This window comes from Butyrivibrio sp. FCS006, assembly GCF_000424525.1.
Classification (GTDB): Bacteria; Bacillota; Clostridia; order Lachnospirales; family Lachnospiraceae; genus Butyrivibrio.
Genome location: NZ_AUKB01000014.1, coordinates 115,344 through 173,014, shown reverse-complemented (window position 1 = coordinate 173,014; position 57,671 = coordinate 115,344). Strand labels below are relative to the sequence as shown.

The window sequence follows — 57,671 nt, the reverse complement described above, 5'->3', positions numbered from 1 at the left end:
CTTGCCACAGCAACCTGATTTATGTTGATGCAGATCTGACCGCTGTTTAAGGCCTTGAAGAAAGCAATCTTTCTGGCAGCATCCTTAAGGTTTGCATCTTTCCTGATGATGCACCAGTTGCCTGTCTCTCCGCCAAGTTCAAGGGCAGTAGAGGTCAGGTTCTTGGCTGCCTGTTCAAGGACATGGACACCGACCTTGGGAGATCCTGTGTAAAAGATCTTGTCGAATTTCTGAGCAAGGCACATGTCAGCCACGTCGTGTCCGCCGTCTATTACGGTCACATATTTATCTGGATATATTTCAGAGATGATCTTCTTCATAAGCTGAGTGCAGTGCTGTGACTTGGAACTTGCCTTGATCACAGCGGTGTTTCCGCCGGCGATGGCAGCAATTAAAACCCCGAGGGACAAAATGAAGGGGAAGTTGAAGGGACTTATGATGAGAGATACGCCGTATGGAACTTTGTAGACCTTGGTGGTTACGCTTGGAAAGCAGTGAAGGCCACTAAAATGCGTCTCAGGCTTAGCCCATCCTCGAAGACCTTTCATGGTCTCGTTGATCTCGAGGATAACGCTTCCTATGTCGCAGAAATAAGCTTCCATAGGGGCTCTTCCCAGATCTCTGTACAGTACGTCCTCAAGGACCTGCTGATTCTTGATAATGGCTGCTTTAAGTCTTCGCAGCTGTCTGAGCCTGAATTCGACATCCAGGGTTTTCCCGGAATAAAAGAATTCACGTTGCTTATCAACTATCTCTCTGATCGTATCTTCATTGTACATAGCATCCTCCATGTGAGTCTCCAACAACGTCTCCGAATTAATTGTAACAAAAAAGGAGAGTATTTAAACTCTCCTTTTAACGGTTTACTATTATTTTCCCGAATACTTGCAAAGTATACAATTCATGATTCTAACATCTAAGGACGGGGAGTGCAGCTTTGGGAAAAGAGCCATTCCATAAAGCTCTCATCTGCCATCACGGCAAAGTCTGCCTGATGAAAGCCGGAAAGAGCGCCGGCTGAGAGCATTTCCCGGTCACTAAATTCAGTGAGAGATACGTTTTCTGCGCCCATAGCCTTTAGGGTTGAAACGGCAGATCTGCTGACATCAACAGGAATAACGTTATCGTTTGTAGCATGTGCAAACCATATCGGAATGTCTTTTATCTTGGAGAGATTAGTGGTGGAATCCCGCGAGTAGGTGAGAGCAGGGCACATGACAATTGCGCCGGCGATATCCTCAGGATAGGTTTCCAAGAATTCCACGGTAGCAAGTCCGCCAAAGGAATTGCCCATACAATAGATGGTGGAGGGGTTAACTTTTCCTTCAGCTATAAGGTGGTCTGAAATCTCTTTTACCTCTGCGTACAGACTTTGCCTGTTTGACTCTGCCAAAAAGGTATTGTCATCAATGTGCGGTGCTAAAACATAGCAGGGGTGCTTGCTCTGGCTCTCGGTCGAGGTCAGGGTAGAGACGGTCTTGGTGCTTCCGGCATTTTCAACTTCGCCATAGCCGTGGAAGACAATGACCAGAGGCTGGTTTTTGGTATCTTTTGGAGTGTAGAGATAGTATTTGGAATTGTCTATTTTAAAAGAGCTGCATCCTGCCATAACAAGTAATGCTGTAAGCAGGATCAGGGTGAGTCGAAATCTCTTTTTCATCGCATTCTCCAAGGTGGTTGACGTATTTATAGTTAATTATACTCAATATTATGTAAAATGATTAAATACATTATCTTGTATTGTGTATTCAATCGTTCTACAATATAATGTATAAGAACCCGTCAACCGTATTTATACTAATGGAGAGAGCTTATGATCACACAGTTTCCGGAAGTAATAACAATCGATGGTTTCGTTTATAAGAAAATGTCACAGAGGGTTAGCGGAGGTGCATATTATGACTCCTATGACAACCCTTCGGAGATAACATCCAAATCTGTCTGCCTTTATCCAAACGGAGAGCTTACCTACAGCTGGCGCGGAATAGAGCAGAAATGGAATAAGAGTTTTCGCGTAATAAGACAAGGAAAGATTTAATGAGAATTGCAAGTACACTCTTAATTGTAGCACTGGTTACTTCTATTGTTATGTTTATTAAGGAGTATATCGACGCCAAGAAAGAGAACAGAAAAATGAATCCCTGGTATGCAGTCGTTTTTGGCGTAGTTGTTGCCTGTGCAGTAGTTTTCGTAATTGGGAGAACATTCCTGTACCTGATCACTTGGGCAATAGTGGCAAATATGTAAAAAGACAAGGCTGAATACTATGGAAGATAAGAGATTTCTTAAAGTTTTGATCATAGTAAGCATATTGGCGATACTACTCACGTTATCACATTGCATATATGCTTACAAAGCTTATGAGAATTCATCAATTATACATTTGATATCACAGGAGATATGGTGATGAAGGGACGGATAATGGCCATTTTATCAGTGGTGCTGGTCACAGTGCTGGTAAATGGCTTTATTTTTATGACTGTAACAAGGCGCGTGGGCAACAATTTCAGCAGCGCTTCTCAGAGGAAGATGATCGATGTATCGAGGTACCTTCCATTTGAGGAAGGATCTGACCTTGCCAGGGTGGATTCTTCTTTGAAGTTTGAAGAAGGAGACGATCTTCCGGTGCTGGACGGAGCAGCTGCGCTGGTTCCGGTTTATGCTTCGGTCATAGATAACTGCTATCCCGAAGGGAGCGTTACCTATGAAGGCGGAGCGTTTTCCGATGAAAATTTCTATGGCGAGAACTTTGCTGATGACAGCGTGATGCAGTATCAGAACACGATACGTGGCTTTGATGCCATGGTTGACGGCTCGGTGGACCTGTTCTTTACAGCTCATCCATCGGCGGAGCAGCTGGAATCTGCAGCCGAAAAGGGCGTTGAGCTTGAGATTGTCCCTGTGGGACTTGAGGCATTTGTCTTCTTTGTAAACTCAAAGAACCCGGTAGATGGCCTGACAGCTGACCAGATCCGGGATATCTACACCGGTAAGATCACAAATTGGAACGAAGTCGGAGGCCCGTCAAAGCTCATAAATCCCCTTGTCAGGATCAAGGGCTCGGGATCGCAGACCATGATGGAGAAGTTCATGGGAAAAGAAATTGTCCTAACCCACAACCCGATGAACATCCTCGGGGGTTCCATCGGATATTCCTTCAGATATTATTTATCGGGCATGGTCGCCGATACCGGTGTTAAGATGCTTGCAGTTGACGGAGCATACCCTGATGCAGAGAACATCAGAAACGGTTCATATCCTCTGACTGCCAGCTTCTACGTTGTCTATCGTAAGGACAATGATAATAAGAATATAAAAGAACTTGTGGAGTGGCTCTTGTCAGACGAAGGCCAGAGGCTGATCGAAGACTGTGGATATGTGGCACTTCCAAAGTAAATTATAGGAGTCAATGGGGACGGTTCTCTTTGACTCCTTTTTGAGTCACCGGGGACGTTTCAGATTGACTCATTTGAGACACTGGGGACGTTTCAGATTGACTCATTTTGAGTCAGTGGGGACGTTTCAGATTGACTCATTCTGAGTCAGTGGGGACGTTTCACTTTGACTCACTTTGTGAGTCAAGGGGACGGTTCTGTTGACTCATTATGCGAGTGGTGACGGGCGTTGGGGATATAGGCCCGCCGCCATGGGATTGTAGCTCACATAAATACCGGCCCCAAGGGCTGCCCGGGCGCCAAAGGGCGGCGCCCAGCGTACTGTCCCTTGACTCCGGTATTTATATGAGCGGTCGGTCACTAAGGCGGGCCGGTAAAGTGGGGCACGGGGGATGCGGAGACTATGGCGATTACCTTGAATTGGTCAGTGATGCATCACAAAGGACCTGTAGTCTGGTAGTTGTGATGTTGAATAAGTTTCATTCACCAAATTTTCTACATATATCAGAAAAAGTATCGTGTGGGTATAGAAAATATTGAAGTTAAAAAATGCAGATGCTCATTTTTTCTACATATATGAAAAAAAGTACCTTGTGGGTATAGAATTTGTAGAAGAAGTCTTTACAACTTTCTATATATATGACAAAAACTTGGCTGTGGGCGTAGAAAATTTGGTGCTCTAAAATTTTGGATGCAAAATCTTTCTACATATAGCCGAAAAAGTGCCCGATTGGTATAGAAAATGGGACGATATGTTGAAGAATGCCGCCTCGGCGACTCAAAATGAGACAAAGTGAAACGTCCCCACTGACTCACTGTACTGAAAATGGGACTCAATCCTTGCTAAGCTGTGTATAACAGAAAAAAGCTTCATTGATTGAGAAGGAGGAGTTACCATGATTCAGCACATATATACAGAGGATACCTTAAACCAGAATATTTCTTTTGGAATCTTTAATCGCAGGATCTTTGATAACAGGAAGAATCTCAGGGACCTTTCCAATCACACAGTGATAATAGTGACCGACGAGATCATAGATGAGACTCTCATCAAGGAGCTGGCAGACGTGATCCTCAAGAAGGGCTGCAAGAACGTGGCATTTTGCGGAACAGCATCCGATGAATGGCAGAGAGTGTTTGATGAGGCAGATCGTGAGATCAATGGCTTCAACGATGTCACAGGCTATGAAGACTTTGCAGTTATGTGGAGATTTGAGGATATCGAATCTCTTGCAGACGAAGTTTATACATGCTGGAATGAGGTGCTGATCCTCTGCAGCAATATGTCACTTGTCAGAGAGTGTCAGAATGTCTTGGAAGAGGCATGATGTTCATAAATTATACATAAAAGACATTTATAATATTGCTTAACAACGACATCTACAGGAGGAGCAACAATGAGGGAAGCAATTACAAGAAAATGTGATCTTTTGATCGAGAACTGGAAACTGATTCATAAGGGTTATTGGCTCGAGAATGGCAGCATTGCTGCCATAGCAGCTGCTACCTTCGCTGAGAAGGATAAGAGCGCCGATGTTGAGATGCTCAAAGAGTGCCATAAGATCCTTAAGAAGAAAGAGGGAATATTCTCAGAGTTCAGAGGCAACAGCGAGCTCATAGTAACATCGAAAATGGCTCTCAGTGCAGATCCCGAGCGCTATCTCGAGGATGTTACAGGAGTATATAAGAAGTTCCAGAAGGGCAAGTTCTGGGGATCCAATTACAGAGCACTTGCAGCCATGACTATTTGCGATATAGGTAAGGCTTCTGAGGCAGATGCTATTATTGAGAAGACTAACGAGATATTAAAGGGCATGAATAAGGTCCATCCATTCCTTACATCGGATGAGGATACCTCTTTTGCTGTTCTTCTCGCCATAAGCGGCAAGAAGACAGAAGATATTCTGGAAGAGCTTGAGGAGACCTATCAGTGCCTTAAGAAGAAGTTTTCGCTTCATGACAATGCAGTATATTCACTGAGCCAGGTTCTTACTTCATACGAAGGTGCTGCACAGGATAAAGCAGACAAGGCCATAGATATTTTTGATGCTTTTGCTGCAGCAGGAGCTAAGTACGGCAAGGGTTATGAGCTGGCTTCACTTGGAACACTTATAGGCATTAACGCAAGCCCTGACGATATCGCAGCAGAGGTTGCAGAGACAGCCGATTACTTAAAGGGCAATAAGGGCTTTGGTGCCTTTGACATGGGCAAGGCTACAAGACTTATGTTTGGAACCATGATGGTTGCAGGAGACAATTCAGACGAGAACTACAAGGTCGGAGCGTCTGTTATAAGCGGAGCTGTAGCAAGAGTAGTTGCAGAGCAGACAGCAATGCTAGTTGCTATTATGGCTGCAAGTACTTCTTCCGCAACAACTTCTTCATCACATTGATGAAAGGCAGGACAGTTATGAGAGCATATTTTGCCGGTGGATGCTTTTGGTGCGTCACACCGATCTATAAAATGTACGGAGTAGACAAGGTGGTTTGCGGATATTCCGGAGGGGATGAGGTTAATCCCAAATATGAGGATGTGAAGGCCCAGAAGACAGGGCATCGTGAGACTATAATGCTTGAATATGATCCCGACAAGGTGACATATGACAAGCTCCTGGATATCTTCCTGGCAAACGTTGATCCATACGACGGAGAGGGACAGTTTATCGACAAGGGATTTTCCTATACCCTGGCAATCTATTACACCACAGAGGAAGAGAAGCTAAGGGCACAGGCTCGTATCAGGAAGCTGGAAGAGGAGTCGGGAAAGCGCGCCCGAATTGCAATTGAGAAGTTTAAGAGCTTTTACGAAGCTGAGGAGTATCATCAGGACTACTACCTGAAGAACCCTGAGGCTTTTGAGAAAGAGCTTATAGAGTCCGGCAGGAAAAAGGTATAAAGCAGATGATCAGGAGGTTCTTATGGCAAAGGTATTACTGTTAAACGGCAGTCCTCATACAAACGGCTGTACAGCCAGAGCACTGGAGGAGATGGTAAATGTCTTTTCACAAGAGGGAGTTGATACAGAGGTTATCCAGGTTGGCAATCAGGATATCCGCGGATGCGTATCCTGCGGTTTTTGTGAAAAGAATGGAAAATGTGTATTTAATGACCTTGTAAATGAGGTGGCAGAGAAGTTTAAGGATGCTGACGGCCTTGTTGTCGGAAGCCCTGTTTACTATGGCTCTCCAAACGGAACTATCCTTTCATTTATGGACAGGCTCTTTTACAGCACATCTTTCTCCAAGCATCTTAAGGTTGGGGCAGCAGTAACCAGCTGCAGAAGAGGCGGCAATACAGCAACCTTTGATGCGCTGAACAAATACTTCACCATCAGTGGCATGCCTGTTGCGTCCAGTACATACTGGAATCAGGTGCACGGCTTCTCAAGAGAAGATGTTGAGAAGGATCTTGAAGGCCTTCAGACCATGAGAAATCTGGCCAGGAACATGTCCTTTATGATCAAGGCATTTGCTGATGCAAAAGAGAAATATGGCGAGCCTTTAGTGGAGAGAAACTTCTTCACAAGCTTCCCTGATGGCAAGTAATAACAGAGGCAAGGCATGGGAAATGAAAACGGAACCTGGATAATGTATGGTGTTAACTGGAATGATCCGGAATGCCTGCACACTGTCCGGGATGCGATCAACTACATAAATGAGACAGGCTTTTTACCGCTGTTTAAAAATGATATTCCGGGATTCTCGCTGGAGGAGCGCACTGTACCGGACTATTGGTGGTGCGGAGATCCGGAGGTTGATCCCTGGGAGTGGAGAGAGCTTATCGCACGAAGCACAGAGGTTGCCTATGGCAAGTTCTTTGATAAGAAAGCGGGCTTTATCTCCAAAGAGTGGCTTCCGTATTTTGCAAATCACAGGCGCGACGGTTATGACTTTGATGCCCTATGGGACGATGAGAAGGCTTCAAGGCGCCAGAAGAAGATCATGGATGTACTTGAGCTTGAACAGGAGATATATTCCAATGAGCTTAAGGCGCGCGCCGGCTTTGGCAAGGGCGGAGAGAAGGGTTTTGACGGAACGATAACCGACCTTCAGATGAAGACCTATCTCTGCGTTCGGGACTTCAGGCAGAGAAGGAACAAGAAGGGCGAGCTCTATGGCTGGCCTATAGCGGTCTACACCAAGCCTGAGATTTTATGGGGATATGATCATGTTACATCGGCTTATAAAGAGTCATCTGCCGACTCCGGAGCGCGCATTGCAGAACACATGAAAGACATTTATCCGATCGCCACTTCCGCGCAGATGAAAAAGGTCCTAGGCGTTAGTTAAAAAGACAAAGCAAAGAGCTGTCATTCCAGAACGGTATGACAGCTCTTTTTAAGAATTTGGGATTTATGACTGTATGTTAAGACATCTTTGAAACATGCTCAAACTTAGCTACCATGTCATCATCAGGAGCAGGTGTAAGAAGACTTACAACCACGATCACGATGATCGCAACAAGGAAAGCAGGAGCAAGTTCATAGAGGTTCCAAACACCACCGAGAGGTCTTACCAGATACTTCCAGACAAATACCATGACACCACCTGAAATCATTCCGGCAATTGCTCCGAACTTGTTAGCTCTTTTCCAGTAGAGAGACAGGATCATAGCCGGGCCGAATACTGCGCCGAAGCCTGCCCAGGCAAAGGATACGATACCAAATACTGAGCTGTTGGGATTCCATGCGATAACAACACCAAATACGGCAACAGCGATAAGAGTAATTCTTGCAGTCAGCATAGCTGCGCGCTCGGAGAGCTTAATACCAAGGGTATCCTGAACGATGTTCTCAGATACTGCAGAAGATGCAGCGATGAGCTGTGAGTCTGCAGTCGACATGGTTGATGCAAGGATACCTGCGATGATGATACCTGCTATAAGAGCAAAGAGGAAGTTGTACTGGCTGATCTGATTAGCAAGAACAACGATAAGTGTCTCTGCCTTTGATGAGCTGGTTGGATCTTCGATGAGTGATTCAAGAGCGCCGGTCTCAGTCATAGCTCTTCCGATAACACCGAGGATAACGGCAACACCAAGTGAGAATACAACCCATACGGATGCGATCCTTCTTGAGAGCTTAAGCTCTGATGACTTTCTGACAGCCATGAATCTCAGCAGGATATGAGGCATTCCGAAATATCCAAGTCCCCAGCAGAACATTGTTACTTTGTTAAAGAAGCCGTAGGAGTCAGCTGCACCTGTGGCATTGTTGTAGGTTGCACTTACATTGAGGAATCCGGGAAGATTCTTTACATTTTCCGAAACTGCTGAAACGCCGCCGGCTGCGTTGATACCAAAGCATACAACGAAGGCAAGGGCAGCAGTCATAACTATCGACTGGATAAAGTCTGTCTTGGAAGCAGCAAGGAATCCGCCGGTTGTTGTGTAGCCCACGATGATGACTGCGGATACGATCATTGCCAGCTGATAGTTAACGCCGAACAGCGATGAAAAGAGCTTACCGCAGGCAGAGAATCCTGATGCTGTATAAGGTACGAAGAATATAAGGATAAATGCAGCGCCGATGCAAAGGATTACATTGCTCTTGTCATTGAAGCGCTTTTTAAAGTAATCAGGGATGGTTATGGCATCCAGAGACTCTGTGTAGTTACGAAGCCTCTTTGCGGTAAAGAGCCAGTTGAGATAGGTTCCGACGATAAGACCGAAAGCTGTCCAGCCTGCGTCGGCAATACCTGAAAAGTAAGCAAGTCCGGGAACTCCCATAAGAAGGTAAGAGCTCATGTCGGAAGCCTCTGCACTCATGGCAGTGACGAAGGGACCGAGCTTTCTTCCGCCCAGATAAAAGTCTTTGACGTCGTTGGTATCCTTGGAACTCACAAAGCCCACAAGAAGCATTCCACAGAGATACACAAGAATTGAGATGATAATTCCAATTTGTGATGATGTCATGTTGTTTCCCCTTTCTTTTTTCATACATGTTTCACTTCACCATGTTAACACATTAAAGAGGTAAATAAAACTACAAATTGTATAATATCTTCATTTATTAAAAAAGATTTCTTCAGTATAATGGGTTGTGGCTGAAAATTGAAAATAAAAAAGGAATAATTACAGTGAACGATAAGATAAAGAGAAAACAATTCATACTATGCTTTGCAGTCTTTTTGACAAACGGAATGCTGGCGCTGTCCATCGGCTCCCTTCTGCCTTTTTTGAGAGATGCTCATGGGCTTGACTATGCATTTTGCGGACTTATAGTAAGCCTTCACTCCGTGGGAAATCTCTTTTCAAGCTTCTTCTCCGGAGCGCTTCCTATGCTTATAGGAAGGAAAAAGAGTATTCTCCTCTTCGAGATCTTTTTCCCATTGTCATTTCTCATAATGCTCTTTGGAGGAAACAGATTTCTTCTGGCATTTGCTTTCTTCGCAACGGGAGTTGCAAGAGGCGCATCAAGTAACTACTGCAACACCAAGATAAACTCAATAGCAACAGGAATGGCCTGGGCTCTTAACTGCCTCCATGCCTGCTTTGCTGTCGGAGCCTTCGCATTTCCGCTGATCCTTATGATGATCACAAGGACTCAGAGCACTAACTGGGTTTATGCCTGCATCTTCCTGGTGGTTTTGGGTGTCCTTACCTGCGTTATGTACTACATGATCCCTGAGGATCAGGATGAGGTAAAAGAGCTTGACCAAAAGAAAGAGAAAAAAGCCGGCAATACTTTTGGGTTTTTCAGTGAACCCATATTTTACATTGTCACAGCTACACTGTTTTTCTATCTCTGCGCTGAGCAGGGAGTAATCGGCTGGATGATCACCTATTTTAAGGATACAGGTCTTTTGCCTCCAAACCTTGCACAGAGCACAGCCAGCATCCTATGGATAATGATACTGTGCGGAAGACTGACGACAGCCTTCCTTTCTACCAAAGTCAGAAAAGAAAATCTTCTGCCGGCCATGGGCATCGGAATTGTGCTCTTCTTCATCGTGCTTATCATGTCCAGATCAACGACTCCTATCGTTATAGGGATCATGGGCTTTGGCTTTTCCATGGCAGGAATTTACGCAACCACAGTGTCTTTTGCCGGAGAACTCATCAAGAAATACAGCCTTGCCTGGAGCTTCATTTTGACAACAGCCAGTTTCGGGTCTATAATCATGCCTTCTATAGTTGGTTTTATCGCCGATGATTTTGGCATCGCAACAGGAGTCGGAAGCATTGCGATAGCTCTTTTCATCGACATGATCTTCATCATGATATTAGTAAGAAAAGTAAAGAAGGGTATCAACATAAAATGAACATTATCATTGCGAACATAATAGATTTCGTGGCTGCCATAGTCCAGGTAGGATCCGGCGCCATCAAGAAAAAGAGCAGGATTCTTATTGTGCAGACCATCCAGCTCCTTATGCAGGCTGTGAGCATGCTCCTTCTCGGGGGAGTGACAGGCGCTGTCAGCAACGTCCTTTCCTGCTTCAGGAATTTCCTGTGCTACAAGGACAAGCTGAATCTTGCGTGGAAGATAATTCTTATAGTTGCATCCATAGGATTTACCATCGCCCTCAATGACCAGGGATTTCTTGGAATTATTCCGGCAGCAGTCTGCACCGTCTATATTATATTTATGGATATCAAGGACCCTGTTAAGTTTAAGCTCCTTGTGACACTTTCATTTGTGCCCTGGGCGATCTATCACTTTGTCCTGAAGTCCTATACCGGTGCTGCTTTCGATGCTCTTACAGTTGTAACCAGCACAGTCACACTCATCAAAATGATCATGGACTCCAGGAAAGAAAAAGCAAAAAAGGCTGAAGATATACAATAAGAAAGGAAGGACTTTCGTCCTTCCCTTATTTTTGTGTATGTATGAAAAAGAAATGTTAATCGTCAATGTCAAAATCTACGATCTGTCCTGTTGAAACTTCGATATCGTAATTGTATTCAATAAATCCCTTGTGGAATTCTACTTCCCAAACTTCCATTCCATCATCATAATCTTTCTTAACTATAGGAAACTGCACTTCGCTCTGCTTGTATCCTGCATGTGTGAGTGCTATCTGAAGAGCCTGATCCTTTGTAACAGGGCCTGTGAAAGTCTGTGTTGTTGTAGGAGTTGTAGTTGTGGTATATACCGGAGCGTATTTCTTTCCGTCTCTTCCTTGTCCACTGTGACATGGACGTGCTGCAAATGCTGTCATGGGTAATGCCGTAACTGCTATAGCTACTGTTGCCATAAGTGTTGCTGCTCTTGTGATCATAGTCTTCTTCATAATTTTATTCTCCTTTATGTGCTATTTTTATTTGCTTCTCTGAAGCGTTGTTGTCTTTTGATAGGTTAAGAATAACAAAACTAAAATCACAAAACTGTCACACTACCTTAAAAGTAATTCGTCTGCCCCATCAAATGGGTTTTATGCTATACTATATTAGTGATAATTTTGCATCTAATGTCCAATACGTTGGGGGAAGAGGACTAGAAATATGGCTGGTAAGAACAGAGTAAAACTAAAGGGGAGACTTAAGTCTTATTTTCGCGTCTTTACATATCTTGGAATCCTGCTGGCGCTGGTCAATCTGGCGGTGTTTACTGTCAGTATCACTGCCGGTCTGATTCTTCTTGCGTTCACAGGACTTTATTTCATTGCGGTTTTATATATGCATTTCTACAGCAAGCCCATCATTATGAATGAGCTTGTCAGCTTTGCTACGGAGTACGGTCAGATCCAGAAGAAGCTCCTGAGGGAACTGGACCTTGCCCATGCTGTACTTGATGACACCGGCAAGGTTGTCTGGACCAACTCGGCGTTTGAGAAGATCGTTCATCAGGAGAGAGGATACAGAAAGTCTATAACATCTCTTTTCCCGACTATCACGGTAGATAAGTTCCCGGTTGGTTATGAGGAGCTCTCCTACGAACTCGAATACGAGAACAGTAACTACACCATGAAGCTCAAGAGGATCTCGTTAAAAGAGATGGCGACCAACAGCGACATCATTGATGCCGAGGGGTACGACGGAAGTCTTATAGCTGTTTATCTGTTTGATGAGACAGCACTTAAGCTGGCAATTCAGGAAGTAGATAATCAGTCACTGGCAGCAGGACTTATTTATCTTGATAACTACGAAGAGGCGCTGGACAGCGTAGAGGAAGTAAGAAGATCTCTTTTGACAGCTCTTATCGACCGTAAGATCAACAAGTATATCGCTTCCTGTAACGGTATTACCAAGAAGATTGAGAAGGATAAGTACTTCGTTGTAATGCCCAAGAAGTCATGTGAGCTTTTGAGGGAACAGCGATTTGATATCTTAGAGGATGTAAAGACCGTCAATATCGGTAATGAGATGGCAGTTACCTTGAGTATCGGTATCGGTCTTAACGGACTCTCCTATGCGCAGAATTACGAGTTTGCAAGAAACGCCATCGACGTTGCTCTCGGCCGAGGCGGAGACCAGGCGGTTGTCAAGACTGCGGACAGCATCTCCTACTACGGAGGCAAGAGTCAGCAGATCGAGAAGAGTACAAGGGTTAAGGCAAGAGTTAAAGCTCACGCCCTTCGAGAGATCATTTCAGGCAAAGACGATGTCATCGTAATGGGACACAGAATGGGTGATGTGGACAGCTTCGGATCCTCCGTTGGTATCTACAGAATTGCCAAGACTCTGGACAAGAAGTGTCACATCGTTTTGAACGATGTCACAACTTCCATGCAGCCACTGGTTGACCTGTTTAAGTCTAATCCCGAGTACGAGGATGACATGATCATATCCAATCAGCAGGCCATTGATATGGCAGGCAACAACACGGTTCTTGTGGTAGTTGATGTTAATAAGCCCAGCATTACCGAGTGCCCTGAGCTTCTTAGATTCTGCAAGACCATAGTTGTTCTCGATCACCACAGGCAGGGTGCAGAGGTTATAGAGAATGCCACTCTTTCCTATGTTGAGCCATATGCTTCATCAGCTTGTGAGATGGTATCAGAGATCCTTCAGTACATCGGTGACAACGTCAAGATCCATGCAGAAGAGGCTGACAGTCTCTACTCAGGCATCATGGTAGACACCAATAACTTCATGAACAAGACCGGTGTCAGAACCTTTGAGGCAGCAGCGTTCCTTCGCAGAAACGGCGCAGACGTAACAAGAGTAAGAAAGCTCTTCAGAGAGGACGTAGGCGAGTACAAGGCCAAGGCTGACGCAGTAAGCCAGGCAGAGATCTACAAGGGCAGATTTGCAATATCGGTTCTTACCAATGACGATATTTCAAGCCCGACCATCGTTGGCGCTCAGGCAGCCAATGAACTTTTGAACATCAAGGGCGTAAGAGCCAGCTTTGTATGCACTGACTACCAGAATCAGGTATATGTCAGCGCCAGATCCATCGATGAAGTCAATGTACAGGTTATCATGGAGAAGCTCGGCGGAGGCGGCCACATGAGCAGTGCCGGATGCCAGATGGAAGGCGTCTCAGTCAACGAGGCCATTGCCACACTTAAGAAGACACTTGATAAAATGCTAGAAGAAGGAGAATTGTAATATAATGCAGGTTATTTTATTAGAGGACGTAAAGAGTTTAGGAAAAAAGGGCGAAGTCGTTAAGGTAAGCGACGGATACGCCAAGAATATGCTTATCCCCAAGAAGCTGGGAGTAGAGGCTACTCAGAAGAACCTCAACGAGCTCAAGAACCAGCAGAAGAGGGATTCAATCGTTGCCAAACAGCAGCTTGACGAAGCCAAGGCTTACGGTGAGAAGATTGCTGAGAAGACAGTTCAGCTTACAATGAAGGCCGGTGAAGGCGGAAGAGTATTCGGTTCTGTTTCGTCAAAAGAGATCGTGACAGCCGCCAAGCAGCAGTTCGGATTTGACATTGATAAGAAGAAACTTCAGATGCCTGAGCCCATCAAGGCTTTCGGCACCTATGAGATACCCGTTAAGCTTCATCCACAGGTTACAACCACTTTGAAGGTTCAGGTAAAGGAACAGTAATATGCAGGAAGAGACCATTCTGAAAAGAGTGGCACCAAACAGCCTTGAAGCTGAGCAGTCCGTTGTGGGCGCCATGCTTCTTGACAGGGAAGCCATTCACGTAGCATCTGAGATAATAACGGCAGATGACTTCTATAACAAACAACTTGGAATACTGTTCCAGACCATGGAGGAGATCGAGGCTGACGGAAGAGTGGTGGATGTTGTCACACTTCAGGACAGACTAAGGGACAAGAACGTATCGGCGCAGACCAGCAGCGCAGAGTATCTGGCAAGCCTTGTTGATGCCGTTCCCACCTCAGCCAACGTCAAGTACTACGCTCAGATCGTTGCTGAGAAGTCCACACTCAGAAAGCTCATCCACGTCAGCGAAGATACCATCAACAACTGCTACAACAATGCAGATGACATGGAAGGGATCCTCAATGATGCTGAAAAGAGCGTATTCCAGATAACACAAAAGAGAAACACCGGAGAGTTCGTTGCCATCGACAAGATCGTTATGAACGCTCTGGACAGAATAGAGAAAGCCAGCAAGACCACAGGAAACGTAACGGGTCACGCCACCGGCTTTACTGATCTTGATTATGACACAGCAGGCTTCCAGCCTTCGGATCTTATACTTATCGCAGCCAGACCCTCAATGGGTAAGACGGCTTTTGTTCTTAACATCGCTGAGCACATGGCTTTCCATGACGATAAGTGTGTTGCTATCTTCTCACTCGAGATGAGTAAGGAGCAGCTGGTAAACCGTCTGTTGTCCATGGAGTCCCACGTTGATTCACAGCACATCCGTACCGGTAACATGTCAGACATGGACTGGGAGAACCTCATCGAGAGCGCTGATGTAGTGGGAAAGAGCAGACTTATCATCGACGATACTCCCGGTATCTCGATCCAGGAGCTCCGTTCAAAGTGCAGAAAGTACAAGATGGAGTTTGGCCTTCAGGTAATCATGATCGACTACCTACAGCTCATGACAGGAGGAACAGGAAGAAGTTCTGAATCAAGACAGCAGGAGATTTCAGACATTTCACGTGCCCTTAAGGCACTTGCCAGAGAACTTAACGTTCCTGTTGTTGCACTCTCACAGCTATCCCGTGCGGTTGAGCAAAGACCCGATCACAGACCCATGCTTTCAGACCTTCGTGAGTCCGGAGCTATCGAGCAGGATGCGGATATGGTAATGTTTATCTACAGAGATGACTACTACAATAAAGACACCGAGAAGAAGGGCGTTGCTGACATCATTATCGCCAAGCAGAGAAACGGCCCAATCGGAACGGTAGAACTTATGTGGCTTCCACAGTTCACGAAGTTTGCCAATCTGGAGAAGGGTAGATAAGTTCATGGTTGAGCCAAGCACTCGAAAATGCTACGCATTTTCTCGTTCATCTGGCTTCGCCAAATAAAACAATAAAAAAAGACGGTATGCCAAGTATACTTGGCAACCGTCTTTTGTTATTGTTTTGCTTGGGCTCAACCCTGAGAAATAGCTGAAACAGGGCACTGAGCAGCACATGATCCGCAATCGATACATGTGTCAGCGTCGATAACGTACTGTGTGTCTCCCTGAGAAATAGCTGAAACAGGGCACTGAGCAGCGCATGATCCGCAGCTGATGCAACCATCACTAATAACGTATGCCATAATAAATTCTCCTTCCATAAATAAAAAAGTTACTACTAATGTGTAGCATAACAAAGCGGCTTAGCCATACCTGCCTTTGTTACTTATTTATCATAATATAGAAAAAGTGATTAATCAATAACAATAACGAAAACTTTTATCAGATTAATTGATAAAAATATTATAAATTGGCTGACAATCTTTTATAAAAATGGTACTATGGAAGACGGCAGAATACGTGCATTTCATCCGTACACAGCTGTTTTCTATGGGAGGAAAAAGAGTGTGGACGGTGTTTTTGCGCGTTTTTGATTCTAATCAAGTTTTTACAACACTTATTGTCGTATACTGACAATTGTGTAAAAAGCCAAGAACTCACAATATAATAAGGTAGGAGGAATTAAAATGGCAAGAAACATGAAAACCATGGACGGTAACGAAGCTGCTGCATATGCTTCATATGCATTCACTGAAGTTGCCGCTATGTACCCAATCACACCATCATCTGTTATGCCTGAGCATGTAGATGAGTGGGCAACAGCCGGAAAGAAGAACATTTTCGGCCGTACAGTTCAGATTACTGAGATGCAGTCTGAGGCTGGTGCAGCAGGTGCTGTACACGGATCACTGGTAGTAGGTGCTCTTACATCTACATACACAGCTTCTCAGGGACTTCTTCTTATGATCCCTGATATCTACAAGGTAGCTGGTGAGAGACTTCCAGGCGTATTCAACGTATCAGCTCGTTGCGTAGCTTCTCACGCTCTTAACATCTTCGGTGATCACTCTGACGTATATGCTTGCCGCCAGACTGGTGCTGCTATGCTCTGCGATTCTAGTGTACAGGAGGTTATGGACTTAACACCTGTTGCTTACTGCGCAGCAATCGAAGGCAGAATTCCTTTTATTAACTTCTTTGATGGATTCCGTACTTCACACGAGATTCAGAAGATCGAAGTATGGGATTATAAGGATCTCGATGAGATGGTTAACCATGAAGCAATCGATGCTTTCAAGGCTGGCGCTCTCAATCCTAATCATCCTTGTCAGATGGGCTCAGCTCAGAACCCTGATATCTTCTTCCAGACAAGAGAAGCTTGTAACACAGGTTACAACGAGCTTCCTGCAATTGTTCAGAAGTACATGGACAAGGTTAATGCTAAGATTGGTACAGATTACAAGCTCTTCAACTACTACGGCGATCCTAACGCAGAGGTAGTTATCGTAGCTATGGGTTCTGTAAACGATACAATCGAAGAGACAATCGATTACCTTGAGAAGCAGGGCAAGAAGGTTGGTGTTGTAAAGGTTAGACTTTACAGACCTTTCTCAGCTAAGGCTCTTGTTGATGCTATCCCTGATTCAGTTAAGAGAATCGAAGTTCTCGACAGAACTAAGGAGCCCGGTTCATACCGTGAGCCTCTTGCTCTTGATGTTATCGCAGCTCTTAAGGGAACAAAGTTTGAGTCAGTTCCTGTATTCTGCGGACGTTACGGCCTTGGTTCAAAGGATACAACTCCTGCTCAGATCGTTGCTGTATTCAACAACGATACTAAGGAAGAGTTCACAATCGGTATCGAAGATGATGTAACAAATCTTTCACTTGATGCCGGTGCACCTCTCGTTACAACACCTGAGGGAACAACAAACTGCAAGTTCTGGGGTCTTGGTGCTGACGGTACTGTTGGTGCTAACAAGAACTCCATCAAGATCATTGGTGATAACACAGACATGTATGCTCAGGCATACTTCGATTATGACTCTAAGAAGTCAGGCGGTGTTACAATGTCTCACCTTAGATTTGGTAAGAAGCCTATCAAGTCAACTTACCTCATCAAGAAGGCAGACTTCGTAGCTTGCCACAATCCTTCATACATCCGCAAGTTCAACATGGTTCAGGAGCTTGTTGATGGAGGATCATTCCTTCTTAACTGCCCTTGGACAGTAGATCAGCTTGAGACTGAGATCCCCGGCCAGGTTAAGAAGTTCATGTATGACCACAAGATCAACTTCTACATCATGAACGGTTCTAAGATCGGTGTTGAGGTTGGAATGGGACCTACAAGAATTAACACAATTCTTCAGTCAGCATTCTTCAATATCACAAAGATCATTCCTGAGGAAGACGCTATCAAGTTCATGAAGGACGCTGCTCAGAAGACATACGGCCGTAAGGGTGAAGATGTTGTTAAGAAGAACTGGGATGCTATCGATGCCGGTGCAGATCCTAAGAACCTTATCAAGGTAGAGATTCCTGAGTCATGGGCTAATGCACAGGATGAGGGTCTTGAGTTCAAGAAGGCAGAAGGATCAAGAAAGGATGTTATCGACTTCGTTAACAACATCCAGTCAAAGGTTAACGCTCAGGAAGGTAACACTCTTAAGGTTTCAGAGGTTCTTCCTTACGTTGCAGGTGATACACCTTCAGGATCAGCTGCATACGAGAAGAGAGGTATTGCAGTAAATGTTCCTAAGTGGAATGCTGAGAAGTGCGTACAGTGTGGCTTCTGCTCACTCGTATGTCCTCACGCTGCAATCCGTACAGTTGCTCTTACAGACGACGAAGTTGCTAAGGCTCCTGCAGGTCTTGAGACCAAGGACCTTAACGGCGTTCCAGGATACAAGTTCTCAGTTGTTATCTCTGCTCTTGATTGTACAGGTTGCGGATCTTGCGCAAATGTATGTCTTGGAAACAAGCAGGGTGAGACCCTTAAGATGGGTGCTATTGCAGACAACAAGGACGAGCAGGTTTACTTCGATTATGCAGTAACTCTTCCTATCAAGGATGAAGTTGTTGAGAAGCTTAAAGAGACATCTATCAGAGGCTCACAGTTCAAGCAGCCTCTCCTTGAGTTCTCAGGCGCATGTGCTGGTTGTGGTGAGACACCTTACGTTAAACTTGTTACTCAGCTATTTGGTGAGAGAATGTACGTTGCAAACGCTACAGGATGTACATCAATCTGGGGTAACTCTTCACCTTCAACACCTTACACAGTAAATGCTAAGGGACAGGGTCCTGCATGGGATAACTCACTGTTCGAGGATAATGCTGAGTTTGGTATGGGTATGGTACTCGCTCAGAACGCTCTCCGTGATGCAATCAAGGAGAAGGTTGAGGAGATCGTTGCTGCAGGCGGCGCTGCTAAGGATGCTGCTCAGAAGTGGCTCGATACATTCTCAAACGGTGCTGAGAACTTCGCTGCTACAGATGCTCTTGTTGAGGCTCTTGCAGGCGATAACTCAGACGCAGCTAAGTACGTTCTTAAGAACAAAGACTTTGCAGCTAAGAAGTCACAGTGGATCTTCGGTGGTGACGGATGGGCATTCGATATCGGATTCGGTGGTCTCGATCACGTACTTGCTTCCGGTAAGGATGTAAACGTACTCGTTGTAAACACTGAGGTTTACTCAAATACAGGCGGACAGTCATCTAAGGCTACACCTACAGGTGCTGTTGCACAGTTCGCTGCAGGCGGAAAAGAGATCAAGCAGAAGGATCTTGCTTCTATCGCAATGAGCTATGGTTATGTATATGTTGCACAGATCGCTATGGGTGCTAACATGCAGCAGACCATCAACGCAATCAAAGAGGCAGAGGCTTATCCGGGACCTTCACTTATCATCGCTTATGCTCCTTGTATCAACCAGGGTCTTAAGGCCGGCATGAACAAGGTTATGGATGAGGAGAAGAAGGCTGTAGCTACAGGATACTGGGATATGTTCAGATTCAATCCTCAGGCAGAGAACAAGTTCACACTTGATTCCAAGCCTGCTACAGAGGACTTCCAGAGCTTCCTTGATGGTGAGGTTAGATACCTTTCACTTAAGCTCAAGAATCCTGAGAGAGCTGCTAAGCTCAATGCAGCTGCTGCAGAGCACGCTAAGGAGCACAGAGCTTATCTTGAGAAGCTGGTTGCTCTTTACGGAAAAGATTGATCTTTCGATCATCTGAGAGTTAAACAGATATAATAAAAGCCCCATGGCCGATGGCCATGGGGCTTTTTTATATACATCGTTAAATTTTTGAAAGAGTCTGCACTGCGTTATCCTTGATAACTACAGTGAAGTGCTCAGCCAGATAGTGCTCATCTGCTGTATTGCCAATCTCTGTCTGACCGTACTCGGTAAGAAGAGAGCAGATGTTTGCAAATACTGCACTGTCTATGTCACCCTGATGAAGTATCAGGTAGTACTTACCTTTTGCTTCGTTCTTGTAGAGAGTATTTACTCCACAGAACTTGCGATTAACTATTGCTGCGAATTTAGTAACCTCGTGAAGGGAATTGAATGAGAAGATTCTTGATCCCTTTCTGCTTGGAACACCCTTTTTCTTAGGTCCGGATGTTTTCTCTTTGACCTTCTTGGAATCTGACTGTGATCCGAAAGGAGTATCGATGAAGTCGCTCATGTTGCTGTGCTGAAGTCTCTTGAAAAGACTCATCACATCCTCTTCATCATCCTCTTCTTCCTCGTCATACTCGTAGTCTTCATCCTCATCGTCCTCATCCTCGTCCTCTTCATGAACGGAAGGAGCGAAATTGGAGAACCTGGTATCAAGTTCATCCGGATCCTCTACCTTGGTTATTATAAGGACAATACATTCTGAGTTGATGGGAATGGCCTCGATCATAAGTGGAGTATCTTCGGCGTCAAATCCAAACTCTATATTTGCCTGCTGCATCATGTCCTGGAAAAGCTCTTTTGCCTTGTCCGTTCCATATGCAAGCTCAGTAATCTTGAGGTCTCTCTTCGCAAGGTCATCTCTGGTAAGTGTACATCTGATCTGGTGATCGTTTACTTTTTCAATCTTCATGATGCATACCTCCTCTCCTGACTTTGGAATACATAGATATTAAGTGCTTAAATATACTATGTCAATAGGTATATCGTCATTTTCATGGTAAAAACCTACCATCTACATAAAATCTTAAGAATTCTACAAAAAATCTTAAGAAATTTCGACGGTAAATCTTAAGATTTTGCTGTTATCATTGTTTCTTGTGAGGCGCTCCTGCGAGACTTAAGTCCGGAAAGGAGGCGTGATAGGGAAATTTTAAACTTCTATTTTTCTTTTTTCTTACCAATGCGGTAAGATGTCTTAGTAGTTTCAAATATGATTCCCCTAAGAACAAACAACAAACAAAATTCAGACAAACAAAATCTTTTATTTCTACTTAAATTATACCATATTTTGTACGAGTCAAAATATGTAGCGGAAGGATTTGTGGTTGGGCGCTTCTAAATATTAAAATATGTCAACATCAAAAACGGGTATCTGAACTGTTCACTTGAGGAATTTATCACGTGTATTGCCTTTTGGGAATCTGGTATCCGAATGGCGAAAGGAAAATCCATAATAACAATCAACCTTTACAAAATGGACCCCACCATGCACACTAAGGCAGTTTTAACATAGATTGTTAACAGGATAGGAGTACTTTCATTAATGACGTAAACTTAATAGTCTGTTATAATATAGGGCGATTGTAAAGGAGCTAGGATATGAAGAAAAAGATACTTCCGGCGATTATTATAATCGTCCTTATTTTTATTTTTGCAGGTATTTACGTGGGTCAGGAGATGCTCAAGAAGTACTCCTACAGCACAGAGAAGGCTGATCTTGAGGCCTATTTCGGAGTAGAGGGAGATAATGACGTTCCGATTATTTTAGGCAATGAGAAGATTGAAGAGCACGCTAAGCTCTTTGACGGCTACTACTACATGGATTTTGCTTCTGTTCAGAAGTATCTCAACGACAGATTTTATTACGGAGTAGAGGATGGAACACTTCTCTACACAACACCCACAGCGGTTATTACAAATGTCATCGGCACAAGCGCCTGGTCCGACAGCGATGGAGGAAGCTCTGAAGAGAGCTATGTTATCTCAAGGCTCGAGGGAGAGACTCTCTATATTGCTCTTGATTATGTAAAGAAATACGCAAACTTCTATTATGAAGGTTTTGATAACCCAAATCACTTACAGCTCACCACAAGCTGGGAGGATGAAGAGGTTGCTACCATCTCCAAGAACACTCAGATTCGCTTAAGAGGCGGAGTAAAGAGTGAAGTCCTTGAGGAAGTGAAAAAGGGTGATCAGGTAATCGTTCTCGAGGAGCTTGAGAACTGGACCAAGGTTAAGAGCGCAGAGTCCTTCATCGGTTATGTCGAGAACAAGAGACTTAAGGATAAGACCACAAAGAGCCCTATCCCTGTTGAGGATTATGTAGAGCCTGAATTTACAGGAATCTCCAAGGATGGCATGGTCAACCTGGGCTTCCATAACATCGGAGGCGTAGCAGGTAATGATACCATAACTGATGTTTTATCAAACGTTAAGAGCCTCAATGTTCTTTGCCCAACATGGCTTGCAGTAACAGATAATGATGGAACGATCAGAAGCTTTGCGACATCTTCTTATGTCAACACTGCCCATGACAAGGGCATTGATGTGTGGGTGCTTCTTGATAACTTCACAGGAGGAAGCGAGGTTTCATCACACGAGTTCTTATCACATGCATCCAGCAGAGCAGCCATCATCAGCAAGGCGGTTGAGGAGACACAGGCAGTCGGAGCAGACGGCATCAACCTTGACTTTGAGCTTATTGCAACAGAGGATGGTCAGTCCTTTGTTCAGTTCATGAGAGAGCTGTCCATCGCCTGCAGAAAGGCAGGGCTTGTTTTCTCAGTAGATAACTATGTACCTATGAATTTCAACGATCACTATGATCTTGAGGAACAAGGGATTTTCGCTGATTATGTTATCATCATGGGATATGATGAGCACTACGGCGGATCTCAGGAGGCAGGTTCCGTTGCGTCTCTTAAATATGTAGAGAACGGTATTATCAAGACTCTTGAGGATGTACCGGCCGAGAAGGTCATCAACGCAGTTCCTTTCTACACCAGAATCTGGCGCACCACAGACGGCAAGGTTTCAAGCGAAGCTGTTGCCATGAAGACTGCCAAGGAATTCATTGCAAACCACAACATCGATATGCAGTGGAATGCAGAGGCAGGACAGAACTACGGCGAATACACACAGGACGGAACCCTGGTTCAGATTTGGATGGAAGATGAGACAAGTCTCGGACAGAAGATCGACTCCATGAGAGCCAACAATATCGCAGGAATCGCAGAGTGGTCACTTGGCATGGAATCCCCTGAAGTATGGGATCTCATCGCTTCATATGTAGGTGGCTGATAAGAATTATGAATACAGAGCTTTATAAGATAGACGAACACAATATTGATGCTGCGGCAAAAGAGATCTTGAGAAAGGCCGGAGATATAATAAAAGAAGGCGGGCTTGTTGCTTTCCCCACCGAGACGGTTTATGGTCTTGGCGGAGATGCCTTAAATCCCGAGTCTTCAAAGAAGATCTACGCAGCTAAGGGAAGACCTTCCGACAACCCCCTGATAGTCCACGTGGCGACCATGGAAGATGTGGAGGCAATAGTGGATGAGGTGCCAGAGGCAGCTTACAAGCTGGCAGAGGCCTATTGGCCCGGACCCATTACCATGATAATGAACAAGAACGAGAAGGTCCCCCACGAGACCACAGGAGGCCTTGATACTGTAGCAATCCGTATGCCAAACAATGAGATTGCCCTTGAGCTTATAAGACAGTCCGGTGGATATATCGCAGCACCCAGTGCAAATACATCAGGACGTCCAAGTCCCACCCTCGCTAGATACTGCGTAGAAGATCTCTCAGGTAAGATTGAGATGATCATCGACGGTGGCCAGGTTGGCATAGGTCTTGAGTCAACCATTGTGGATCTCACATCAGAGGAGCCCATGATACTTCGCCCCGGGTACATCACTCAGGATATGTTAAAAGAGGTGTTGGGAGAAGTTACAATTGACAGGACCATTATAGATGCAGCTTCGACAGAGAAGCCCAAGGCTCCCGGAATGAAATACAGACACTACGCTCCAAAGGGAAGCCTTACAATAGTTCAGGGGAGCCAGGAGGAAGTAGTGGACTATATAAATGCCAAGGCAAAAGAGGCTATGGCAGAGGGCAAGAGAGTCGGCATCATCGGAACAGACGCAACCAGTACTCTCTACAGCGCAGACGTCATTAAGAGTGTAGGCAACAGAGAAGACGAAGCTACCATCGCCCACGAGCTCTTTAAGGTCCTCAGGGAATTTGATGATGAGAATATTGATATCATGTTCTCAGAGTCTTTTGACGAGAGCGGAATCGGCCAGGCAATAATGAATAGGCTTTTGAAGGCCGCAGGCCATAATGTTATAATACTATAAGTGGAAGGAAGAAGAGAGAAATGATAGCTATTGCAAGTGATCACGGCGGATTTGATCTTAAGGAATCAGTTAAGAAGCACCTTACTGAGAGAGGGTTTGAGGTCAAGGATTTCGGAACTTATGACAAGAATTCCTGCGACTATCCTGACTTCGGAAGGGCAGCAGCAGAGGCTGTAGCTTCAGGCGAGTGCGAGAAGGGAATCGTTATCTGCACAACGGGTATCGGAATCTCAATCGTAGCCAACAAGGTTCCCGGAATCAGATGCGCTCTTTGCAGCGAGACAACAACAGCAAGACTTACAAGAGAGCACAACGATGCCAACGTTCTTGCCATGGGCGGCGGAATGACAGGCGAGCTCCTTGGTAATGAGATCGTAGATGTTTTCCTGGATACTCCTTTTTCGGGCCTTGAGAAGCATGCAAGAAGAATATCCAAGATAGAAAAATAATAATTTTAATCAGGAGGATGCGTATGAGCAAAGTAGTAATTATGGATCATCCTTTGATCCAGCACAAGATTGGATTTATCAGAAGAACAACAACAGGAACAAGAGATTTCAGAGAGACCATCAGCGAGATCGCTATGCTGATCTGCTATGAGGCAACAAGAGATCTTAAGCTTCAGGATGTAGAGGTAGAGACTCCTATCTGCAGGACAACAGTTAAGGAGCTTAAGGGCAGAAAGCTCTGCGTAGTTCCTATCCTTCGTGCAGGACTTGGTATGGTAGACGGAATGCTTACACTTATTCCTACAGCCAAGGTTGGTCACATCGGTCTTTACAGAGATCCCGAGACCTTAAAGCCTGTAGAGTACTACTGCAAGATGCCTGCAGATGTTTCCGAGAGAGAGATCTTCGTAGTTGACCCTATGCTGGCAACAGGCGGATCATCAGTAGCAGCTATCCAGATGCTCAAGGACAGAGGATGCAAGCACATCCACTTCATGTGCATCATCGCAGCTCCTGAGGGACTTAAGGCTATGCAGGAAGCACATCCTGATGTAGACATTTACGTTGGAGCGCTTGACGAGCATCTTAACGAGCATGGATACATCGTTCCGGGTCTTGGAGATGCAGGAGACAGAATTTTCGGAACAAAATAATAGTAGGATTGTAGCAAATATGGGGGGAGATCATATGAAGCGTGAAGACTACATTTCCTGGGATGAATATTTCATGGGTGTTGCAAAGCTTGCAGCCATGCGTTCCAAGGACCCTAACACTCAGGTTGGAAGCTGCATTGTAAGCGAAGATAACAACATCCTTTCCATGGGATATAACGGCTTTCCCAAGGGCTGTTCTGATGAGGAGTTTCCATGGGACAGAGAAAGCGATGATGAGCTTTGCACCAAGTATCCGTACGTTACCCACAGCGAGCTTAACGCCATCTTAAACTACCGCGGCGGAAGTCTTGTGGGTGCCAAGATTTATGTATCTCTTTTCCCGTGTAATGAATGTGCCAAGGCTATAATACAGTCCGGCATTAAAACGGTTGTATATGACGATGACAAATACAGCCAGACACCGTCAACAAGGGCATCCAAGAAGATGTTCGACGCTGCCGGTGTGAGATATTATCAGTACACAAGAAGCGGAAGGGCCATCAAGATCACTATCTGACACCATGAATCACAGGAAGAGCTTTTTTGCAAAAGACAATTTCATAGCCGGAGTTCTTTTGAAGACGACAGCTCTTTTCTGTGCGGTCATCATGCTCTTTGTAAGCATGCCAATAACTGCAGGTGCCACGGATTCTACCAAGCAGCAGCTTGAGAATGCCAAGAAGGCCAAGGAGCAGACTCAGGGTCAGCTCGAGGATACCAAGGATGACATTGCCGAGATGAATGAGGAGAAATCCTCACTTCAGGGGCAGCTGAACAACTTGAACTCTCAGCTGACTGAGGTCAGTAACAATCTTGAGTCTTTGGAAGAGCAGATCGGCGATAAGGAAACCGAGATCGAGAATACCCTGGCTGAGCTGGAAGCAGCAAAGAACATTGAAGAAGAACAGTATGCTTCCATGAAGAAGCGTATTCAGTTCATGTATGAGAAGCAGAATAACATGATGCTGGGAATGTTCTTCGGAGCCAACAATTTCGCGGATTTCCTTAACAAGAACAACTATATCGAACAGCTTTCGGCCTACGACCGCAAGATGTTTAATGAATATGTTGAGACCAGGCAGCTCATCGAGGAAAAAGAGGCTGTTCTGGAGCAGGAAAGAGAGCAGATTGAGGATTATAAGGTCAAGGAACAGGCCGAGCAGAGCAGAGTTTCAGGCCTTGTAAATCAGACCTCCGGATCTATCAAGCAATATGCCAACGATATCTCAGATGCCGAAGCCAAGGCCCAGGCACTTGAGGATCAGATAAAGGCGCAGGAAGCGGACATCAAAAAGCTTGAGGCCAAGCTTGCCGAAGAGATGAGAATGTCCAGACTTGCCAAGAACTCCACCTGGAGAAATATTTCGGAAGTTACCTTTGCCGAGGGAGACAGATATCTTTTGGCAAACCTGATATACTGTGAGGCCGGGTCAGAACCCTACGATGGTATGCTGGCTGTTGGCGCAGTTGTTATCAACAGAGTATTATCTTCAGTTTATCCGGATACAGTGGTGGGAGTTATTTATCAGAACAAGCAGTTTTCACCGGCATCAAGCGGAAGGCTTGCACTGGCACTTGCCGATGGAAAAGCAACAGCAGCCTGTTACCAGGCTGCCGATGAAGCAATGAAAGGTTATTCGAATGTAGGCAACTGCGTATATTTCAGAACGCCGGTGCCGGGACTTTCAGGAATCAACATTGGTGGGCATGTATTCTACTGATCTTTGCCCTCAGCTTTTATAAGTTCTTCAATAGGGGCCGCAAGTGGCTCTATACCATCTGTATAGATTTCATTCAGGAGCCTGTTCAGAGAGAGCAGGCTCTTTTTAAGAAGAGTCTCATCAATGAGGCGCTTCTCAAAGGCCTCGGACAGCTCGTCCAGGTCCACAACCCTGATCTTACCTGAGGGGTAAACAACAACGTCAGCAAGAAGGTCTATGATATGAAGCTCGTTTTTGGCTTCGTTTAGCTCATAGTCAACCACGTCGAAGTACCAGAAGAGAAGTTCGCCGTCTCTTTTTAAAAACTTGCTGATCCTGTAGCCTCTGTCCAGGTAAAAACAGGAATAGCCATCAGAAAAATCGCGGCGCTCCTTGATCACGTGCCACTTGGTCACGATCATGGAATCCGTCCGCTTTAGAATAATATCATCCTTAAGTTCCACGCATTCATCCGGGATGAAGCGCCTGCGAAATAGCGTTAAATTATTCATACAAAAATAATATACTAGCGAAAATTGAAAGTCAATTATGCAGGATAAATCGATTAGACTAACAATATTAAAAACAATCTACTTCATAGTAGTTCTTGTCATAGCGATGCTTGTCGTAAGTCACTTCTCCAATGGGGACAATGCAGATATGTCTGCCCCCATGTCTGAGGCCACACTTCCCATGGTGACTCTTGTCAGTGGGGACAGAGAGGTAAATCCTCTTCACGGCTACACTTCAGAGATTGATCTTAGCTATCTGCGTGGCACTATAATGCCAATCGGGGCAGCAAGGGATGTTCACTACAAGGTAAATACTTTCGGAAACAAGGTCTGGAATCTGGGCTTTGAAGTAAGGAGCATAGATGGCAAGAGCCTTGTCGAGAACACAGAGATCACGGATTACAAGGAAAACGCTGATTACATCGAAGGCTCTTTTGTCCTGAAAGACCTTATAAACCCGGGCCAGGAGTACATGCTTGTTATCCTCATGGACACTGAGATCGGAAAGGCCAGATACTACTCAAGGTTTGTCTGGACCGAGGATGATTCCAAGTACTACATGGATGAGGAGCTGGATTTTGTTCTTGGATTTTCTGAGGCGACCTTCAGTAAGACGGAGGCCCAGGAGTATACCAAGTATCTTGAATCCAACGGCGATGGCGACAACACTACATTTAACAAGGTGAACATTCACTCGAGCTTTAACCAGGTGACCTGGGGAGATATGACGGTTACAAAGCATACAGAGCCGGAGGTTTTTGTTAAGGACCTTCATGGACAGACCGGCATCTACGAGCTCATGTACAGGGTTAACATCAAGGATGGTACGGCCAGCAGGCTCTACAACGTGACGGAGTGCTACAGGGTAAGATATACGTCGGACAGAATGTACCTTCTCAACTTTGAGAGGACCATGAATTATGTGTTTGATTCATCTTCTTATGCGCTTGGAACCAATACTATCGCAATGAATATTTCAAGTCCTAACCTTCAGCTGGTGGAGAGCAGCGGTGGAAGTGCCTTTGCCTTTGTCAGTGAGAACAGGCTTTACATGTTCAATAACTCAGAGAGTAAGCTCGCTTACCTCTTTGGCTTCTACGATACAAATAACGATGACCCAAGGACCAGATGGCAGGATCATTCCATCAAGATCTTGAAGGTGGATGAGGCAGGAAACGTAAGGTTTGCTGTTGCAGGTTATATGAACCGCGGAATCCATGAGGGTGCTGTGGGAATCGCAGTCTATGACTATGATTCGGCTATGAATTCAGTGGAGGAGCAGGCGTTTGTAGAGAGCGTTCAGTCTGCGGAGATCCTTTGTAACTACGTTTCGAACATAGCCTACGCAAGCAGCGCAGATATCTTTTACGTAATGCTGGATCAGAATATTTACGCCATAGACCTGCTTGGCAAGTCAGCCAGTCTCGTGGCTCAGAACATCGGAGCAGGTGAGTACAAGATCTCAAGGTCTGAAAGCACCATAGCATGGCAGAGCGATCTAAAGAGCCTTAAGCTCATGAACCTCAGCAACAGAGTGGAGTCGGAGATAAAGGCCGATCCGGGAGATCACATAATCCTGCTGGGCTTTATGGGAGAGGATCTTGTGTATGGTTTGTGCCATGCATCGGACGTTGGCGTTGATACAATGGGCAATCCTCTTTATGCGATGTACAACATAAGGATTGGTGACCTTGATGGAAACATCCTTGAAAACTACCATCCAAGCGACATTTATGTGACAGGTGTGTCAATCGGAGAGAATCAGATTAAGCTCACCAGAGTTGTAAAGGATGAATCCGGTGAGAATTATATTTCAACATACGACGATCAGATAACCAGCACACTTAAACCGGAGACCGGAAGCAATCTGGTAACAGTTGTTTCTGTAGATGTATTTGAGAAAATTGTTCAGATTACAACAAAGAGTGACATTAAGTCCAAACAGCTAAGAGTTCTTACACCTAATCAGACGCTGTTTGAGGGCAGCAGAAATGTTAAGCCCGATATAGAAAGAGATACCAAGGAAAAGCCCTTCTACTATGTATATGGCATGGATGGAATCAGGGCTATCTATACCAATCCGGCCGATGCGGTCAAGCTTGCAAACGATGCGCCGGGCATGGTTGTAGGCGATGACAATGATTATGTATGGCTCAAGGGAAATCTCCTTCGCTCAAACCAGAACATGACCATAACAAGAACCGCCGAGAGCTACGAGGGTATGGATGAGATCAGTTCAACTGCTGTCTGCATCGATCTGATGCTCAGGTATGAGGGCATCAACAGGAATGTTCAGTCACTTCTTGATGAGGGCGAGAGCGTAGTCAGCATCTTAAAGAGCTCGCTCCCAGATGCCCAGATATTGGAACTGGATGGTTGTCCGCTGTCAGCTATGTTATACTATGTCAATCAGGACATACCGGTTCTGGCAATGTTAAATGACGGATCATCGATGCTGGTGATCGGTTTCAATGACCTCAACACGGTGCTTATGAATCCGCAGACTGGTCAGGTTTATAAGTATGGAATGAATGATTCGGACAAGCTCTTTTCCGATAATGGCTACCATTTCATCACTTATATAAAATGAAAGGATAGGCAATGACAGATAACAGAAACGACGATCTCGATTTCAGAGAGGTCAATGAAGAAGGGGAGAAGCTGACATCTGATGAGAAAGCAGATGTTAAGGATACTTCTGCTAAGGATTCTTCAAACAATGACAAGACAGAGCAGCCTCAGTACGAGGATGTGTGCTTTGTCTGCAGAAGGCCTGAGAGCAAGGCGGGCAAGATGTTCCACCTTCCCAACAATATATGTATATGTGATGACTGCATGCACAAGACCATGGAGGCAGTCAGCCAGTTTGATTACAATAATCTCTTGAACAACCCGAACCTTATGAATGAACTCAACAAGAATTCAGGAGGCTTTCCTAACTTTGGCTTCTTTAACATGGATGGGCTTAATAATGGTGGAAACAATTTAGGCGGCGGAATTCCCAATTCACAGAAGATCAAGAAAAAGAGTGAGAAGGCTGAAAAACCCGTCATCAACATCAAGGATATTCCCGCTCCTCATAAGATAAAGGCCAAGCTCGATGAATACGTCATCGGACAGGATAAGGCCAAGAAGGTCATGAGTGTTGCTGTTTACAACCACTACAAGAGAGTTGCTACAGACACCATGGACGAGATTGAAATCGAGAAGTCAAACATCCTGCTCCTTGGACCTACAGGAAGCGGTAAGACATATCTGGTCAAAACACTGGCAAGACTCCTTGATGTGCCGCTTGCCATCGCAGATGCCACATCTCTGACAGAAGCAGGATACATCGGTGATGATATCGAGAGCGTAGTAAGTAAGCTCCTGGCAGCAGCCGGCAACGATGTAGAGAAGACCGAGCACGGTATCATCTTCATCGACGAGATAGACAAGATTGCCAAGAAGAAGAACACCACATCCCGTGATGTCAGCGGAGAGTCCGTTCAGCAGGGAATGCTCAAGCTCCTTGAGGGCTCCAATGTTGAAGTTCCCGTAGGCGCCGGCAGCAAGAACGCCATGGTTCCTCTTGCAACCGTTAATACCAGAAATATCCTCTTTATCTGCGGAGGTGCATTCCCGGATCTTGAGGAGATCATAACTCAGAGACTCAACAAGCAGACTTCCATCGGTTTTGATGCCGACCTTAAGGACAAGTACGAGAATGATCCGGATATTCTTACCAACGTAACCATTGAGGATCTCAAGAAGTTTGGTATGATCCCGGAGTTCCTTGGAAGACTTCCTATCATCTGCACACTGCGTGCCCTTGATAAAGACATGCTGGTTCAGATTTTAAAGGAGCCCAAGAACGCTATCCTCAAGCAGTACCAAAAGCTTCTTGCGCTTGATGAAGTTGATCTTAGATTTGATGATTCCGCTCTTGAAGCTATTGCCGAGAAGGCTATGGAAAAAGAGACCGGAGCAAGAGCTCTTCGTGCGATCATCGAGGAGTTCATGCTGGATATCATGTATGAGATTCCCAAGGATGAGAACATTGGTCGTGTGACCATCACCAGGGACTATATAGAAGGAAAGGCTTCGCCGATCATTGAGATAAGGGGCGAGAGCGTGCCAAAGCTTCCGAAACTTAACACAGAAGAGGCAAAAGAGATCTAAATTAATACGTGTGAGTCAGTGGGGACGTTTCAGTTTGACTCATTTTGCTTAACAAAATGAGTCAAACTGAAACGTCCCCACTGACTCACACGCCTTTATTATTTATAGTTTACTCAAATGTTACAAACGTTCCAGCCTTGCCCTTAAGCGCATCCCCAACAGTACTAATGGATGTGATAAGAACCGAACCATTGTGGTTAGCCTCAAGGAACTCAATAGCTGCCTCAACCTTCGGAAGCATATCAACTTCTCCGAACTCACCGGCAGCGATATACTCTTTTGCCTGAGCAACGTTCATCTTAGTGATGGGCTCTTCCTCAGGTGTCTCGAAATTCTTATAAACATAAGGCACTGAAGTAAGAATGATGAGTCTGTCGGACTTAAGGTCTGCAGCGAGCTTGCCGGCGATGGCATCCTTTTCGATGACAGCGGATGCGCCCTTAAGAACATGACCCTGCTGGATTACAGGAATTCCGCCGCCTCCGCAGCAGATGACTTCCTGTCCGGCGTCAACCAGTGCTCTGATGGCGTCAATCTCAACGATGTCGATGGGCTTAGGTGCTGCGATTATTCTGCGATAGCCGTTTCCGGGCTCTTCTCTGACAAAATTTCCCTTCTTTATCTCAATATCCGCATCTTCCTTGGACATGTTTCTTCCGATGGCCTTGGTAGGCGCATAGAAAGCCTCGTCATAAGGATCAACGGTAACCTGAGTCAGGATGGTGCTGACAGGAGTTGAAATACCGCGGCTTGAAAGCTCTGTCTTTAGCGAATTCTGAATATCGTATCCGACATAACCCTGGCTCATGGCGTTGCATACGCACATGGGAGCGGGAGTGTAGTCGATATAGATCCTGTGAAGCTCGGTCATGGCCTTGTGTATCATGCTGACCTGCGGACCGTTAGAGTGGGTGATCACCAGCTGATATCCGGCCTCCACCAGATCTGCCAGAGCCTTTGCTGTGATCTTGGTAGCTGTGAGCTGGTCGTTTGTTGTCACGCCCAGTGCCTCGTGACCAAGGGAAACTACTGCTTTGATGTTATCCATTTCATCCTCCTATGAGCTTTTTAGATAAAAACATTTTAGCTTATCGATATAATATGTGCAAAATGATGATTGAATTTCTCACAATAGAATTGTAATATATAGCCTTGTCGGTAACTCGTTAATTTTTGTTTGCCATTTTTATTGGCGGATCGGAAATATATGAAGAAAACAAATACCAAGGACCTTACAGTCGGCAATCCCATGGGCCTTATCTTTGGCTTTGCCCTCTCGCTCTTTTGGGGAATGCTGTTCCAGCAACTCTACAATATCATAGATACAGCTATCGTCTCATGGTTTTTGGGAAAAGAGGCTTACACCGGCGTAGGTACTACCGGAGCCATCAACTTCCTTATAATGGGATTCTGCATGGGAGTCTGCAACGGTTTTGCCATCCCCGTAGCTCAGAGATTTGGGGCAAAAGACTTAAAGAGCATGCGCAAGTTTGTATCCCATGCCATTATTTTATGCGTTATCCTGGCATCTGTCATGACATTTTTTGTCAGCATATTCTGCAGACAGATCCTTGTTGCCATGCATACACCGGCGGACGTTCTTGACTACGCCTACAAATATATCCTGGTGATATTCCTTGGAATACCGGTTACATATATGTACAACCTGCTCTCGGGTATCATCAGAGCCCTTGGCGATTCCAAGCACCCTGTGCAGTTCCTTATCATTGCATCTATTGTGAACATCGGTCTTGACCTTCTGTTCATCATACCTCTTAACATGGGTATCACAGGTGCTGCCCTTGCAACAGTAATTTCCCAGGGACTTGCGGGAGTTATGTGTCTTATCTTTATTATCAGAAAGATTGAGATACTTCAGCTTTCAAAAGAGGATTGGGTTTTGGATAGCTCACATTTCCTCATCCTGCTTAACATGGGTCTTCCCATGGGACTTCAGTATTCAATCACTGCAATTGGAAGCGTAATCCTTCAGACCGCCATCAACGGACTTGGCGTAGATGCAGCAGCTGCAGTTACAACAGCCGGTAAGGTAGGAATGTTCTTCTGTATTCCTTTTGATGCCCTTGGTTCAACAATGGCAACCTACGGCGGACAGAACGTCGGAGCCAAGCAGCTTGACCACCTTCAGAACGGTCTTGTTGCAGCCATCAAACTGGGATGTGCTTATTCGCTTATAGCTTTTGTGGTCCTTTATTTCTTTGGAAGAAGCTTTGCAATGATATTCCTGGAGGCAGGAGATGTGGCTTGTCTTGATAATGCTCATCTCTACCTGATAATAAACAGTGCCTTCTATATACCGCTGGCTCTTGTAAACATCGTAAGGTTCCTCATCCAGGGAATGGGATTCTCCCTTTTTGCAGTACTTGCCGGAGTAATGGAGATGATCGGAAGAACCATTGTTGCGGTGGTTTTGGTGCCTATATTCGGATTCCCTGCTCTTTGCTTTGCAAGCCCCATAGCCTGGGTCCTTGCGGATGCATTCCTGATCCCGGCTTACATTTCTGTGAAAAAGAAACTTGCCCGTATTTTTAAGGGACAGGTGGAAATCTACTAAATAATTCGGAAACGCTTTGTGGCGTTTCCGATTTTTCATTCATTGATATGAGTTGTCATGTGCGGATCAAGATCGGGATTGATCTTGGTGACCTTGCGGTCATAGGTCATAAGACCGTTCACCTCTTCCTCAACGTCGCTGACCTGTGTGTAGACAGCTCCGCAGAGTCCCTTTGGAATAAGAGGCTTCATGCTTGCATTTATAAGGTTGTAATATGCGACGCCAAGAGTATCGAGGTTGTCGTATTTTTTATATCCGTAAATTCTGTCTACGCTGCTGTGACCGTCGATGTGGCAGGCAAGTCCGCCATATTCGGAGATAACGAAAGCGCGTTCTTTCTCCTTCTCCACATCAAGAGGTCTGAAGTAGTTGTGGACGCTTCTGAAGTTGCCGCTGCCTTCGTCAAACCAGCCGCTGGCCTGGTCGATCGGACGGGAGTCATCAAGCTCTTTTGCCATAATGGTGGCACTTGCGGCGTTGAACTGGCCCCAGCCCTCGTTGAAGAGAACCCAGGTTGCGATACTCGGTACGTTGTAGAGATAACTGATGGTGCCCTTCATTTCCTGAAGCCACTCGCTGCGGCCCTCAGCAGAGCCCCTTGAGAAGGTCTTGTAATGTGAAGGACCATCGCTCATGCGGCCGAAGATCTTGGGAAACGCAGTCGGAAGATAGGAGACCACAGGCTTGGCGTAGCTTGAACCTCCGCTTACCATATCCTGCCATACGATCATTCCAAGTCTGTCGCAGTGGTAGTACCAGCGCGCGGATTCCACCTTGATGTGCTTGCGCATCATGTTAAAGTGAAGGCGCTTCATCTCCTTGATGTCGTAGATAAGAGCATCGTCTGTCGGAGCTGTGTAGAGTCCGTCCGGCCAGTAGCCCTGATCCAGAACTCCCATGAGGAAGTATGGCTTGTGATTTAAGCAGAACCTCGGAGTTCCCTCGCTGTCAGGCTCCACGGTAAAGCTTCTCATTGCAAAGTAAGAAGTGACATGGTCGTCACCAATCTGGATGTGCAGAGGATACAGATACGGGTCCTCCGGAGTCCAGAGATGCGCATCATCTATGGTGAAGTTAAAGCCGTAGTAGTACTGCTCGGGAGCCTTCTGCCCTTCAACCGTGCAGGGACATGTATCTGAGGCAAAAGACAAGTCTTCCGTAAATTTAGTTTCATAACCGCCTGAAGCTTCTGCCGACTTTATCATTTCATGTCCCGGGAATTTAACGGATACCTTGCCGGGAAGGTTGGTTGAAACCTCGATGAAAAGAGTCTTAAGATCTCTCTCGGGGCGGATCCTGATCTGTTTAATGTATGTAGCCGGAACTTCTTCGATCCAGACGGTCTGCCAGATTCCACTCTGACAGGTGTAGTACATTCCGCCGCGGCGAAGTGTCTGCTTGCCTCTTGAGTGATAGGAGGAGTCGCTGGTGTCGGCTACTCTTACAGAAAGTGTATTATTTTCGACAGCTCTTTTATCCTCAGAGAGATTCAGCTGGTCGGTGATATCGATGGTAAAAGGAAGATACCCGCCCTTGTGGGATGCCACGAAGGCACCGTTTACATAGACGTCGGCGAACTGATCAACAGCACCGAAATGGAGCAGGATCCTGGAATCTTCATATTTTCTGTTGATGGTGGGAAGAGCTCTTTTGTACCAGAGAAACTGGTCCGGCTCAAGGCGCCTCTCAACTCCGGAGAGCATGGCCTCGGGCGAGAAGGGTACAAGTATCTGACCGTCCATCTGTGACGGTATCTGAGAAGCGAAAGAGTCATTGAGGCTCTTGTTGTCGAATTCCGTCGGCGCCGGGACTATGCAGTAATCCCAGTAGCCGTTTAAGTTTATATAGCTGTCTCTGACGAATTGGGGTCTTGGATACTCGGAAAGTACGTGGTCCTTATCAAGGTTTTCTCCCCAGGGGGTAAAGAGCCTGTTGAGGACGTCGTCTTCATGTGGCTTATCTATACTTCTGAGTGCATCAATGAGGTCCATAGGAACACCTTTCTTAATCTGTAGTAGTTTGCTGCCCTGCAGCTGTTGCGATGAGATCCTGATAGAATGCGCAGTTTGTGGCATTTCTGTATGCGCTGACCCACAGAAGCGGGATGAACATCGTGATCGCACCCAGGAGATAGAGCGGAATGAAGGACACATTCAGGTAAAAGAGCCTTAAGACGTTGCCTTTCATGAGTCTTCTGCTGGTTGCCAGAATCTCTTTTGCCGATTTGTCAGGAAAGTCGTGGAGAATGTAAAACGCTTGGGAGTAGATAAGACCAACGATGATATTGATGATCAGGCCGATTCCAAGAAGAAGGAAGGCAGTCGTCACATCACTTGCGGCTCTGGTTGCAGAATACCTGATCACAAAGAGCTGCGCAGGAACGCTGGCAATGAAATCAACCAGTACGAAGAGTGCCTGGATGGTCACGGCTTTCTGTGGCTGCTGACGCAGTCCGAAAAAGACATCTGCAGTGGCCACGGGCTGTGAATACAAAAGATTCATGTAAAGATAAGCTCTTCCGGACACAAGTACACCCAGAAGAATGTTTATGATTATGGTTATTAAACTGTTGATGATTATTAAAAGGATGCTTCCCGTACCTGAAACGGTCGAGAAACCGGAGACCAGAAGCTGGATAGCCAGGATAAGCAGATTTGCTCCGATCAGAGTTCCGTATTTTCCGAGTGACTGTTCTTTTGCGATAGCTTTAAGCTCCGCCGATGACTTGTAGTTCAAAGTAAAATGCTCCCCAATAATTCCCCCATAGTTCATTTAGCCGGCCATGTCGACATTTGCTCCCAAAAGGCCCTGTCTGTTAAGGTCTTTCCTTGCCTGAACATAAGGATTTTCTTCATTGCTGTATGCAATCTTAGTGCAGGTCTCACCACCTGCCACATAGGTACGTCCACATTCAGGACATACTGCGGTCCTGATAGAAACTGAAGCCTGAAGGACCTTGCCGTTGTTCATGGCTGCATCCTTGTAGGCGTTGCTCACGTGCTCAGCCTCATGTCCGCGGACTCTTGAAGCTGCTGCTTGTGGGCTTATATGCTGCGCAGTTTTAAAAGAAACCATCTCGTCGGAACCGTCCTGATACTTGCGGTTCTTGCAGGTTTCACATTCTGCGGGAGAAACTCTTTTGCCGGGATTGGTCTTGGTTGACTCGCCCGGATTTAATATGGCTTTGCCGGCTCCTTCTGCTGCGGCTGCTGAACCTGCTGCTATTGCGCCGTTCTGCATTCCCATAGCATAAGAGCTGTTATATGCACTGTATCCACCTATTGCACCGATACCCATAGGCACCTCATTTCTATGCCTGTGCCGGGGATTAGCCGTCTATCTGTACGCCTAATTCCTTAAGCATTTCGTCAAAGCTTACGCCGTTCATCTGCTTCGAGATTGTATTTAGCTGTGCACGGGACTGCGGATCTGTGAGGACAGTGTAGAGGTCGTAGGTGAAAACGCCGTATCCGACTACAATACCTATTGATCCATAAAGGATGGCTTTCTTGGCCTGAGGAAGGAGTTTCTCAAGTGTACCCTTACTCAATATGGCAAGAATTATAGCTACGCCTCCAATGACTACGCCTAAGTTCAAAAACAAACAAAGGGGTATGGAAGCCAGCCCCAACACTAAAGCAGTACCTGCTAAAGCTAAATGCCCATCATTTCCCATCAAAACTTTTCCTCACAAAACCTCATTCTTACTATAGATATTACACTAAAAACGCGCCTTTTTCAATGTTTGCGCGGGATTGCCAAGTCTTGAAAAGTGTCCGAAATGCTTGGTATAATATGGGAGTGCGCATTGTTTATGAAAAATTAAGCTAAATTTCTTACTGTATTTATGCGCACTTCACAGAAATACAGGTATGGAGAGGGTTTTATGGACATCGTTTTAAAGATCAAAGAGGAACTAAATGTTGAGAAATGGCAGGTCGAGGCAGCAGTCAAGCTTATCGACGAAGGCAATACCATTCCTTTTATTTCACGATATAGAAAAGAGGTTACGGGATCTCTTAATGATGAGCAGCTCCGTAATCTCGATGAGAGGCTCAAATACTTAAGGGGCCTTGAGGAGAGAAGAGAGCAGGTTCTTGCTTCTATTGAAGAGCAGGGCAAGATGACAGACGAACTCAGAGCCAAGATCGTGGCTGCTGAGACAATGGTAGCTATTGAGGATCTCTATCTTCCTTACAGACCAAAGAGAAAGACAAGAGCATCAGTGGCAAGAGAGAAGGGCCTTGAGCCTTTAGCAGAGATTCTTCTTGCTCAGGAGACTGATAAGCCGCTTCTTGACGAGGCAGCAGCTTTTGTGGACGCTGAAAAAGGCGTTGAGAACGCAGCTGATGCACTCCAGGGTGCTATGGATATCATCGCGGAGGATGTTTCCGACAACGCTGATTTCCGTACCTACATCCGTGAGGCAACAATGGAGAAGGGTGTTCTTACCAGTAAGGCCAAGGATGAGAAGGCTCAGTCCGTTTATGAAATGTACTATGACTACGAGGAGCCCATCAGTAAGGTTCTGGGCCACAGAGTACTTGCCCTTAACAGAGGCGAGGCAGAGAAATTCCTTGTTGTTAAGATTGTAGCTCCCGAGGAGCAGATCCTTCAGTTCCTCAACAAGAAGATGCTTAAGAATGAGAACCCGATCACTACTCCCGTTATCGAGGAGATCAATCAGGATGCTTATGAGAGACTCATTGCTCCTGCAATTGAGAGAGATATCAGAAATGAGCTTACAGAGAAGGCTGAAGATGGCGCCATTACTGTATTTGGTAAGAACCTCACTCAGCTTCTCATGGCACCACCTATCGCAGGCAAGACAGTTCTTGGCTGGGATCCGGCTTTCAGAACAGGATGTAAGCTTGCTATCGTAGATCCCACAGGTAAGGTGCTTGATACCAAGGTTATCTATCCCACAGCACCTCAGAACAAGGTTGAGGAGTCCAAGGCTGAACTCAAGAAGCTCATTGAGAAATATGATGTAGATCTTATTTCCGTAGGAAACGGTACAGCATCACGTGAGTCTGAGCAGGTTATCGTTGAGCTTATTCACGAGCTTGACAGACCTCTTCAGTATGTCATCGTTAACGAGGCAGGAGCTTCTGTTTACTCAGCAAGTAAGCTGGCTACAGAGGAGTTCCCTCAGTTTGATGTAGGACAAAGAAGTGCTGCTTCTATTGCAAGAAGACTTCAGGATCCGCTGGCAGAGCTTGTTAAGATCGATCCCAAGTCCATTGGTGTCGGCCAGTACCAGCACGACATGAATCAGAAAAAGCTTGGTGAAACCCTTGAGGGCGTAGTTGAGGACTGCGTTAACAAGGTTGGTGTTGACTTAAATACTGCATCAGCACCGCTCCTTCAGTATATTTCAGGTATCAGCAAGGTTATCGCCAAGAACATTGTTGATTACAGAGAAGAACACGGTAAGTTCGAGAGCAGAGCTGACCTTTTAAATGTACCTAAGCTCGGACCTAAGGCTTACGAGCAGTGCGCAGGATTCCTCAGGATCGCTGATGGCGAGAATCCGCTTGATGCAACCAGCGTACATCCCGAGTCCTATGAAGCTACCTTAAAGCTCATGGACAAGCTGGGAATTACCTTTGATGATGTAAGAGCAGCTCAGAAGAACGCAGCCAAGGCTGCACTTGAAAAGCCCGCGGCTAAGGCAGAGGAGAAGCCTCGTCCACAGAAGAAACCCAAGCAGGTTGTTATCAGAAATACTTCTACTGCTATGGGAGCAGCTCTCGCTGCAGCACTTGCAGGAAGTAACCTCGCAGTTGTAGAGGACGAGAGTTCTGGCGGAAAGGGTGCTAAGGGCGGAAAAGGCAAGGAGGCTCAGAATGGCGGCGCTCAGACAGGTGGCAATGGCGCTCAAGGCGCTGGCGCAGGAAGTCTGTCCAGGAAGGTGTCTGAGTCTGACAAGAAGAAGCTTGCTGAGGAGCTTGGAATCGGTGAGATCACTCTCACAGATATTCTCTCTGAGCTTGAGAAGCCATCAAGAGACCCTCGTGAGAGCATGCCTGCTCCTATCTTAAGGAGCGATGTCCTTGAGATGAAGGATTTAAGACCCGGTATGGTTCTCAAGGGAACAGTAAGAAATGTTATAGACTTTGGTTGTTTCGTAGACATAGGCGTTCACCAGGACGGCCTTGTACATATTTCTCACATCACCGACAAGTTCATCAAGCATCCGCTTGAGGCTGTCAGTGTCGGAGACATCGTAGATGTTCAGGTTCTTGACGTAGAGCTTGATAAGAAGAGGATCTCTCTTACCATGAAGATTCAGGATCCTGCCAAGGTAGCTGCCGAGGCAGCAGCCAAGGCTGCCGAGAGAGGCAAGGGTGGATCCGGAGCTTCCGGAAAAGGCGCAGGCAAGGCGTCAGGTGTTTCAGCTTCCGGCGATGCAAAGCCCGCAGCCAAGAAGGTCTCAGTCGTAGACCAGCTTGCCAAGGAAGCCGGCATCACTCGCAAGGCTCCTGCCAAGAAGGCAGCCGACGATGTACCTGCAACATCTTCAGCCAGAAGACCTGTAAACGCAGATGCACCAGCAACGTCTTCGGCTAGAAGACCGATAAATGCAGATGCGCCAGCAACATCTTCAGCCAGAAGACCGATAAATGCAGATGCGCCAGCAACATCTTCGGCTAGAAGGCCTGTAAACGCAGATGCGCCAGCAACATCTTCAGCTAGAAGACCTGTAAATGCAGACGCACCAGCAACATCTTCAGCTAGAAGACCTGTAAACGCAGATGCTCCTGCAACTTCATCAGCACGCAGGCCTGCTCCATCAGCATCCGCTGATTCCGCTTCTGCAGGCACCGAGGCTCCTAAGAAGTTCAAGAAGAAAGGCATCGTAATCTTCAAGGGCAATGCCAACGACTGATACTGTGAGTACACCCTTTATGCAAATTTTTCCCCGCGAAGCCATGGGCTCGCGGGGATTTCTTTTTTTCTTTTGGGACTATCGCTGGGCTTTTTGGGGGAGATATCGCCGAGTGTTAAGGTTTGGACCTCGGCGTTAGGCTGAGTTAAAGCTTGTACAAGAGGATATTTCTATATATACGTTCTGAAGTAGCCTCGGGGTATGGAAAGCCGAGGTATCGAAAACTTGCACAAGGGGATATTTCTATATATATGCTTTGAAGTAGCCTCGGGGTATGGAAAGCTGAGGTATCAAAAATTTGCACAAGAGATATTTCTATATATACGCACTGAAGTAGCCTTGAGGTATGGAAAGCCAAGGTATCGAAAATTTGCATAAGGGGATATTTCTATATATACACTCTGAAGTAGCCTTGGGTTATAGAAATCCGCGGAATCAAAAATTTGTACAAGGGACTATTTCTATATATAAGTTGAAAAGTAGCTTAAGGTTATAGAAATCCGAAAGATCAAAAATTTGCATATATGGCACCTTCTATATATACACAGATAAGTAGCCCTGGGGTATAGAAACGCCGTAGATAAGAAGCAAGGACAGTATGCATATGTTCAAGCAACTTGCTTAGAGAAAAAACTTTTGTATTATCTCTTCTACTTCCAAGAAGTCTAACGGATGCTTGCTATCTTCATAGGTTGTGATCATGTTGACCCCGGGAAGATAGCCGTCTCTGATATAGCGATACATTTTATAGTCGACAGTTGGCTGATAGCTGGGATCGTCACAACGTCCGAAGTGTTCCCAAAGTATGATCTGATGCGTCTTGGGATGCATGATAGTAAAGTCGGTTGCAATTGGATGGCCGTAGATATCATGTATTTCCTCATACCTATATGGGATGTTGTGTGAAAATAGAGCCTGTGCAATCTTTGCTTCGGATTTTGAGCGCACCATTTCCCCCTTTGGAGCAGGATGAGTTAAGTGCTCCGGATGATCAGTGCTCTTATTGTAAGGAGCGTATTCCCACTCGCTGGCGATATGACGCTGATCAATTAAAAGCTCTCTATATGGTGAGTCTGGGCCAAGCATTTGGGAACAATCATCAGCGATCCTGTGATTTAGGTAATAATTGATGCACTTAAGCTCATTGCACATGTCTTTTTTCAATTTATTCAAATACTTTTTCTTTGTAAGCAGCTTGGCTTCTTTTATATTCTCTTTCTTTGAAATGTAGGTGTGAACTTTCTTGCCATCTATTGTTCTTTGCTTGTAAAAAAGATTATAAGTCTTATTATCTTTTACCTGCCTCAGGCACAATAAGTTTTCCTCAGGCATTGAAGATAACTTCTTTTCAACTCTCTTAATGTCTTCTTCAAGCTTTTTCTTTCGGTCAATAAAATAAGTAGTCTGATCCAATTATTCAGTTCCTTTCTATAAATATTTTTTCTTTCTTACTGGTTGAAATGTCCCTGCGAGAGCAGGTAGATATCAAGACACCATCTGAGCAGAATGCTTTTGATGAAGCGTCGCTAGAAAATATAGCAAAAGAAGAGTTACATGTAAATAGATATGAGTCAATCTTAAACAAATCTTAAGAAGTTAGCGATATTACGATTGTATTGGGGACTCATCAGAATTTGGCGATGAAAAGTCCTTACGCTAATTTTTCTATATATACGCTTCGAAGTAGCCTTGGGGTATAGAAAGCTGATGGTCGAGAAATTTGCACAAGAGATATTTCTATATATACGCATTGAAGTAGCCTTGAGGTATGGAAAGCCAAGGCATCGAAAATTTGCATAAGGGGATATTTCTATATATACGCTTTGAAGTAGCCTCAGGGTATGGAAATGCGCGAGATCAAAAAATTGCACAAGAGACTATTTCTATATATAAGTTGAAAAGTTGCTCAAGGTAATAGAAACCCGGGAGATCAAAAATTTGCACAAAAGGAGCTTTCTATATATACGTTATAAAGTGGCTCTGGGGTATAGAAAAGCAGAAAAACCCTGACCAAAAGAAGACATGTACCGTCATTGATAGCACTGATTAAGTACTCAACACCTCTAATAGACAAATCTACCCACAACAAATCCAATAAGAATTTCACCAAACGCGCCTGCGCCGTAATTAAATTCCCAAAATCCCCGAATTTAAGAAAAAAAATCAGTTAGCCCTATTGATTTTATTAAAGCCATGAGGTATTATTCATTAACGGACTTCAAATAACTTAAAGTCCGCGCAATAAAATATTGTTAATGTTCTCTTATTCAGAGTGGTGGAGGTACATAGGACCAGTGAAGCCACGGCAACCCCTTGACGTTTGATCAGGAAGGTGCCAACCTGAGCGTGCAACTTTCGAGGCCGCAAGGCCGAGATACAACGAGCAATAAGAGGATCTGAAACCCAAATCAGTTCCGCTTGTTTGTGTCCTGCACGCACCAAACAAGCGGTTTTCTTATGTATGGCAAACGTTAGATCCGCAATGATCTCTGATCTGCCATATTGCATCGGCGCAGGAAGCGCCAGAAAGGAAATTTAGAATGGATAAATTTATTTTCACATCCGAATCAGTAACAGAGGGACATCCCGACAAGATTTGTGATAACATTTCAGACGCGATCCTTGATGCCTGCATGGCACAGGACCCTATGAGCCGTGTTGCATGCGAGACAACAGCTTGCACAGGTTTCGTACTTATTACAGGTGAGATCACAACCAAGGCAGTAGTTGACTACGCTAAGATCGCAAGAGAGACAGTATGCGAGATCGGTTATGATTCATCAGAGAAGGGCTTTGATGGCAACACATGTGCTGTTCTTGTAGCACTTGACCAGCAGTCAGCTGATATCGCAATGGGTGTTGACAAGGCTCTTGAGGCTAGAGAGAACCAGATGACAGATGAGCAGATCGAGGCAATTGGTGCCGGAGATCAGGGTATGATGTTTGGTTATGCTACAAATGAGACAGAAGAGTACATGCCTTACGCAATCAGCCTTGCACATAAGCTCACAAAGAGACTTACAGATGTTAGAAAGAACGGAACACTTCCTTACCTTCGCGCTGACGGTAAGAGCCAGGTTTCAGTTGAGTATGATGAGAACGGTAAGGTAAAGAGACTTGAGGCTATCGTTATCTCAACTCAGCATGATGAGAAGGTTACACAGGAGCAGATCCACGAGGACATCAGAAAGCACGTTATCGATCCTATCGTTGATGCTTCACTTGTTGATGACAACACTAAGATCTACATCAATCCTACAGGTCGTTTCGTAATCGGTGGACCTCAGGGTGATGCCGGACTTACAGGACGTAAGATCATCGTTGATACTTACGGCGGAGCAGCTCGTCACGGCGGCGGAGCTTTCTCTGGTAAGGACTGCACAAAGGTTGACCGTTCAGGTGCTTACGCAGCAAGATACGTTGCTAAGAACATCGTAGCAGCAGGCCTTGCAGATAAGGCTGAGATCCAGCTTTCATACGCTATCGGTGTAGCTCAGCCTACATCAATCCTTGTAGATACATTCGGAACTGGTAAGGTTTCAGATGAGAAGCTTACAGAGGCAGTTCGTAAGGTATTCGATCTTCGTCCTGCAGGAATCATCAAGATGCTCGACCTTCGTCGTCCTATCTACAAGCAGACAGCAGCTTACGGTCACTTTGGCCGCAACGACCTTAACCTTCCTTGGGAGAAGCTTGATAAGGTTGAGGAGCTCAAGGCAGCCGTTCAGTAATCTGATCAGTTAAAAGACATTTACGAAGAAGATACATTTGATGAGTATTCATCGGATGTATCTTCTTTTTTTGATTGATCAGAATCATCGATATTATTGAATTTCATGGGTGTCGGCTCAAAGAATTCATATTGTCTTATTTGGTCCGACTTTTTCATTGAAAAATAGCTTTTTCAAACGCGGTTAAAACATGATAATCGGCCTAACATCACCCTATCAACATTGCAAGTCCGACAAAACAGTTGTTTTTATTGCGTTTGCATCTGATTTCCGGTCAAAATGGCGGACTGAATAAAGGTAATCAACATCACAGTCCGATACTCCGGTAAACTTACACTTCGAATCCTTCCTAAAGCACTGAAAAAATCGGCTTAAGTACTCGAGCTATCATTTTCAGTCCGACATTAAGCATAAAAGGTACTTCACACATTCGCACCAACATGCATAAAAGGGTACTTCATATATTCGCTCCAACAGTAAACGAAAAGGTTACTTCATACATTCGCTCCAACATGTGCATCAGACATATGAAATAAAAACGTGCAGATCATCTGATCTGCACGTTCTCTTTGCCGAATCTTTTTTCCAGAGATTCCATCATTACTTTATCAGCTTTTATTGCAAATGCCCTTCCGAGCTTCTTGATCTGCTTTGTGGATGAAAGGAAAATAGCAACTTCATCATTACCGTCACTTGCCTTGATCAGCTCATTCAGATCTGCAGAAGCTTCTTCATAGCTGTCTTTATCCGCAAACCTTATCCACACTGTCTTTGGCACCTCGTCAAAGGTAAGCACCTTGTCTGCTATAAGCTTGGCATCACGCTCATCTTCAACAGATACGCGGCCTTCGATGAAGACCTTTCCGTCCTGATTAAGCCTTGGCGCATTGCTCTCATAAGCCTTGGGGAACACGATGACTTCTGTTGTTCCGACCATATCCTCCAGTGTGACAAAGGCCATAACCTGGTCGTTCTTGGTGTATTTGATCTTCTTGTCAGCGATGAGTCCGCCTATTGTAGCCCTTGCTCCGTCATGAACCTTCGGAACACCGGTCTCTTCGTCAAGATAGAAGTCCGTGGTGATGTTGGTGATCTTTTTTCTCCACATGTTAGCGTATTCCTCAAGAGGATGACCACTGACATAAAAGCCCAGAACCTCTTTTTCAAATTCCAGCATCAGCTCTTTGTCGAATTCACCGACGTCCGGCATAGGGATCTGGTACTGGCTCTTGTTCTCCTCGCCGGCGATATCAAACAGCGACATCTGTCCTGCCATGGAGTTCTTGCCTGAGTTGTGGAGCTTATCCATGATCTGGCCGTAGATGTGCATCTTCTGCTTACGTGTTCCGGGGAAGCAGTCCAGAGCGCCGGCTTTTATGAAGTTCTCCACGGCGCGCTTATTGACATCGGTGTCAGAGGAATCCATCCTGGTCAGGAAATCATTGAGATCCTTAAATGGACCTCTGGCCTTCCTCTCGCGAACAATGGCATTTATGACCGGTCTTCCGACGCCCTTTATTGCAGTAAGTGCGTATAGTATAGCCTTTTTCCTGCCCGGAGCGCTGGTCACAACTGATCCCGGAATTGGTGTTTCGCCCTCGGCTGCATCCACTTCAGCCACGGAGAATCCGTCATAACCCTGGTTGATATCAGGGGGCAAAAGAGATATATGCATGTTCCGACAGGTCATGATATAGCCCGAAACTTTGCCGGGGTTATCGATGACGGAAGTCATAAGAGCTGCCATGAACTCAACGGGATAGTAGTATTTAAGCCATGCTGTCTGAAGTGCGACAACTGCGTAGCAGGCAGCGTGGGACTTGTTGAAAGCATACTTTGCAAAGTCCATCATGGAGTCGTAGATGCTGTTGGCAACCTCTGCCGAGATGCCCTTGGATGCGCATCCCGGAACGTCCTCATCGGCATTACCGTTTACGAAGTTGGCTCTTTCAACCTCCATGACTTCCTGTTTCTTCTTACTCATGGCACGACGAACCAGGTCCGCACGTCCCAGAGTGTATCCGCCCAGCTGCTGAACGATCTGCATAACCTGCTCCTGGTATACGATACAGCCGTAGGTAGGCTTAAGGATCGGCTCAAGCTCGGGGGTAGCGTAGCTGATGGCGCCTGCATCGTTCTTGCCGGCGATATATTTCGGGATGAAGTCCATGGGACCCGGGCGGTAGAGCGAAACCCCGGCTATGATGTCCTCTAAGGACTGAGGCTTAAGCTCCTTCATGAAGGACTGCATTCCCGCAGACTCCAGCTGGAACACGCCATCGCAGTGTCCGGAACCGATGGAATCAAGAACCGCAGGGTCATTGTAATCAATCTCATCTATATTAATGTAATTGGCATCACCGGGCTTTGCTCCCAAAGACCTGTTGGCGAACTCGGTAGCATCCTTTATGACTGTAAGGGTTCTAAGGCCCAAAAAGTCCATCTTAAGAAGACCCAGATGCTCAATGGTTGTCATGGTAAACTGCGTCGTGATGTTACCTTCAGCTGACCTTGATAACGGAACCAGGTCCTCGGCGGGAGACTGGCAGATAACAACACCGGCAGCATGGATCGAAGTATGCCTTGGAAGGCCTTCCAGCTTCTTGCACATATCGATCAGCTTGTGGACAGTTGGGTCAGACTCATACTGATTACGAAGTTCCGGATTCATGGCAAGAGCCTTATCCAGAGTGATGTTGAGCTCCGTCGGAACCATCTTGGAAATCTGATCGCCAAAGCTGTAGGGAAGGTCCATGACTCTTGCCACATCCCTGATAACACCCTTGGCTGCCAGCGTACCGAAGGTTATGATCTGCACAACCTTGTCGGCGCCGTACTTCTCGGTAACATAATCTATTACATCCTGCCTGCGCTCGTATTCGAAGTCCACGTCGATATCGGGCATGGACACACGCTCAGGATTGAGGAATCTCTCAAAGAGAAGATCATACTTGATAGGATCTATATTGGTTATGTGCATGCAGTAGGAGACGATACTACCGGCAGCAGAGCCTCTTCCGGGACCTACAGCGATTCCGTTCTCTCTGCAGTAGTTGATGTAGTCCCACACAATAAGGAAGTAATCGACATAACCCATGCGCCTTATGACGCCCAGCTCGTAGTCAAGACGCTCTTTTAACCTGCCATCATCATTCGGGTATCTCTCGTGAAGACCGTCCATGCAGAGCTTGTTGAGGTAAGTCCAGGAATCGTATCCTTCAGGAACCTCGTAGTGTGGGAGCTTGGTAACGCCAAACTCGATTTCCACATGACACCTGTCGGCAATCTTCTGCGTGTTCTCAATGGCTTCAAGAGCATAGGGGAAAAGAGCTTTCATCTCCTCTTCACTCTTTATATAGTACTGACCGCCTTCATAGCGCATGCGGTCTTCATCTGAAACCTTCTTGCCGGTCTGGATGCAAAGGAGAAGATCGTGCGCCTCTGCGTCATCGGCGTAGGTGTAGTGGCAGTCGTTGGTAGCAACAAGAGGAATATCCAGCTGCTGAGACAGAGCCATGAGCGTGTTGTTTACCTGGCGCTGCTCGGGAATTCCGTGGTCCTGAAGCTCTAAGAAGAAATTGCCGTGGCCGAAGATGTTATCAAGGCGCATGGCAGCTTCCTTGGCTTTATCGGGAGCTCCCTTTAAGATGTTCCTTGGAATCTCGCCGGCAAGACAAGCAGAGAGAGCGATGATGCCCTCGTGATATTTCTCGAGGATCTCCATATCAACTCGGGGCTTATAATAGTAGCCCTCTGTAAAGCCTCGGCTTACGATGTGGGAGAGGTTGGCGTAACCGACATTGTTCTCGGCAAGGAGGACCAGGTGGTAATACCTGTCATCGCTTACGGAAGTCTCCTTGTCAAAACGCGAGCCCGGAGCTACATAAACCTCACATCCGATAATGGGATTGATGCCTTCCTTCTGGCACTGCTCGTAGAAGTCAATGACTCCGTACATAACGCCGTGGTCGGTGATGGCTCCGGCATTCATGCCAAGCTCCTTAAGGCGCTTCACATATTCTTTTATCTTATTGGAACCGTCCAAAAGAGAGTATTCTGTATGGACGTGCAGATGCGTAAATGACATTGTAAATCTCCCCCAAAGTGATAGTGAAATTATAACATTTTCTGCCAAAAATGTTAAAAATAACTAAATCGGAAACATTTCCATTGCAGATTTTATGACGCTGCGGTAGTATAATAGATTAGGAAACGTTAATAATGTAACGATTTACTTTTTTAGAGGAAATATAGAGGATATTATTATGGCTAAGCAGATCAAGACTATCGGCGTACTTACAAGCGGTGGCGATGCACCCGGAATGAACGCAGCGATTCGTGCAGTTGTTCGTAAGTCTCTTGCCAACGGACTTAAGGTTGTTGGTATCAAGAAAGGCTATCAGGGTCTTTTAAATGAAGAGATCGTAGAGATGGACAGACGAAGCGTTTCAGATATCATCCAGAGAGGTGGTACAATCCTTGGAACAGCTCGTTGCATGGAGTTCACAACACCGGAAGGCCAGGCTAAAGGCGCAGAAATCTGCCGTAAGCACGGCATCGACGGAATGGTAGTTATCGGAGGAGACGGATCCTACCGCGGAGCTCAGAAGCTTTCAGCTCAGGGCATCAATACAGTTGGTATTCCCGGAACCATCGACCTTGATATCGCTTGCACAGACTATACAATCGGATTCGACACAGCTATTAACACAGCTATGGACGCTATCGACAAGATCCGTGATACATCATCATCCCACGAGAGAGTTTCAATCGTAGAGGTTATGGGACGTCACGCAGGATATATCGCACTGTGGTGCTCAATCGCCAACGGTGCAGACGACATTCTTCTTCCTGAGAAATACGACTACAACGAGCAGCGCATTATCGATAACATCATCGATAACCGTAAGAAAGGTAAGACTCATCACATCATCGTTAACGCAGAGGGTATCGGACATTCAACATCAATGGCTCGTCGTATCGAGGCTGCTACAGGACTTGAGACAAGAGCTTCTATCCTTGGTTACATGCAGCGTGGTGGTAGCCCAACTTGTAAGGACCGTGTATATGCTTCAATGATGGGATGCTATGCAGCAGACATTCTTGCAGCAGGCAAGACCAACAGAGTAGTAGGTTACAGAAACGGTCAGTTCGTAGACTATGACATCGATGAGGCCCTTGCAATGAGCAAGAACATCAACGAGTACATGTACGAGATTGCAAGAACAATCTGATCATAAAGAGAGCATTAAGTGGACTTTTTTGTGTTTGTCTAGCACAAAACAAAAAAGTCCACTTTTTCTATTTGTGCGCATCTGCTAAAATCTGCTTATGAAAAATCAAAAACAAGTCAGTTATGAAAAGAGAATAGTAAGGCAGTATCTTCTGCTTGTTGTAACACTTATATTGATGCTTGCTACCCTCGTGGCCGGAGGCCTGTTTTTCAGATTCTACAGAACAGGCATGGTTTCACAGGCGGAGTCCAATGTCTATGACAAGTACTATGTCATGATCACCGACAACTACAAGTCGGATTTCTGGCAGTCTGTATATAAAGGAGCTTTTGAAAAGGCCAAGGAGAGCAATATCTATGTGGATCTCTTCGGTGAGCAGTTCAGTAAGGACTACTCCGTGGAAGAGCTGATGGAGATAGCCATTGCCTCCGAGGTTGACGGCATAATAGTCTATGCTAACGAAACCCTTGAGATGTCTCACGTTATAAATAAGGCTGTGGACGCCGGAATTCCTGTGGTTACACTTTATGGTGACTGCACAAGGTCTGACAGACTCAGCTTTATCGGAGTCGGAAGCTATAGTATAGGTAAGATGTACGGCGGTCAGATCATCGACATCATCAAGGAGAAACGCCGCGAAGAGCTCATCGAGTCCGAGACCATCGAGGACAGAAGCCAGATCAAGATCACGGTGCTGGCTAATGCAGATACCAAGGATACCGGACAGAACATCATCATTTCCGGAATCCAGGAGACCATCAATCAGGACAACGTAACAGATTCCGAGTACCTGGTTTCAATCGTAACCGTAGATAATACCAACAGCTTCTCAGTTGAGGAGTCCATCAGGGATATCTTCCTTGGGGAGGAGATTCCCGATGTTATCGTGTGCCTTAATGAGCTCAGCACAGTCTGCACCTATCAGGCTGTTGTTGACTTTAATATGGTAGGAGAAGTGAGCATCCTCGGATATTATGATTCCGAGGCGATTGTCAATGCCATTGAAAGAGGCGGTGTCTATGCCACTGTTTCCATTGACGCAGCCCAGATGGGCGAGTACAGCGTTACTGCTCTTACCGACTATCATGAGTTCGGAAACATAAGTGAATACTACCTTGCGGACGTTACCCTCATCAATCAGGACAACGTTGAGCAGTTTAAAGAGGAGGACGGAGATGAATAAATTCCTAAACCGCCCCCTTCAGTTCAAGATCATCAGCGTCTGCGTTTTTGCAAACCTGATCATATTCGTGGTTAATATCTTCATGATCCTTGGGATCAACAACATGTCGAAGGACATGGAGATGGTATATCAGGATAACCTCTCCCTAAACCGCCTATCAGAGGCTCTTACAGAGGTTCAGGATTCAATGACTGAGTACTTAAGTTCTAAGACAAGTGAATCACTTGAGGAGTACTACCGCGATGCTCAGGCTTTTTCGGACCTTGCCCAGGCTCTTGATGACAACGTCACAGACCTGACCTTCAGCCGCATGGAGCGTAACATCCGCTACATGTCCCAGAATTATCTGGATGAGGTTGCTCAGACCATCGAGGCCAAGCGTGGCCGAAATGTAGAGAAATACAGAAACTATTACGAGAGCAGCACCAGACTCTATGAGGATATCGATGAGTACATCACCAGTCTTAACATCGAGCTCTTTGCTGTAAACTCCGGTAATTACCTGGCTATTTTGAAGGCCTTCAGACGATTTGAAGTCGTAGGCGTCATCGTCATGACCCTGGTAATGATCGGAAACGTAATCATTATCACCAACTTCGTAAGGACCATGATCATGCCTCTTAAGAACCTGGCAGATTCAGCGGACGAGGTATCGGAAGGAAACTTCGATGCTACAATTCCTCCTGCCATGTATCATGATGAGGTCGGCATAGTTATCAATGCCTTTGGCAAGATGGTTGTCAGCATCAAGGATTATATTGAGAAGTTAAAAGAGAGTATGGCCCACGAGAGGTACATGCAGGAAAAAGAGCTTATCATGGAGGCCAATCTTAAGGATGCACAGCTCAAGTACCTGCAGGCCCAGATCAATCCGCACTTCCTCTTCAACACCCTAAACGCCGGCGCTCAGCTGGCCATGATGGAAGGTGCTGACAGGACCTATGAATACGTGCAGACCGTGGCAGACTTTTTCAGGTATAATGTACAGAGTCAGAAGAGAGATGTAACCATCAGGGATGAGGTAACTCTGGTGGACAACTATATCCAGATCCTTAACGTAAGATTTTCCGGTGACATCGGCTATGAGAAGCAGGTTGATGAAAGGCTTCTTGACCTTGTAATGCCCAGCATGATCCTTCAGCCCATCGTCGAGAATGCGGTAAATCACGGCATCAGAGAAATGGCCGGAGCAGGTCGCATCACCCTTAAGGTTTACAGAAAGGACGACAGCGTCTGCATCAGCATCAGCGACAATGGTAAGGGCATCAGCCAGGAGACCATAGATCAGCTGCTTAACGGAAGCTTCAGCCATATCGAGGACAGCTATGACAACAATGGAATCGGTATGGACAATGTAATCTCCAGAGTCAGGATATTTGCTGAGGATGATGATGCCATCAACATCATCAGCCACGGCGAGAACAAGGGCTGCGAAGTTGTGATCATACTTCCCATGGGAGGCAAAGAATGTATAGAGTGATGGTTTGTGATGACGAAGGTATCGTCATCGATTCCATGAAATTCATAATAGAAAAAGAGTTTGGCGGAGCCTGTGAGGTTGCCTGCGCAAAGAGCGGAAGGAGCGTCATAGAGCTTGCAGAGAGCTTTCGCCCGGACATCGCAGTGATAGATATTCATATGCCCGGCATTAACGGCATCGAAGCTATCAAGGAGATGAAGGTCTTTTGCCCTAATACCATCTTCATTGTAATGTCGGCCTACGATAAGTTCGACTACGCCAAGGAGGCCATCGCCCTGGGAGTTATGGAGTACATAACCAAGCCCATGGAGAAGATGAAGGTCGTATCTGTCCTCAAAAGAGCTATGGCTCAGATTGACGGCGACAGAGAAAAGCGAAGCAACGATCTTCTTATTAAAGAGAAACTTGAGACCGTAGAGCCCATCATCGAAAACGGACTTATCTATGACATCCTTCTGCAGGAGCATTTCGACGAGGATATCGAGAGCTACAGAACAATCCTCGGCATAACAGAGAACTACGGCTATATGCTGGCACTGGTCTGCGGAGATTCCCAGGTCGGAAACCACATGACCAATGCGGTAGGAAGCTCAGTCAAGATCTCCGGCCGTTATCACGAAATCCGCGAGGGAGTGAAATCTCTTTTCAAAGGAAAAGTCGGAAACGTAATGGCTAACAAGATCGCGGTGCTCATTCCCTGCAGCGAGCCTAAGCTTGAGTATAACGAGAGAACCGAGCTCATCGACAGAGCAAGGGAGCTGGCAAGGTATCTTCGCAAGAAGACGGACATCAGCTTCAGAATCGGAATCGGCGGAGTTAAGCCCCTCAGGGAACTTGGGGATTCCTACAGAGAGGCGCTTAATGCACTTATCGCCACAACAGGTTCTGTTGCACATGTGGACGACCTTGTCATAAACTGCGACTACGAGGAGGATTATCCCAAGAGCATGGAGAAGCCTCTTTTCGAAGCAATCTCCAAGGGAGATCTTAACGAAGCCCAGGTAATGACTGAGAAGTACGCCGACTGGATGTGTCAGAGAGCCATGGACGGAGACCTGATGTCCATGAGGCTCAAGGCCCTTGAGTTTGCGCTCTACGCTGAGCATCTGTCCTATCAGAACGGTGGTCAGACCTATCACTACTCGGGGAGAAAAGACTATCTACCGCAGATCATGGAGCTTAATAGCCCGGACGAAATCAGGGACTGGTTCACCGACAAGGTGATGAATGCCTGCAGGAATGTAGTAAGCAAGCGCCAGGAGAGAAGCGGCGATATCATAAAGACAGCAAGAAAGTACATTGAGGACCACTTCGACAAGGATATCTCACTTGATGATGTATCAAGGGTTGTAAACATTTCGCCCTACTATTTCAGCAAGGTCTTCAAGGAAGAGTGCGGACTTAACTTTATAGAATACCTGACCAACATCAGGATTGATAAGGCAAAAGAGCTTTTGGAGAAGAGCAATCTGTCAATAAAGGAGATCTGTGTTTCCTGTGGATATACGGATCCCAACTATTTCAGCAGGAGTTTTAAGAAGAACGTGGGGGTAACTCCTACTGAGTATAAGGAGAAGTTGTATGAACAAAAGGGTTAAGCGTTTATTGGGGAGAGCGCTGGCTGTAGTTCTAATGGGGGCTGTGCTTAGCGGCTGCGGAGCAACAACAAACAATGGCAATGCCGACGGCGCTGTAGAAACTGACAAGATTGAGATAGGAATGTGCTTTGATTCCTTTGTTATCGAGAGATGGCAGAGGGACCGAGATGTCTTTGTCTCATCGGCAAAAGAGCTTGGGGCGGAAGTCAACATTCAGAACGCCAACGGCGATGTTGAACAGCAGAAGCAGCAGATCGACTATTTTATAAAGAAGGATGTGGATGTCATAGTTATCATCTGCATCGACCCGGAGGAACTTGTAGATAGCATCAAGAAGGCTCACGATGCGGGAATTAAGGTTATTGCTTACGACAGGCCCATTCCGAATGCCGGCGTTGATCTCTATGTGTCTTTTGACAATGAAAAAGTCGGTGAGCTCATGGGAGAAGCCATGGTAAAGGCAGGACTTGCAGGTGGCAAGGTCCTTATGATAAACGGATCTCCCAAGGATCAGAACGTTCCCATGGTCAGAGAGGGCTTCAGGAACGTGATGAGAAAGAACGGCGTGGAGATACTTGATGAGTATTACTGCGACGGCTGGAAGGCTGAACTGGCCAGTGGCTATGTTTACAGCTATCCGGAACTGGTCAAGGAAGCGGACGGCATCATGTGTGGCAACGATGACCTGGCCAGCCGTGTTGTCTTTTCCCTTGCTGAAATGAGACTTGCAGGCAAGAAGCTAGTATGCGGACAGGATGCGGACCTTGAGGCCTGTCAGAGGATAGTCGAGGGAACTCAGATCATGACGGTATACAAGCCCATTGAGAAGCTGGCCCAGAAGGCGGCGGAGGCAGCAGTTGCTCTCGCAGAGGGAAAAGAGATCGAGGACGAGGGCCTCTCGGAGATGAGAGACGGAAGTGATAAGATACCATACCTGAAGATTGAGCCCATCGGAGTCACCAAAGATAACATTGATGAAGTCATAATCAACAGTGGATTCCACTTAAGAGAAGATGTCTACCTTAATGTCAAGGGATAAAATTTCATTTTGGTGTCGTTATAGCACAAATTTGTTTCATATGAAGTCGTGCCAGCAAAAAAATGCTAGCACGGCTTCTTTTTTGTCTTGTTCCAGGTTAAAAATATGCTTGATGTCGCAATTTATTCCTATGAATTCTATGGTAATTTACTATTGTAAAGCGCAGACATTGGTCTGCATAAACTATTCAAACCTTATAGGGAGGATTATTGCAATGAAGAAAAAGATTTTAAGTGGTATCCTTTCAGCTGTTATGGCAGCTTCACTCCTTGCAGGATGTGGACAGGCTGCACAGACAACAACTGAAGCTCCTGCAGCAGAGCCTGCAGCAACAGAAGCACCTGCAGCTGAGCCAGCAGCAGAGCCTGCAGCAACCGGAACCGGCAAGGTTGGTGTAGCAATGCCTACCAAGGACCTTCAGAGATGGAACCAGGACGGTGCCAACATGGAAGAGCAGCTTAAGGCAGCCGGATACGAAGTTGACCTTCAGTACGCTTCTAATGACATCGCTACACAGGTTTCTCAGATCGAGAACATGATCTCATCTGGCGCACAGGTACTTGTTATCGCATCTATCGATGGTGATTCACTCGGCACAGTACTTGCACAGGCTAAGGAAGCTGGCATTTCAGTTATCGCTTATGACCGTCTTATCATGAATTCAGACGCTGTTTCTTACTACGCAACATTCGATAACTACATGGTAGGAACAAAGCAGGGCGAGTACATCGAGCAGCAGCTCGACCTCAAGAATGCAGCAGGTCCTTTCAACATGGAAATCTTCACTGGTGACCCTGGTGACAACAACGCTAGATTCTTCTACGGCGGAGCTATTGACGTTCTTAAGCCTTACATCGACGAGGGCAAGATCGTAGTTAAGTCCGGTCAGGTTGACTTTGATAAGGTTGCTACAGCTAACTGGGCAACAGAGAACGCTCAGTCAAGAATGGATGCTATCATCTCAGCTAACTACGCTGATGGCACAAAGCTTGATGCAGTTCTTTGCTCAAACGACTCAACAGCACTCGGTGTTACAAACTCACTTGAAGCTAACTACACAGGTGATTGGCCAATCATCACAGGTCAGGACTGTGACGTTGCTAACGTTAAGAACATGATCGCTGGTAAGCAGTCAATGTCTATCTTCAAGGATACAAGAACTCTTGCAGCTAAGACTGTAGAGATGGTTGACGCTATCATGAAGGGTTCAGAGGCTCCTGTAAACGATACAAAGACATACGACAACGGAACAGGTATCATTCCTTCATACCTTTGCGAGCCTGTATTCGCAGACGTTAACAACTACAAAGAGCTCCTCATCGATTCCGGTTACTACACAGAGGATCAGCTCAAGTAATTTAAATTTGGTAATTTAACAATTACGTTTCCCCAAATTGAACATAGGCGGGCCGTAAATGACCCGCCTTATGTTCGCCCTAAAATGATTGCACGGAAATGGAGGAGGGCATCGTGGCAAAGATATTACTGGAAATGAAGAATATCACCAAAACCTTCCCTGGCGTAAAGGCCTTAGATAACGTAAACCTTCAGGTTGAAGAAGGTGAAATCCACGCGCTGGTAGGAGAGAACGGTGCTGGAAAGTCCACTCTTATGAATGTCCTTAGTGGAGTTTATCCCTTCGGATCATATGAGGGTGATATAGTTTATGACGGAGAGGTTTGTCAATTTAATCAGATTAAAGACAGTGAGTCAAAGGGTATAGTTATCATCCATCAGGAGCTGGCTCTTATCCCTTATATGACAATCGCTGAGAACATGTTCCTCGGAAACGAGAGAGGAAACAAGATAAAGATCAACTGGCATGAGACCAATGAACTTGCCAGAAAGTATCTCGACATCGTAGGTCTTAGAGAGGGTACACAGACCCTTATCAAGGATATCGGTGTTGGTAAACAGCAGCTTGTAGAAATTGCGAAGGCTCTTTCAAAGGATGCAAGACTTCTTATCCTTGACGAGCCCACATCTTCACTTAATGAGACAGATTCAAAGGCACTTCTTGACCTGCTCCTTAAGCTGAAGGCAGAAAGAGGTCTTACCTCTATTATTATTTCCCACAAACTTAACGAGGTTTCATACGTTGCCGACAAGATCACAGTTATCCGTGACGGTTCAACAATCGAAACACTTACCAAGGGTGTGGATGATTTCTCCGAAGCAAGGATCATCAAGGGAATGGTTGGTCGTGAACTTTCAGACAGATT

Annotated in this window: 45 protein-coding genes, 1 pseudogene and 1 riboswitch (2 of these 47 cut by a window edge); of the genes and pseudogenes, 32 read left to right on the top strand and 14 right to left on the bottom strand. The window is 45.8% G+C overall.

Annotation, left to right across the window (positions count from 1 at the left end):
* On the bottom strand, positions 1 to 779 hold the 5' portion of the coding sequence (locus tag G633_RS17670; RefSeq protein WP_035770892.1) for an aldehyde dehydrogenase family protein. The gene continues 625 nt to the left of window position 1, outside the view; only the first 779 of its 1,404 coding nucleotides appear in the window; the start codon lies at positions 777 to 779; its stop codon lies off the left edge, out of view.
* A 137-nt stretch (positions 780 to 916) separates the two neighbouring features.
* Positions 917 to 1,660, bottom strand: coding sequence for an alpha/beta hydrolase (locus tag G633_RS0106890; protein ID WP_026519481.1), 744 nt, complete (start codon positions 1,658 to 1,660; stop codon positions 917 to 919).
* A gap of 153 nt (positions 1,661 to 1,813) precedes the next feature.
* On the opposite strand from G633_RS0106890, the gene G633_RS0106885 reads away from it, so the two are divergent.
* From G633_RS0106885 to G633_RS0106850, 8 genes are all read left to right on the top strand, one after another.
* The gene (locus G633_RS0106885) at positions 1,814 to 2,038 is read left to right on the top strand and encodes a hypothetical protein (protein ID WP_022770897.1); all 225 of its coding nucleotides are present in this window, start codon (positions 1,814 to 1,816) and stop codon (positions 2,036 to 2,038) included.
* Positions 2,038 to 2,247, top strand: a complete 210-nt coding sequence (locus G633_RS0106880) for a hypothetical protein (RefSeq protein ID WP_026519480.1) — start codon at positions 2,038 to 2,040, stop codon at positions 2,245 to 2,247. Before G633_RS0106885 ends, G633_RS0106880 begins: the two co-directional genes overlap by 1 nt.
* Before the next feature lie 159 nt (positions 2,248 to 2,406).
* Positions 2,407 to 3,396 carry a PstS family phosphate ABC transporter substrate-binding protein gene (locus tag G633_RS17665; protein WP_051200021.1) on the top strand — a complete coding sequence of 330 codons (990 nt, stop codon included), beginning with the start codon at positions 2,407 to 2,409 and terminating at the stop codon, positions 3,394 to 3,396.
* 895 nt (positions 3,397 to 4,291) lie between these two features.
* Positions 4,292 to 4,723, top strand: a complete 432-nt coding sequence (locus tag G633_RS0106870) for a DUF7684 family protein (RefSeq protein ID WP_026519479.1) — start codon at positions 4,292 to 4,294, stop codon at positions 4,721 to 4,723.
* Positions 4,724 to 4,792: 69 nt separating this feature from the next.
* Positions 4,793 to 5,788: a DUF4003 family protein gene (locus tag G633_RS0106865; protein WP_026519478.1), complete on the top strand. Its 996-nt coding sequence runs from the start codon at positions 4,793 to 4,795 to the stop codon at positions 5,786 to 5,788.
* 17 nt (positions 5,789 to 5,805) lie between these two features.
* The gene (gene msrA / locus G633_RS0106860) at positions 5,806 to 6,291 is read left to right on the top strand and encodes a peptide-methionine (S)-S-oxide reductase MsrA (RefSeq protein ID WP_026519477.1); all 486 of its coding nucleotides are present in this window, start codon (positions 5,806 to 5,808) and stop codon (positions 6,289 to 6,291) included.
* A 22-nt stretch (positions 6,292 to 6,313) separates the two neighbouring features.
* Positions 6,314 to 6,940, top strand: a complete 627-nt coding sequence (locus G633_RS0106855) for a flavodoxin family protein (protein ID WP_026519476.1) — start codon at positions 6,314 to 6,316, stop codon at positions 6,938 to 6,940.
* Positions 6,941 to 6,955: 15 nt separating this feature from the next.
* Positions 6,956 to 7,684 carry an AlkZ-related protein gene (locus G633_RS0106850; protein ID WP_026519475.1) on the top strand — a complete coding sequence of 243 codons (729 nt, stop codon included), beginning with the start codon at positions 6,956 to 6,958 and terminating at the stop codon, positions 7,682 to 7,684.
* A gap of 76 nt (positions 7,685 to 7,760) precedes the next feature.
* Here G633_RS0106850 and G633_RS0106845 read toward each other — a convergent pair whose 3' ends face one another.
* Positions 7,761 to 9,308 carry a sodium/proline symporter gene (locus tag G633_RS0106845; RefSeq protein ID WP_026519474.1) on the bottom strand — a complete coding sequence of 516 codons (1,548 nt, stop codon included), beginning with the start codon at positions 9,306 to 9,308 and terminating at the stop codon, positions 7,761 to 7,763.
* A 164-nt stretch (positions 9,309 to 9,472) separates the two neighbouring features.
* Here G633_RS0106845 and G633_RS0106840 point away from each other — a divergent pair, with 164 nt between their 5' ends.
* Both G633_RS0106840 and G633_RS0106835 read left to right on the top strand, forming a co-directional pair.
* The gene (locus G633_RS0106840) at positions 9,473 to 10,657 is read left to right on the top strand and encodes an MFS transporter (protein ID WP_242826735.1); all 1,185 of its coding nucleotides are present in this window, start codon (positions 9,473 to 9,475) and stop codon (positions 10,655 to 10,657) included.
* The gene (locus G633_RS0106835; protein ID WP_022770739.1) at positions 10,654 to 11,184 is read left to right on the top strand and encodes a YgjV family protein; all 531 of its coding nucleotides are present in this window, start codon (positions 10,654 to 10,656) and stop codon (positions 11,182 to 11,184) included. Before G633_RS0106840 ends, G633_RS0106835 begins: the two co-directional genes overlap by 4 nt.
* Positions 11,185 to 11,239: 55 nt before the next feature.
* Here the strand turns inward: G633_RS0106835 and G633_RS19190 are convergent, their stop codons facing one another.
* Positions 11,240 to 11,629 (bottom strand): PepSY domain-containing protein, encoded by a 390-nt coding sequence (locus G633_RS19190; RefSeq protein ID WP_026512671.1) that lies wholly within the window; start codon positions 11,627 to 11,629, stop codon positions 11,240 to 11,242.
* A gap of 211 nt (positions 11,630 to 11,840) precedes the next feature.
* Between G633_RS19190 and G633_RS0106825 the strand changes: the two genes are divergently transcribed.
* The 3 genes from G633_RS0106825 to dnaB are packed head-to-tail and all read left to right on the top strand — an operon-like array spanning position 11,841 to position 15,688.
* On the top strand, positions 11,841 to 13,892 hold the full coding sequence (locus tag G633_RS0106825; protein WP_022770740.1) for a DHH family phosphoesterase: 2,052 nt from the start codon (positions 11,841 to 11,843) through the stop codon (positions 13,890 to 13,892).
* A 4-nt stretch (positions 13,893 to 13,896) separates the two neighbouring features.
* Positions 13,897 to 14,343 carry a 50S ribosomal protein L9 gene (gene rplI, locus G633_RS0106820; protein ID WP_022770741.1) on the top strand — a complete coding sequence of 149 codons (447 nt, stop codon included), beginning with the start codon at positions 13,897 to 13,899 and terminating at the stop codon, positions 14,341 to 14,343.
* A 1-nt stretch (position 14,344) separates the two neighbouring features.
* Positions 14,345 to 15,688, top strand: coding sequence for a replicative DNA helicase (dnaB, locus tag G633_RS0106815; protein ID WP_022770742.1), 1,344 nt, complete (start codon positions 14,345 to 14,347; stop codon positions 15,686 to 15,688).
* Between the two features lie 134 nt (positions 15,689 to 15,822).
* On the opposite strand, the gene G633_RS0106810 is transcribed toward dnaB, so the two are convergent.
* Positions 15,823 to 15,993, bottom strand: a complete 171-nt coding sequence (locus tag G633_RS0106810) for a DUF362 domain-containing protein (RefSeq protein ID WP_022766260.1) — start codon at positions 15,991 to 15,993, stop codon at positions 15,823 to 15,825.
* Positions 15,994 to 16,377: 384 nt separating this feature from the next.
* On the opposite strand from G633_RS0106810, the gene nifJ reads away from it, so the two are divergent.
* Positions 16,378 to 19,908, top strand: coding sequence for a pyruvate:ferredoxin (flavodoxin) oxidoreductase (nifJ, locus tag G633_RS0106805; RefSeq protein ID WP_026519473.1), 3,531 nt, complete (start codon positions 16,378 to 16,380; stop codon positions 19,906 to 19,908).
* A 79-nt stretch (positions 19,909 to 19,987) separates the two neighbouring features.
* Here nifJ and G633_RS0106800 read toward each other — a convergent pair whose 3' ends face one another.
* On the bottom strand, positions 19,988 to 20,785 hold the full coding sequence (locus G633_RS0106800) for an adaptor protein MecA (RefSeq protein ID WP_022770744.1): 798 nt from the start codon (positions 20,783 to 20,785) through the stop codon (positions 19,988 to 19,990).
* 689 nt (positions 20,786 to 21,474) lie between these two features.
* Between G633_RS0106800 and G633_RS0106795 the strand changes: the two genes are divergently transcribed.
* The 6 genes from G633_RS0106795 to G633_RS0106770 are packed head-to-tail and all read left to right on the top strand — an operon-like array spanning position 21,475 to position 27,065.
* The gene (locus G633_RS0106795) at positions 21,475 to 23,175 is read left to right on the top strand and encodes a glycosyl hydrolase family 18 protein (protein ID WP_026519472.1); all 1,701 of its coding nucleotides are present in this window, start codon (positions 21,475 to 21,477) and stop codon (positions 23,173 to 23,175) included.
* Between the two features lie 8 nt (positions 23,176 to 23,183).
* Positions 23,184 to 24,242 carry an L-threonylcarbamoyladenylate synthase gene (locus tag G633_RS0106790; RefSeq protein WP_026519471.1) on the top strand — a complete coding sequence of 353 codons (1,059 nt, stop codon included), beginning with the start codon at positions 23,184 to 23,186 and terminating at the stop codon, positions 24,240 to 24,242.
* A 20-nt stretch (positions 24,243 to 24,262) separates the two neighbouring features.
* Positions 24,263 to 24,691 carry a ribose 5-phosphate isomerase B gene (rpiB, locus tag G633_RS0106785; protein ID WP_022770747.1) on the top strand — a complete coding sequence of 143 codons (429 nt, stop codon included), beginning with the start codon at positions 24,263 to 24,265 and terminating at the stop codon, positions 24,689 to 24,691.
* Between the two features lie 23 nt (positions 24,692 to 24,714).
* Complete coding sequence (gene upp, locus G633_RS0106780) at positions 24,715 to 25,344, top strand: uracil phosphoribosyltransferase (RefSeq protein ID WP_026519470.1); 630 nt, start codon at positions 24,715 to 24,717, stop codon at positions 25,342 to 25,344.
* A 34-nt stretch (positions 25,345 to 25,378) separates the two neighbouring features.
* Positions 25,379 to 25,861, top strand: coding sequence for a deoxycytidylate deaminase (locus tag G633_RS0106775; RefSeq protein ID WP_022770749.1), 483 nt, complete (start codon positions 25,379 to 25,381; stop codon positions 25,859 to 25,861).
* 4 nt (positions 25,862 to 25,865) lie between these two features.
* Entirely contained in the window at positions 25,866 to 27,065 is a 1,200-nt protein-coding gene (locus G633_RS0106770) for a cell wall hydrolase (RefSeq protein WP_081664707.1), read from the top strand.
* Here G633_RS0106770 and G633_RS0106765 read toward each other — a convergent pair.
* On the bottom strand, positions 27,059 to 27,508 hold the full coding sequence (locus tag G633_RS0106765) for a DUF402 domain-containing protein (RefSeq protein ID WP_242838842.1): 450 nt from the start codon (positions 27,506 to 27,508) through the stop codon (positions 27,059 to 27,061). The genes G633_RS0106770 and G633_RS0106765 overlap by 7 nt on opposite strands.
* 85 nt (positions 27,509 to 27,593) lie before the next feature.
* Here G633_RS0106765 and G633_RS0106760 point away from each other — a divergent pair, with 85 nt between their 5' ends.
* Positions 27,594 to 30,146, top strand: coding sequence for a hypothetical protein (locus tag G633_RS0106760; RefSeq protein WP_051200020.1), 2,553 nt, complete (start codon positions 27,594 to 27,596; stop codon positions 30,144 to 30,146).
* Between the two features lie 11 nt (positions 30,147 to 30,157).
* Positions 30,158 to 31,717, top strand: a complete 1,560-nt coding sequence (clpX, locus tag G633_RS0106755; RefSeq protein WP_026519466.1) for an ATP-dependent Clp protease ATP-binding subunit ClpX — start codon at positions 30,158 to 30,160, stop codon at positions 31,715 to 31,717.
* A gap of 109 nt (positions 31,718 to 31,826) precedes the next feature.
* Here clpX and arcC read toward each other — a convergent pair whose 3' ends face one another.
* Complete coding sequence (gene arcC / locus G633_RS0106750; protein WP_022769815.1) at positions 31,827 to 32,765, bottom strand: carbamate kinase; 939 nt, start codon at positions 32,763 to 32,765, stop codon at positions 31,827 to 31,829.
* Positions 32,766 to 32,924: 159 nt separating this feature from the next.
* Here arcC and G633_RS0106745 point away from each other — a divergent pair, with 159 nt between their 5' ends.
* Positions 32,925 to 34,292, top strand: a complete 1,368-nt coding sequence (locus G633_RS0106745; RefSeq protein ID WP_026519465.1) for an MATE family efflux transporter — start codon at positions 32,925 to 32,927, stop codon at positions 34,290 to 34,292.
* A 35-nt stretch (positions 34,293 to 34,327) separates the two neighbouring features.
* On the opposite strand, the gene G633_RS0106740 is transcribed toward G633_RS0106745, so the two are convergent.
* Genes G633_RS0106740 through G633_RS0106725 form a run of 4 tightly spaced genes read right to left on the bottom strand, consistent with a single transcriptional unit; the run spans position 34,328 to position 37,842 of the window.
* Entirely contained in the window at positions 34,328 to 36,283 is a 1,956-nt protein-coding gene (locus G633_RS0106740) for a glycoside hydrolase family 2 protein (protein ID WP_026519464.1), read from the bottom strand.
* Between the two features lie 13 nt (positions 36,284 to 36,296).
* A complete protein-coding gene (locus G633_RS0106735) occupies positions 36,297 to 37,028 on the bottom strand; it encodes a DUF975 family protein (protein WP_022769819.1) in 732 nt (243 codons plus the stop codon).
* A gap of 36 nt (positions 37,029 to 37,064) precedes the next feature.
* Complete coding sequence (locus tag G633_RS0106730; protein WP_022769820.1) at positions 37,065 to 37,589, bottom strand: hypothetical protein; 525 nt, start codon at positions 37,587 to 37,589, stop codon at positions 37,065 to 37,067.
* A gap of 31 nt (positions 37,590 to 37,620) precedes the next feature.
* Positions 37,621 to 37,842 carry a hypothetical protein gene (locus G633_RS0106725; RefSeq protein WP_207638102.1) on the bottom strand — a complete coding sequence of 74 codons (222 nt, stop codon included), beginning with the start codon at positions 37,840 to 37,842 and terminating at the stop codon, positions 37,621 to 37,623.
* A 336-nt stretch (positions 37,843 to 38,178) separates the two neighbouring features.
* Here G633_RS0106725 and G633_RS17655 point away from each other — a divergent pair.
* Positions 38,179 to 40,584 (top strand): annotated as a pseudogene (locus tag G633_RS17655) (Tex family protein); the annotation flags it as partial.
* A 1,221-nt stretch (positions 40,585 to 41,805) separates the two neighbouring features.
* On the opposite strand, the gene G633_RS19185 reads toward G633_RS17655, so the two are convergent.
* Positions 41,806 to 42,597 (bottom strand): hypothetical protein, encoded by a 792-nt coding sequence (locus G633_RS19185; RefSeq protein WP_026519463.1) that lies wholly within the window; start codon positions 42,595 to 42,597, stop codon positions 41,806 to 41,808.
* A gap of 847 nt (positions 42,598 to 43,444) precedes the next feature.
* Positions 43,445 to 43,577, top strand: a riboswitch (SAM riboswitch).
* 147 nt (positions 43,578 to 43,724) lie between these two features.
* Here G633_RS19185 and metK point away from each other — a divergent pair.
* On the top strand, positions 43,725 to 44,915 hold the full coding sequence (gene metK, locus G633_RS0106710) for a methionine adenosyltransferase (protein WP_026519462.1): 1,191 nt from the start codon (positions 43,725 to 43,727) through the stop codon (positions 44,913 to 44,915).
* A gap of 547 nt (positions 44,916 to 45,462) precedes the next feature.
* Here the strand turns inward: metK and G633_RS0106705 are convergent.
* Positions 45,463 to 49,002, bottom strand: coding sequence for a DNA polymerase III subunit alpha (locus G633_RS0106705; RefSeq protein WP_026519461.1), 3,540 nt, complete (start codon positions 49,000 to 49,002; stop codon positions 45,463 to 45,465).
* Between the two features lie 178 nt (positions 49,003 to 49,180).
* Here G633_RS0106705 and pfkA point away from each other — a divergent pair, with 178 nt between their 5' ends.
* The 7 genes from pfkA to mmsA all read left to right on the top strand — a co-directional run.
* Entirely contained in the window at positions 49,181 to 50,149 is a 969-nt protein-coding gene (gene pfkA, locus G633_RS0106700; RefSeq protein WP_022769828.1) for a 6-phosphofructokinase, read from the top strand.
* Positions 50,150 to 50,246: 97 nt separating this feature from the next.
* Positions 50,247 to 51,332, top strand: coding sequence for a substrate-binding domain-containing protein (locus tag G633_RS0106695; RefSeq protein WP_022769830.1), 1,086 nt, complete (start codon positions 50,247 to 50,249; stop codon positions 51,330 to 51,332).
* Positions 51,325 to 52,812: a sensor histidine kinase gene (locus G633_RS0106690; RefSeq protein ID WP_026519460.1), complete on the top strand. Its 1,488-nt coding sequence runs from the start codon at positions 51,325 to 51,327 to the stop codon at positions 52,810 to 52,812. Before G633_RS0106695 ends, G633_RS0106690 begins: the two co-directional genes overlap by 8 nt.
* A complete protein-coding gene (locus tag G633_RS0106685; protein ID WP_026519459.1) occupies positions 52,800 to 54,410 on the top strand; it encodes a helix-turn-helix domain-containing protein in 1,611 nt (536 codons plus the stop codon). The genes G633_RS0106690 and G633_RS0106685 overlap by 13 nt, the downstream gene beginning before the upstream one ends.
* Positions 54,394 to 55,449 (top strand): sugar ABC transporter substrate-binding protein, encoded by a 1,056-nt coding sequence (locus tag G633_RS0106680; RefSeq protein ID WP_026519458.1) that lies wholly within the window; start codon positions 54,394 to 54,396, stop codon positions 55,447 to 55,449. The genes G633_RS0106685 and G633_RS0106680 overlap by 17 nt, the downstream gene beginning before the upstream one ends.
* 214 nt (positions 55,450 to 55,663) lie before the next feature.
* Positions 55,664 to 56,806: a multiple monosaccharide ABC transporter substrate-binding protein gene (chvE, locus tag G633_RS0106675; RefSeq protein WP_022769835.1), complete on the top strand. Its 1,143-nt coding sequence runs from the start codon at positions 55,664 to 55,666 to the stop codon at positions 56,804 to 56,806.
* Positions 56,807 to 56,919: 113 nt separating this feature from the next.
* A protein-coding gene (gene mmsA / locus G633_RS0106670; protein ID WP_026519457.1) for a multiple monosaccharide ABC transporter ATP-binding protein crosses the window boundary here: on the top strand, positions 56,920 to 57,671 show its beginning. It continues 802 nt past the right edge of the window; 752 of the gene's 1,554 nt are visible here — the first part of the coding sequence; the start codon lies at positions 56,920 to 56,922; its stop codon lies beyond the right edge, outside the window.

Coding starts and splice junctions, on each gene's coding strand:
- G633_RS0106890 (WP_026519481.1), bottom strand. CDS start 1,660: ATGAAAAAGAGATTTCGACTCACCCTGATCCTGCTTACAGCATTACTT.
- G633_RS0106885 (WP_022770897.1), top strand. CDS start 1,814: ATGATCACACAGTTTCCGGAAGTAATAACAATCGATGGTTTCGTTTAT.
- G633_RS0106880 (WP_026519480.1), top strand. CDS start 2,038: ATGAGAATTGCAAGTACACTCTTAATTGTAGCACTGGTTACTTCTATT.
- G633_RS17665 (WP_051200021.1), top strand. CDS start 2,407: ATGAAGGGACGGATAATGGCCATTTTATCAGTGGTGCTGGTCACAGTG.
- G633_RS0106870 (WP_026519479.1), top strand. CDS start 4,292: ATGATTCAGCACATATATACAGAGGATACCTTAAACCAGAATATTTCT.
- G633_RS0106865 (WP_026519478.1), top strand. CDS start 4,793: ATGAGGGAAGCAATTACAAGAAAATGTGATCTTTTGATCGAGAACTGG.
- msrA (WP_026519477.1), top strand. CDS start 5,806: ATGAGAGCATATTTTGCCGGTGGATGCTTTTGGTGCGTCACACCGATC.
- G633_RS0106855 (WP_026519476.1), top strand. CDS start 6,314: ATGGCAAAGGTATTACTGTTAAACGGCAGTCCTCATACAAACGGCTGT.
- G633_RS0106850 (WP_026519475.1), top strand. CDS start 6,956: ATGGGAAATGAAAACGGAACCTGGATAATGTATGGTGTTAACTGGAAT.
- G633_RS0106845 (WP_026519474.1), bottom strand. CDS start 9,308: ATGACATCATCACAAATTGGAATTATCATCTCAATTCTTGTGTATCTC.
- G633_RS0106835 (WP_022770739.1), top strand. CDS start 10,654: ATGAACATTATCATTGCGAACATAATAGATTTCGTGGCTGCCATAGTC.
- G633_RS19190 (WP_026512671.1), bottom strand. CDS start 11,629: ATGAAGAAGACTATGATCACAAGAGCAGCAACACTTATGGCAACAGTA.
- G633_RS0106825 (WP_022770740.1), top strand. CDS start 11,841: ATGGCTGGTAAGAACAGAGTAAAACTAAAGGGGAGACTTAAGTCTTAT.
- rplI (WP_022770741.1), top strand. CDS start 13,897: ATGCAGGTTATTTTATTAGAGGACGTAAAGAGTTTAGGAAAAAAGGGC.
- dnaB (WP_022770742.1), top strand. CDS start 14,345: ATGCAGGAAGAGACCATTCTGAAAAGAGTGGCACCAAACAGCCTTGAA.
- G633_RS0106810 (WP_022766260.1), bottom strand. CDS start 15,993: ATGGCATACGTTATTAGTGATGGTTGCATCAGCTGCGGATCATGCGCT.
- nifJ (WP_026519473.1), top strand. CDS start 16,378: ATGGCAAGAAACATGAAAACCATGGACGGTAACGAAGCTGCTGCATAT.
- G633_RS0106800 (WP_022770744.1), bottom strand. CDS start 20,785: ATGAAGATTGAAAAAGTAAACGATCACCAGATCAGATGTACACTTACC.
- G633_RS0106795 (WP_026519472.1), top strand. CDS start 21,475: ATGAAGAAAAAGATACTTCCGGCGATTATTATAATCGTCCTTATTTTT.
- G633_RS0106790 (WP_026519471.1), top strand. CDS start 23,184: ATGAATACAGAGCTTTATAAGATAGACGAACACAATATTGATGCTGCG.
- rpiB (WP_022770747.1), top strand. CDS start 24,263: ATGATAGCTATTGCAAGTGATCACGGCGGATTTGATCTTAAGGAATCA.
- upp (WP_026519470.1), top strand. CDS start 24,715: ATGAGCAAAGTAGTAATTATGGATCATCCTTTGATCCAGCACAAGATT.
- G633_RS0106775 (WP_022770749.1), top strand. CDS start 25,379: ATGAAGCGTGAAGACTACATTTCCTGGGATGAATATTTCATGGGTGTT.
- G633_RS0106770 (WP_081664707.1), top strand. CDS start 25,866: ATGAATCACAGGAAGAGCTTTTTTGCAAAAGACAATTTCATAGCCGGA.
- G633_RS0106760 (WP_051200020.1), top strand. CDS start 27,594: ATGCAGGATAAATCGATTAGACTAACAATATTAAAAACAATCTACTTC.
- clpX (WP_026519466.1), top strand. CDS start 30,158: ATGACAGATAACAGAAACGACGATCTCGATTTCAGAGAGGTCAATGAA.
- arcC (WP_022769815.1), bottom strand. CDS start 32,765: ATGGATAACATCAAAGCAGTAGTTTCCCTTGGTCACGAGGCACTGGGC.
- G633_RS0106745 (WP_026519465.1), top strand. CDS start 32,925: ATGAAGAAAACAAATACCAAGGACCTTACAGTCGGCAATCCCATGGGC.
- G633_RS0106740 (WP_026519464.1), bottom strand. CDS start 36,283: ATGGACCTCATTGATGCACTCAGAAGTATAGATAAGCCACATGAAGAC.
- G633_RS0106730 (WP_022769820.1), bottom strand. CDS start 37,589: ATGGGTATCGGTGCAATAGGTGGATACAGTGCATATAACAGCTCTTAT.
- metK (WP_026519462.1), top strand. CDS start 43,725: ATGGATAAATTTATTTTCACATCCGAATCAGTAACAGAGGGACATCCC.
- G633_RS0106705 (WP_026519461.1), bottom strand. CDS start 49,002: ATGTCATTTACGCATCTGCACGTCCATACAGAATACTCTCTTTTGGAC.
- pfkA (WP_022769828.1), top strand. CDS start 49,181: ATGGCTAAGCAGATCAAGACTATCGGCGTACTTACAAGCGGTGGCGAT.
- G633_RS0106695 (WP_022769830.1), top strand. CDS start 50,247: ATGAAAAATCAAAAACAAGTCAGTTATGAAAAGAGAATAGTAAGGCAG.
- G633_RS0106690 (WP_026519460.1), top strand. CDS start 51,325: ATGAATAAATTCCTAAACCGCCCCCTTCAGTTCAAGATCATCAGCGTC.
- G633_RS0106685 (WP_026519459.1), top strand. CDS start 52,800: ATGTATAGAGTGATGGTTTGTGATGACGAAGGTATCGTCATCGATTCC.
- G633_RS0106680 (WP_026519458.1), top strand. CDS start 54,394: ATGAACAAAAGGGTTAAGCGTTTATTGGGGAGAGCGCTGGCTGTAGTT.
- chvE (WP_022769835.1), top strand. CDS start 55,664: ATGAAGAAAAAGATTTTAAGTGGTATCCTTTCAGCTGTTATGGCAGCT.